The organism is Schleiferilactobacillus harbinensis, assembly GCF_008694105.1.
GTDB classification, from domain to species: Bacteria; Bacillota; Bacilli; order Lactobacillales; family Lactobacillaceae; genus Schleiferilactobacillus; species Schleiferilactobacillus harbinensis.
In genome coordinates this window covers 567,350-625,020 of the sequence record NZ_CP041364.1, presented here as the reverse complement: position 1 = coordinate 625,020, position 57,671 = coordinate 567,350, and the positions used below count along the sequence as shown (strand labels likewise).

60 protein-coding genes, 2 tRNA genes and 1 other RNA gene (2 of these 63 running past the window's edge) are annotated in these 57,671 nt (G+C 53.5%); 15 read left to right on the top strand and 48 right to left on the bottom strand.

What is annotated here, in order from left to right; genetic code table 11:
* The 4 genes from FMM01_RS03465 to FMM01_RS03450 form a co-directional block, all read left to right on the top strand.
* Positions 1-1,208, top strand: the 3' portion of a protein-coding gene (locus FMM01_RS03465; protein WP_150391674.1) for a replication-associated recombination protein A. 79 nt of this gene lie to the left of the window's left edge; only the last 1,208 of its 1,287 coding nucleotides appear in the window; its start codon lies beyond the left edge, outside the window; the stop codon is at positions 1,206-1,208.
* Positions 1,209-1,261: 53 nt separating this feature from the next.
* Positions 1,262-1,456: non-coding RNA, 6S RNA (gene ssrS / locus FMM01_RS03460), on the top strand.
* A 71-nt stretch (positions 1,457-1,527) separates the two neighbouring features.
* Positions 1,528-1,815, top strand: coding sequence for a hypothetical protein (locus tag FMM01_RS03455; protein WP_150391673.1), 288 nt, complete (start codon positions 1,528-1,530; stop codon positions 1,813-1,815).
* A gap of 72 nt (positions 1,816-1,887) precedes the next feature.
* Positions 1,888-2,394 carry a universal stress protein gene (locus tag FMM01_RS03450; protein ID WP_027827294.1) on the top strand — a complete coding sequence of 169 codons (507 nt, stop codon included), beginning with the start codon at positions 1,888-1,890 and terminating at the stop codon, positions 2,392-2,394.
* A 63-nt stretch (positions 2,395-2,457) separates the two neighbouring features.
* Here the strand turns inward: FMM01_RS03450 and FMM01_RS03445 are convergent, their stop codons facing one another.
* Complete coding sequence (locus FMM01_RS03445) at positions 2,458-3,327, bottom strand: helix-turn-helix domain-containing protein (protein ID WP_150391672.1); 870 nt, start codon at positions 3,325-3,327, stop codon at positions 2,458-2,460.
* A 146-nt stretch (positions 3,328-3,473) separates the two neighbouring features.
* Here FMM01_RS03445 and FMM01_RS03440 point away from each other — a divergent pair, with 146 nt between their 5' ends.
* Positions 3,474-4,349 (top strand): PPK2 family polyphosphate kinase, encoded by an 876-nt coding sequence (locus FMM01_RS03440; RefSeq protein ID WP_027827292.1) that lies wholly within the window; start codon positions 3,474-3,476, stop codon positions 4,347-4,349.
* Here FMM01_RS03440 and FMM01_RS03435 read toward each other — a convergent pair.
* A complete protein-coding gene (locus FMM01_RS03435; protein WP_150391671.1) occupies positions 4,338-4,847 on the bottom strand; it encodes a GNAT family N-acetyltransferase in 510 nt (169 codons plus the stop codon). The genes FMM01_RS03440 and FMM01_RS03435 overlap by 12 nt on opposite strands.
* A gap of 11 nt (positions 4,848-4,858) precedes the next feature.
* Entirely contained in the window at positions 4,859-5,878 is a 1,020-nt protein-coding gene (locus FMM01_RS03430; protein WP_150391670.1) for a DUF2785 domain-containing protein, read from the bottom strand.
* A 75-nt stretch (positions 5,879-5,953) separates the two neighbouring features.
* Between FMM01_RS03430 and FMM01_RS03425 the strand changes: the two genes are divergently transcribed.
* Positions 5,954-6,604, top strand: coding sequence for a hypothetical protein (locus FMM01_RS03425; RefSeq protein ID WP_027827289.1), 651 nt, complete (start codon positions 5,954-5,956; stop codon positions 6,602-6,604).
* A 125-nt stretch (positions 6,605-6,729) separates the two neighbouring features.
* Here the strand turns inward: FMM01_RS03425 and sufB are convergent, their stop codons facing one another.
* From sufB to FMM01_RS03300, 25 genes are all read right to left on the bottom strand, one after another.
* Positions 6,730-8,172, bottom strand: a complete 1,443-nt coding sequence (gene sufB, locus FMM01_RS03420; RefSeq protein WP_150391669.1) for a Fe-S cluster assembly protein SufB — start codon at positions 8,170-8,172, stop codon at positions 6,730-6,732.
* Between the two features lie 4 nt (positions 8,173-8,176).
* Complete coding sequence (gene sufU, locus FMM01_RS03415) at positions 8,177-8,632, bottom strand: Fe-S cluster assembly sulfur transfer protein SufU (protein WP_027827287.1); 456 nt, start codon at positions 8,630-8,632, stop codon at positions 8,177-8,179.
* Positions 8,629-9,819, bottom strand: a complete 1,191-nt coding sequence (locus FMM01_RS03410; protein WP_223850036.1) for a cysteine desulfurase — start codon at positions 9,817-9,819, stop codon at positions 8,629-8,631. The genes sufU and FMM01_RS03410 overlap by 4 nt, the downstream gene beginning before the upstream one ends.
* Before the next feature lie 7 nt (positions 9,820-9,826).
* Complete coding sequence (gene sufD, locus FMM01_RS03405) at positions 9,827-11,041, bottom strand: Fe-S cluster assembly protein SufD (protein WP_150391667.1); 1,215 nt, start codon at positions 11,039-11,041, stop codon at positions 9,827-9,829.
* The gene (sufC, locus tag FMM01_RS03400; RefSeq protein WP_063515133.1) at positions 11,041-11,856 is read right to left on the bottom strand and encodes a Fe-S cluster assembly ATPase SufC; all 816 of its coding nucleotides are present in this window, start codon (positions 11,854-11,856) and stop codon (positions 11,041-11,043) included. Before sufC ends, sufD begins: the two co-directional genes overlap by 1 nt.
* Positions 11,857-12,006: 150 nt before the next feature.
* The gene (locus FMM01_RS03395; RefSeq protein WP_150391666.1) at positions 12,007-13,209 is read right to left on the bottom strand and encodes an FtsW/RodA/SpoVE family cell cycle protein; all 1,203 of its coding nucleotides are present in this window, start codon (positions 13,207-13,209) and stop codon (positions 12,007-12,009) included.
* Between the two features lie 20 nt (positions 13,210-13,229).
* A complete protein-coding gene (locus tag FMM01_RS03390) occupies positions 13,230-13,463 on the bottom strand; it encodes a DUF2969 family protein (RefSeq protein ID WP_027827282.1) in 234 nt (77 codons plus the stop codon).
* Positions 13,456-13,773: a membrane protein insertion efficiency factor YidD gene (gene yidD, locus FMM01_RS03385; protein WP_146995274.1), complete on the bottom strand. Its 318-nt coding sequence runs from the start codon at positions 13,771-13,773 to the stop codon at positions 13,456-13,458. Before yidD ends, FMM01_RS03390 begins: the two co-directional genes overlap by 8 nt.
* A gap of 29 nt (positions 13,774-13,802) precedes the next feature.
* Positions 13,803-13,985, bottom strand: a complete 183-nt coding sequence (locus FMM01_RS03380) for a DNA-directed RNA polymerase subunit beta (protein WP_051225035.1) — start codon at positions 13,983-13,985, stop codon at positions 13,803-13,805.
* 23 nt (positions 13,986-14,008) lie between these two features.
* Positions 14,009-14,998, bottom strand: a complete 990-nt coding sequence (gene mreB / locus FMM01_RS03375) for a rod shape-determining protein (protein ID WP_027827279.1) — start codon at positions 14,996-14,998, stop codon at positions 14,009-14,011.
* Between the two features lie 102 nt (positions 14,999-15,100).
* Positions 15,101-15,328: a DUF1146 family protein gene (locus FMM01_RS03370; RefSeq protein ID WP_027827278.1), complete on the bottom strand. Its 228-nt coding sequence runs from the start codon at positions 15,326-15,328 to the stop codon at positions 15,101-15,103.
* Positions 15,329-15,626: 298 nt separating this feature from the next.
* Entirely contained in the window at positions 15,627-16,058 is a 432-nt protein-coding gene (locus FMM01_RS03365) for a F0F1 ATP synthase subunit epsilon (protein WP_027827277.1), read from the bottom strand.
* 15 nt (positions 16,059-16,073) lie between these two features.
* Positions 16,074-17,525 (bottom strand): F0F1 ATP synthase subunit beta, encoded by a 1,452-nt coding sequence (gene atpD, locus FMM01_RS03360; protein ID WP_150391665.1) that lies wholly within the window; start codon positions 17,523-17,525, stop codon positions 16,074-16,076.
* Positions 17,526-17,550: 25 nt separating this feature from the next.
* Positions 17,551-18,483, bottom strand: a complete 933-nt coding sequence (locus FMM01_RS03355) for a F0F1 ATP synthase subunit gamma (RefSeq protein ID WP_150391664.1) — start codon at positions 18,481-18,483, stop codon at positions 17,551-17,553.
* Positions 18,484-18,495: 12 nt separating this feature from the next.
* Positions 18,496-20,076 (bottom strand): F0F1 ATP synthase subunit alpha, encoded by a 1,581-nt coding sequence (atpA, locus tag FMM01_RS03350; RefSeq protein ID WP_081674521.1) that lies wholly within the window; start codon positions 20,074-20,076, stop codon positions 18,496-18,498.
* Positions 20,077-20,099: 23 nt separating this feature from the next.
* Entirely contained in the window at positions 20,100-20,651 is a 552-nt protein-coding gene (gene atpH / locus FMM01_RS03345) for an ATP synthase F1 subunit delta (RefSeq protein ID WP_146994442.1), read from the bottom strand.
* A complete protein-coding gene (atpF, locus tag FMM01_RS03340; RefSeq protein WP_063515129.1) occupies positions 20,638-21,165 on the bottom strand; it encodes a F0F1 ATP synthase subunit B in 528 nt (175 codons plus the stop codon). The genes atpH and atpF overlap by 14 nt, the downstream gene beginning before the upstream one ends.
* A 47-nt stretch (positions 21,166-21,212) precedes the next feature.
* Positions 21,213-21,425, bottom strand: a complete 213-nt coding sequence (gene atpE / locus FMM01_RS03335; RefSeq protein WP_027827272.1) for a F0F1 ATP synthase subunit C — start codon at positions 21,423-21,425, stop codon at positions 21,213-21,215.
* 22 nt (positions 21,426-21,447) lie between these two features.
* Positions 21,448-22,158 carry a F0F1 ATP synthase subunit A gene (gene atpB, locus FMM01_RS03330; protein ID WP_150391663.1) on the bottom strand — a complete coding sequence of 237 codons (711 nt, stop codon included), beginning with the start codon at positions 22,156-22,158 and terminating at the stop codon, positions 21,448-21,450.
* 212 nt (positions 22,159-22,370) lie between these two features.
* A complete protein-coding gene (gene upp, locus FMM01_RS03325; RefSeq protein ID WP_027827270.1) occupies positions 22,371-23,000 on the bottom strand; it encodes a uracil phosphoribosyltransferase in 630 nt (209 codons plus the stop codon).
* A gap of 63 nt (positions 23,001-23,063) precedes the next feature.
* Positions 23,064-24,308, bottom strand: coding sequence for a serine hydroxymethyltransferase (glyA, locus tag FMM01_RS03320; protein ID WP_027827269.1), 1,245 nt, complete (start codon positions 24,306-24,308; stop codon positions 23,064-23,066).
* A gap of 43 nt (positions 24,309-24,351) precedes the next feature.
* Complete coding sequence (locus FMM01_RS03315) at positions 24,352-25,362, bottom strand: L-threonylcarbamoyladenylate synthase (RefSeq protein ID WP_027827268.1); 1,011 nt, start codon at positions 25,360-25,362, stop codon at positions 24,352-24,354.
* 21 nt (positions 25,363-25,383) lie between these two features.
* Positions 25,384-26,241, bottom strand: a complete 858-nt coding sequence (gene prmC / locus FMM01_RS03310; protein ID WP_190973446.1) for a peptide chain release factor N(5)-glutamine methyltransferase — start codon at positions 26,239-26,241, stop codon at positions 25,384-25,386.
* Entirely contained in the window at positions 26,228-27,316 is a 1,089-nt protein-coding gene (gene prfA / locus FMM01_RS03305; protein ID WP_027827266.1) for a peptide chain release factor 1, read from the bottom strand. The genes prmC and prfA overlap by 14 nt, the downstream gene beginning before the upstream one ends.
* Positions 27,309-27,911, bottom strand: a complete 603-nt coding sequence (locus tag FMM01_RS03300) for a thymidine kinase (protein ID WP_027827265.1) — start codon at positions 27,909-27,911, stop codon at positions 27,309-27,311. Before FMM01_RS03300 ends, prfA begins: the two co-directional genes overlap by 8 nt.
* Positions 27,912-28,079: 168 nt before the next feature.
* Between FMM01_RS03300 and FMM01_RS03295 the strand changes: the two genes are divergently transcribed.
* Entirely contained in the window at positions 28,080-29,432 is a 1,353-nt protein-coding gene (locus tag FMM01_RS03295; RefSeq protein WP_150391661.1) for a Mur ligase family protein, read from the top strand.
* Between the two features lie 43 nt (positions 29,433-29,475).
* On the opposite strand, the gene FMM01_RS03290 is transcribed toward FMM01_RS03295, so the two are convergent.
* The 17 genes from FMM01_RS03290 to FMM01_RS03210 form a co-directional block, all read right to left on the bottom strand.
* The gene (locus FMM01_RS03290; RefSeq protein ID WP_150391660.1) at positions 29,476-30,477 is read right to left on the bottom strand and encodes a serine hydrolase domain-containing protein; all 1,002 of its coding nucleotides are present in this window, start codon (positions 30,475-30,477) and stop codon (positions 29,476-29,478) included.
* Positions 30,474-31,343 (bottom strand): VOC family protein, encoded by an 870-nt coding sequence (locus FMM01_RS03285; protein WP_190973445.1) that lies wholly within the window; start codon positions 31,341-31,343, stop codon positions 30,474-30,476. Before FMM01_RS03285 ends, FMM01_RS03290 begins: the two co-directional genes overlap by 4 nt.
* A 152-nt stretch (positions 31,344-31,495) precedes the next feature.
* Positions 31,496-33,391: an ABC transporter ATP-binding protein gene (locus tag FMM01_RS03280; protein ID WP_150391658.1), complete on the bottom strand. Its 1,896-nt coding sequence runs from the start codon at positions 33,389-33,391 to the stop codon at positions 31,496-31,498.
* Positions 33,384-35,120, bottom strand: coding sequence for an ABC transporter ATP-binding protein (locus tag FMM01_RS03275; protein WP_150391657.1), 1,737 nt, complete (start codon positions 35,118-35,120; stop codon positions 33,384-33,386). Before FMM01_RS03275 ends, FMM01_RS03280 begins: the two co-directional genes overlap by 8 nt.
* On the bottom strand, positions 35,120-35,773 hold the full coding sequence (locus FMM01_RS03270; RefSeq protein ID WP_051225033.1) for a TetR/AcrR family transcriptional regulator: 654 nt from the start codon (positions 35,771-35,773) through the stop codon (positions 35,120-35,122). The genes FMM01_RS03275 and FMM01_RS03270 overlap by 1 nt, the downstream gene beginning before the upstream one ends.
* 88 nt (positions 35,774-35,861) lie before the next feature.
* Complete coding sequence (locus FMM01_RS03265) at positions 35,862-36,554, bottom strand: histidine phosphatase family protein (RefSeq protein ID WP_027827259.1); 693 nt, start codon at positions 36,552-36,554, stop codon at positions 35,862-35,864.
* 105 nt (positions 36,555-36,659) lie between these two features.
* Positions 36,660-38,267 carry a response regulator transcription factor gene (locus FMM01_RS03260; RefSeq protein WP_150391656.1) on the bottom strand — a complete coding sequence of 536 codons (1,608 nt, stop codon included), beginning with the start codon at positions 38,265-38,267 and terminating at the stop codon, positions 36,660-36,662.
* A gap of 181 nt (positions 38,268-38,448) precedes the next feature.
* Positions 38,449-40,098, bottom strand: coding sequence for an ABC transporter permease subunit (locus FMM01_RS03255; RefSeq protein WP_027827258.1), 1,650 nt, complete (start codon positions 40,096-40,098; stop codon positions 38,449-38,451).
* 14 nt (positions 40,099-40,112) lie between these two features.
* Positions 40,113-41,648, bottom strand: coding sequence for a sugar ABC transporter ATP-binding protein (locus tag FMM01_RS03250; protein WP_150391655.1), 1,536 nt, complete (start codon positions 41,646-41,648; stop codon positions 40,113-40,115).
* Positions 41,649-41,762: 114 nt separating this feature from the next.
* The gene (locus tag FMM01_RS03245) at positions 41,763-43,034 is read right to left on the bottom strand and encodes a substrate-binding domain-containing protein (protein ID WP_027827256.1); all 1,272 of its coding nucleotides are present in this window, start codon (positions 43,032-43,034) and stop codon (positions 41,763-41,765) included.
* Positions 43,035-43,283: 249 nt separating this feature from the next.
* Positions 43,284-43,356 (bottom strand) — tRNA-Gln (locus FMM01_RS03240).
* A gap of 74 nt (positions 43,357-43,430) precedes the next feature.
* A complete protein-coding gene (locus tag FMM01_RS03235) occupies positions 43,431-43,724 on the bottom strand; it encodes a hypothetical protein (RefSeq protein ID WP_027827255.1) in 294 nt (97 codons plus the stop codon).
* Positions 43,725-43,783: 59 nt separating this feature from the next.
* Positions 43,784-43,854 (bottom strand) — tRNA-Glu (locus FMM01_RS03230).
* A 248-nt stretch (positions 43,855-44,102) separates the two neighbouring features.
* Positions 44,103-44,426: a hypothetical protein gene (locus FMM01_RS03225; RefSeq protein WP_035439565.1), complete on the bottom strand. Its 324-nt coding sequence runs from the start codon at positions 44,424-44,426 to the stop codon at positions 44,103-44,105.
* A 20-nt stretch (positions 44,427-44,446) separates the two neighbouring features.
* Positions 44,447-44,923, bottom strand: coding sequence for a nucleoside deaminase (locus FMM01_RS03220; RefSeq protein WP_027827253.1), 477 nt, complete (start codon positions 44,921-44,923; stop codon positions 44,447-44,449).
* 82 nt (positions 44,924-45,005) lie between these two features.
* Positions 45,006-46,295, bottom strand: coding sequence for a sensor histidine kinase (locus FMM01_RS03215; protein WP_063515117.1), 1,290 nt, complete (start codon positions 46,293-46,295; stop codon positions 45,006-45,008).
* Positions 46,282-46,983, bottom strand: coding sequence for a response regulator transcription factor (locus FMM01_RS03210; RefSeq protein ID WP_027827251.1), 702 nt, complete (start codon positions 46,981-46,983; stop codon positions 46,282-46,284). Before FMM01_RS03210 ends, FMM01_RS03215 begins: the two co-directional genes overlap by 14 nt.
* A gap of 138 nt (positions 46,984-47,121) precedes the next feature.
* Here FMM01_RS03210 and FMM01_RS03205 point away from each other — a divergent pair, with 138 nt between their 5' ends.
* The 4 genes from FMM01_RS03205 (at position 47,122) to FMM01_RS03190 (ending at position 52,061) form a co-directional block, all read left to right on the top strand.
* Entirely contained in the window at positions 47,122-47,538 is a 417-nt protein-coding gene (locus FMM01_RS03205; protein ID WP_150391654.1) for a GtrA family protein, read from the top strand.
* The gene (locus tag FMM01_RS03200) at positions 47,513-49,756 is read left to right on the top strand and encodes an ArnT family glycosyltransferase (protein WP_419555007.1); all 2,244 of its coding nucleotides are present in this window, start codon (positions 47,513-47,515) and stop codon (positions 49,754-49,756) included. Before FMM01_RS03205 ends, FMM01_RS03200 begins: the two co-directional genes overlap by 26 nt.
* A 36-nt stretch (positions 49,757-49,792) precedes the next feature.
* The gene (locus FMM01_RS03195) at positions 49,793-50,785 is read left to right on the top strand and encodes a glycosyltransferase family 2 protein (RefSeq protein ID WP_150391653.1); all 993 of its coding nucleotides are present in this window, start codon (positions 49,793-49,795) and stop codon (positions 50,783-50,785) included.
* An 859-nt stretch (positions 50,786-51,644) separates the two neighbouring features.
* Positions 51,645-52,061: a hypothetical protein gene (locus FMM01_RS03190; protein WP_150393229.1), complete on the top strand. Its 417-nt coding sequence runs from the start codon at positions 51,645-51,647 to the stop codon at positions 52,059-52,061.
* Between the two features lie 138 nt (positions 52,062-52,199).
* Here FMM01_RS03190 and FMM01_RS03185 read toward each other — a convergent pair whose 3' ends face one another.
* The 3 genes from FMM01_RS03185 to FMM01_RS03175 all read right to left on the bottom strand — a co-directional run bounded on the left by FMM01_RS03185 (position 52,200) and on the right by FMM01_RS03175 (position 54,215).
* Positions 52,200-52,427, bottom strand: coding sequence for a hypothetical protein (locus FMM01_RS03185; protein ID WP_150391652.1), 228 nt, complete (start codon positions 52,425-52,427; stop codon positions 52,200-52,202).
* A 65-nt stretch (positions 52,428-52,492) separates the two neighbouring features.
* Entirely contained in the window at positions 52,493-52,714 is a 222-nt protein-coding gene (locus FMM01_RS03180; RefSeq protein ID WP_150391651.1) for a hypothetical protein, read from the bottom strand.
* 154 nt (positions 52,715-52,868) lie between these two features.
* Positions 52,869-54,215, bottom strand: coding sequence for a glucose-6-phosphate isomerase (locus FMM01_RS03175; protein WP_150391650.1), 1,347 nt, complete (start codon positions 54,213-54,215; stop codon positions 52,869-52,871).
* A 208-nt stretch (positions 54,216-54,423) separates the two neighbouring features.
* Here FMM01_RS03175 and FMM01_RS16705 point away from each other — a divergent pair, with 208 nt between their 5' ends.
* The 4 genes from FMM01_RS16705 to FMM01_RS03155 form a co-directional block, all read left to right on the top strand.
* Positions 54,424-54,792, top strand: a complete 369-nt coding sequence (locus FMM01_RS16705; protein ID WP_035439563.1) for a GntR family transcriptional regulator — start codon at positions 54,424-54,426, stop codon at positions 54,790-54,792.
* Entirely contained in the window at positions 54,789-55,697 is a 909-nt protein-coding gene (locus FMM01_RS03165; RefSeq protein ID WP_150391649.1) for an ATP-binding cassette domain-containing protein, read from the top strand. Before FMM01_RS16705 ends, FMM01_RS03165 begins: the two co-directional genes overlap by 4 nt.
* Positions 55,694-56,743, top strand: coding sequence for a hypothetical protein (locus tag FMM01_RS03160; protein ID WP_150391648.1), 1,050 nt, complete (start codon positions 55,694-55,696; stop codon positions 56,741-56,743). Before FMM01_RS03165 ends, FMM01_RS03160 begins: the two co-directional genes overlap by 4 nt.
* A 100-nt stretch (positions 56,744-56,843) precedes the next feature.
* Positions 56,844-57,671, top strand: partial view of a tagatose 1,6-diphosphate aldolase gene (locus tag FMM01_RS03155; protein ID WP_027827240.1) — the 5' portion only. 225 nt of this gene lie beyond the right edge of the window; 828 of the gene's 1,053 nt are visible here — the first part of the coding sequence; it begins with the start codon at positions 56,844-56,846; its stop codon lies off the right edge, out of view.

Sequence of the window (57,671 nt, the reverse complement as noted above, 5' to 3'; positions counted from 1 at the left end):
GTAAAATCATCCGCCGCATGGTTCAAGCCAAACGGCTGAGCAGTATGATCCTCTACGGCCCGCCTGGCATCGGCAAAACCAGTATTGCTTCAGCCATTGCCGGCAGTACGAAATACCATTTGCGGATCTTAAATGCAGCCACGGATACTAAAAAAGATCTGCAAGTAGTCGCCGAAGAGGGCCGAATGAGCGGCACCGTTATTCTGCTGCTGGATGAGATTCACCGGCTGGACAAAATCAAGCAGGATTTCCTGCTTCCCCATTTAGAAAGCGGCCGCATTATCCTGATCGGGGCAACCACTGAAAATCCCTATATCAATATTAGTCCGGCTATTCGCAGCCGCACTCAGATTTTTGCGCTCCACCCGTTAGCCGTTGACGATATCGAGCAGGCCCTGCATCGGGCACTGAGCGACAAAAAAAAGGGGCTGGGCGGCTATCCCGTCACCATCAGCGATGACACCCTCAGGGTTTTGGCGCAGGGCGCCCACGGCGATTTGCGCACAGCACTGAATACATTGGAACTCGCCGTCCTCTCCACCCCAACGGATAAGCAGGACGACCGGATCCATGTCACCGAGCAGGTGATCATTGATTCGGGCGCTCGGCCGCCGATTGCCGGGGATAAAAACGGCGATGCCCATTACGATACGATTTCTGCCTTTCAAAAATCCATCCGCGGTTCTGACACGGATGCCGCCCTGCACTATCTAGCGGTACTGACCGCCAGCGGCGACCTGCCATCAATCATGCGCCGGCTGCTGGTGATCGCCTATGAGGATGTCGGGATGGCTAATCTGCCAGCCGCAGCCCGCACCGTCGCTGCGGTGCAAGCCGCCGAGCGTCTCGGCCTGCCCGAAGGCCGCATCCCCTTGGCAGACGCTGTAATTGAATTATGTCTGTCCCCAAAATCGAATTCGGGAATCAGTGCCGTGGACGCTGCCCTCGCTGATGTCAACAGCGGCAAGGGCCAAAAGATCCCTGCGGCCTTGAAAGATGCCCACTACAAGGGGGCCAAAGAATTAGGCCACGGTACGACCTACAAATATCCCCACGCCTACCCGGGCGACTGGGTCGCCCAGCAGTATTTACCCGACGATATTAAAACAGCTCAATACTATGAGCCGAAACATAACGGTAAATACGAAACTGCCTTTGCGGAGCAATATGCCCGTCTCCGCCAGGCTGGACCCCATAGCCACGCTTGAAATGGCTTCCATTCCACTTGCCAAACGGCTTTGCACATGCTAGTATTAAGTATGGTCATCTTAGGTGTTCGAGTTTTCCTCTTATCAGGTTGACCGATCAAGTAACACCACATTGGGACGGCGAATCTCTTCTGCGCGTGCATAACCATTTCACTTGGTAGCCCTGAACGGAAGAATAACTGACCCACCTGCTTAATATTAGCGGGTTCAACTGTACGGAAAAATCAACGGCACCACTAAGAGCCAGCGCGCAACAGCAATGTTGCGCGTTTTTTGTTATCATGAATGTATTCTGGTACCGTCGAAAGGATCTAAGTCTGTGTTAGCTAAAACTGCCATCATTATCCTATTGATTTTGCTTGTTCTGCTGAGCATCATTGCCCGGCTGATCGTCGTCCGGCTGATGACCACCACTCCAGACAGCGCCATGCTGCGGGCTATTATCCCCGCTCTGCGGCGGGCCACCATGATTCTGCTGTTTATTGCTCTGGTCGGGGCCGTGATTTTGCTCAATGCCCCGCTGATGTGGAATCTCGTTACCGTTGCCCTCACCCTGCTTTACATGCTGGCGCTGATTTTTCACTTAGCGCGCCTGTTAAAAAAATAAAACTGGGCAATTCTGCGCACCGCTCAGTAGTACGGTATAATTAAAGAGAAAAGAAGAAATGAGGTGGACACTATGTTGCAACAATACAAGCGGGTCCTGGTTGCGATTGATGGATCCTACGAAGCAGAATTGGCTTTTCGCAAAGCTGTGGAAGTGACGAAACGGAACCATGCCCATTTGTTCCTGTTACACGTCATCGATACGCGGGCTTTCCAAAACGTATCAAGCTTTGATTCCGCGATGGTGGAACAAGTCACCGAAACCCAGAAACAGACCATGAAAGAGTATGTGGAAATCGCTCAACGCGCCGGTCTAACCGATGTGTCCTACGAAATTGAATACGGCGCACCCAAAACACTAATTGGTCGAGACTATCCGAAAGCCAATGATATTGACTTAATTATGATCGGCGCCACCGGCCTGAATGCCGTCGAGCGGTTATTGATCGGCTCAGTAACGGAATATGTGACCCGCGTCGCCAACTGCGACGTTTTGGTCGTCCGGACCGATTTAGACAATAAGCCAGCACTGATCGACAGCAAACATCCGGAAAGCCATATTAATCCAGAAAACGACTAGTCGGCAGTCTAGCAAAAGGGAGACAAAACCATGGTGGTTTTGTCTCCCTTTCTTCGTGCCGATTTACTCCGTTTCGAGATCTGACTGGTCGAGCGTTCGCAGTAAGGCATTAATTCTGGCTTCCATATGAGGATGCCGCCGAACTTTCGCGATAAATAAAGCGGACTCCAGCTCACAACGACCCTGTTCGGTGTCTCCCGCCCCGAGCGCCGCTCGGGCGCGCACAAAAATCAGCCGTTCCATAATAAACATACTATTGCCGGCATTCAACCGCTCCAAACCATCGGCCGCGATCACGCGCGCCTGCCGCCAATACCCTTGCGCACATAACAATTCGGCATGGGCGAGCAAAACAAACAGCTGCATTTCCAACTCCCAGGACTGACCGCTGGGCCATTGGCTGATGCCATCCCGAGCGGCCAAAATATAATAACCGGCCTGCGCCAACGCCTGTTGGCGAAAATACGTATAGCCAAAGCCCAGTTGCGCCAGCAAGCGAAACAGATCATGCGGCCCAGCGGCCCCTTCATTGAGGGCCTGAGAAAAACGAAACCGGGCTTCATCCAACCGCGGCCCGCCAGCCAAGGCCACGAGCCCCTGCAACGTATAGTAGTGCGCACGCAGTTGATCTGCCTCAATCAAATCGGCTAGCGGTATCAAAAGCCGCTGACACCCAACGATATCCTCAGCCATAAACGCTGCCAAAGCACGGTCCAACTGACGGCGCAGCACATCATCTGGTTGACTCATGACACTCTCGGCCGGAATCTCTAAGCGTTGACACAGCCCGTTAATGATATCCCAAGCCACATTTTGATCATACTTTTCGATCAAACAGACCGTGGCCTGGGCACAGATGCCGTGGGCAAGTTCCCTTTGGGACAGGCGTTTGCGTAAACGTGCGGTACGAATGGCCTCACCTTTAATTAACATGTACTCGACTCCTTGTGAACTTCCAAACACCCTAGGCTCCATTATAAAATAACGCAGGCCGGCTGTCACCCAGGCATTGTTCGTACGTTTTAACCAGTGAGTGGTTACAATAGAGTTAACTCAGTTGAAGGAAAGCGGGTCATGTTATGGATTTGAAAGATTATCGGTACAACGGTACTGGCGAGTTTCATATTGGCGAACAGGCCACCACTCCGCCAGCCGACTATCAGAATCAAGAAAAGGCAATCAAAAAGGAAATTAAAAAGGATCGCAAAGTGTTGCAGGATGCCCAAGAAAAGCTGTATGCGCAAAACCAATTTGGTATCCTAATCCTTTTTCAAGCTTTGGACGCCGCCGGCAAAGACGGGATGATCAAACACGTGATGCGTGGCGTAAATCCCCAAGGAACGACGGTTACGCCGTTCAAAGTTCCCACCGCCAACGAACTTGCCCACGATTATTTATGGCGCACCCGGGTGGCTTTTCCCCGCAGCGGCGAAATCGCCATTTTCAACCGCTCTTACTACGAAGAAGTCCTCGTTGATCAGGTCCATCCAGCCAACGTTTTATCGGAACACATTCCCGGCATCACCAGCGTCAAAGATGTAGACAATAAGCTCTGGCAGCAGCGGTATAGCGATTTTCGAGAGCTGGAAGCCTTTGCTAACCGTAACGGGATCATCATCCTTAAGTTCTTCCTGCACCTCTCCAAGGGCGAGCAAAAGAAACGCTTCTTGGCCCGTATTGAAGTGCCCGAGAAAAACTGGAAGTTTTCGGAAAACGACATCAATGAACGCCAGTATTGGGATCAATACCAAAGGGCCTACGAAGAGATGATTCGCCATACAAGCACCAAAGAAAATCCCTGGTATGTCATTCCGGCCGACGACAAATGGTATTCTCGCTTGATCGTTTCGAAAATCATCAATGCCCGCATTGGCGCCCTGCCGCTGCACTTCCCGCAAGTCACAGATGAACAAAAAAAGGGCCTGCACGCGGCCCTGGATAAACTAGAAGACTAACTCGTAAGCATCCCGCGGACTACCATCAGCCATCCAAATCGTCCCGGTATGCTGAAATGCAAAGTGGCCCAGTAAATGGTGCATTGGGGTATTCTTAGCGTGGGTATCCACGCGCACCGCCGGGGTGCCGGTGGTTTGAATATGGGCCAGCACCCCGGTCATGAACTGCTGGCCGATGCCATGATGCAAGTGCTGGTTCGAAACGACGAAACGATGAATCGTTATGTAAGCCCCAGCAGTCAGCCACTGGCCGGCAATCCTGGCATAGGTGGGCTCCGGGCTGGGCATGAGGGCGGCATAGCCCACCACCTCACCGGTGGCCAGTACAGCTACTTGCCCAGCCCCGGTAATCAAATCCGTTTGAAAGTCCGCAGCGCCAGGATAGGCATCCTGCCACTGCGGTATTTTTTCGGCGGCTAACCGGGCCCGGGCAGCCGCCCACATCCGGATCACGGCCGCTTCGTCTGCGGTTACTGCATTGCGTATGGTAACGTCCATCGAATCGCCTCTCAGCCTAAATTATTATTGGCAATATCGCCTAAGAACTTCATCATACTATCCGGATAATCGTTGCGCAATATCATTGCTTCCAATAACCGGTTCCGGTTATACCAGCGATTCCAGAAGGCAACATTTTCCTGCGGCCGCATCGTCATCAGCCGTCCCTGCCACTGTTTTAACAATAGGAGCAGATAATCGGCATAAAAGGTCTCCTTGTTGGCCAGCGTACTTAACGAATAGGCTAGCCGCTGATCTTCACCGTAAGCCAGGGCATCCCGCACGGATTGGTAGCCCAGCATCACGGCACTGAGTAAAAAGATCTTGTCCGCCCGGGTCAGATTGCGTTCACCCAGCTCATCGACCACGTTGCCAATATGGATCCAGGCATGGCCCCAGCCTTTTCCGTCAATATAGCCGCGGCCATCCTGCTCCAGCAGGGCATAGGCCGCTACCCGGTGCAGAATGACCAGCACCTCTCCCTCGGTCAGGGTGTGATAATCAGTACGGTCGGCAAATAACAGTGTCCCCAGCACCAGCACCGAAAAGCTGCGCTTAAATAAAGCATCTGCTTCCGGCTCCATGATGTGGTCAAACAGGTACTCCGGTGACGACACTACTGCCACGGCATAGTGGAACTGTTCATCCGTCAAGGTATGGGTCCGCAGCAAATCATTGATCAAGTAAAATGCCCCATGGTCCCGTAACCGCAAATCAGTATTGCTCAGCTGATCTAAAATAAAATCCAGATCACCGTCGGCCAGATCCTGAGCGGGTGCTTGCCCAGCCTGGTCGTCGTCGTGCTTCATTTCTTGCAGCCGGTCCCGATAGCGTTTATTCAGTGCCAGCATACGGGCTAAGTCCAAGGCACTGGTCGTCGGCCGATGATAGGCACTGCGCCGTTTCTTGCGCGGCACTTGATCACGGGCCGCACTCAGCAGCGTTGGCAAGTTTTTGTAGATATCGCCCCGATTCAATTGCAGGCGTAGTACGTCTAAGCGGTCATAAAAGTCTTGTATTGCTTGATCCATAATCGATTCCTTTCTGACAATTCGCTCTTCTGCGCGGCAGCGCGGTATACTAGATTAAAGGGGGGATGATGACAAATGGATAACGCAGGACGCGACTGGCTGACGCCGCTCGCCCAAACGTGGCACGCCTATGAACGTGATCACCAATTAGCCACGCACCGGCAACTGATTGCCGCCCATTACCGGAGCGACATGCTGGCAATGATCGGCCGCCGCTACCGCCGGCCATTTCTGATCACCGCCGCGGGGGCAGCGGGGATGGCGGCGGTCTTGATGATCGTCGCTATTTTAGGCGGTGCGCCCTGGATCTGGTCCCTGATCATCGGCTTGCTGATTATTGCCGGGACGGTCAGTGCCACTGGGGTTTATTTAAGCAAACGCCCCCAGCTGCTGCGCAATACCCGCTTTCGCCGGACGATTCATCGCTTGAAACACACCGCCCATTTTTCCCGGCTCGCCCAGACTGACTGGGCTATTCATAATGAACAGCAGCACTTATTCAAGCAGCCGCTCGTCATGGCCACGCTGCAAGCTTTGCCGGCCAACTTGCGTAATCAGCAGGCAGTGGCGGGGCTGTACGTCTTATTGTGGCGTCAGCAAGCGCCAACGCTGGGCCAAGCCATTGCCATGTACCAGCATGATCCGCGCCAAGTGGGGATGAGCCGGCGGGATATCCGCCAACTATTGTATCAAACCAAGGCGGCGGATGAGTCTCAAACACTCTAGCAATAACAATAAAAGGATCGAGCCAAAGTCGTTCTCTGGTACGCCGTGCCAATGCTCCGCAAGCTGCGGCACTCGGTGCGCCAGAAACTCAGAATTTTGGCCCGATCCTTTTGTTGTCCTTCTTTTTACCCGACTGACCCTACCATCTCATAACTGATCAACCGGTTCAATTCCACCGCATACTCCATCGGCAACTCCTTCGTGAACGGCTCAACGAAGCCCATGATGATCATTTCAGTGGCCTTGTTCTCGGGAATTCCGCGGCTCATCAAGTAATACAGCTGAGCTTCGGAAATTTTCGAGACTTTTGCCTCATGCTCCATCGAGACATTCCCGTTCAAAATCGTGTTGTACGGAATGGTATCGGACCGGGATTTCTCATCCATAATAATGGTATCACACTCGACATGGGCAAAAGAACCGTCACTGTCCCGGTCGAAGCGGACGGTACCGCGGTAGTCCACAGCGCCGCCATCTTTCGCGATGGACTTCGACACAATGGAGCTGGAGGTGTTCTTGGCGTGGTGAATCATCCGGGCCCCGTTATCCTGATCCACGCCGGCCCCAGCAACGGCGATACTCAGCATCGTCCCCCGAGAGCCCTCACCGTCCAGATAAACAGAGGGGTACTTCATCGTTGTCTTGCTGCCCAGGTTGCCATCGACCCACTCCATGGTGGCATTCTTCATGGCCTGGGCGCGTTTGGTTTCCAAGCTATAGACATTCTTGGACCAGTTCTGAATCGTCGTGTAGCGGCAGTATGCGTCGTCGTTGACAAAAACTTCGACCACAGCGGTGTGCAGGCTGTCTGAGGAATAATTCGGGGCCGTACATCCTTCGACATAGTTCACACTGGCCCCAGGTTCAACAACGATCAGAGTCCGTTCGAACTGCCCCGAATTCTCGGCATTGATTCGGAAATAAGACTGGATCGGAATGTCCGTCTTCACTCCTGCCGGGACGTAGATAAAGCTGCCTCCGGACCAGACAGCAGAATTCAACGCCGCAAACTTGTTGTCCGTGGGTTTGACCAGTGTGGCAAAATACTTTTTAAAGATCTCCGGGTACTGTTGCAGCGCCGAGTCGGTATCCATGAAGACGATGCCGAGTTTTTCAAACTCGTCTTTCATGTTGTGATACACCATTTCCGATTCGTACTGGGCCGCAGAACCTGCCAAATACCGGCGTTCTGCTTCCGGGACCCCTAATTTTTCAAACGTATCCTTAATCGTTTCCGGCACGTCATCCCAATTGCGATATTTCTTATTCGTCGCCTTTTGGTAATAGAGCATGTCGTCTAAGTCCAAGCTGGACAAATCGGGGCCAAAATCCGGCATCGGCATCCGCCGGTAGATTTTGTAGGCTTTCAAGCGAAAATCCAGCATCCATTGGGGCTCGTTCTTTTCTTTGCTGATCGTCCGAACAATATCTTCGGTCAACCCGCGGCCGGTGGAGAACACCGGCTTAACGTCGTCAGAAAAACCGTAATCATAGTCTTCATCCAACGTGGGCACTGTATCCAGCAAGTCCTCGTTGTTTTTCGTGTTTTTGGTCTTTGCGTCGGTCATGGAATCACTCCTTTTCTGGGAAACCAGGCAGGGCTTGGTCTAAGGCCTTCCAGGCCAAGGTGGCACACTTGATCCGGGCGGGAAAGGCCCGCACCCCGGCCAAGAGACTGGCGTCCCCCAAGACGTCGTCCATTTCCTTCGTGGTTTCTTTGCCGGTGATCATTTGGGAAAACAGATAAACAGCGTCCCGCGCTTCCTGGACCGTCTTCCCCTGAACCACGTCAGTCATCATGCTGGCACTGGCCTGGGAAATCGTGCAGCCGCTGCCGTTGAAGGCAATGTCCGCGATTTGCTGACCATCCGGACTGAGCTTGACCTGCACCGTGATCACATCGCCACAGGTGGGATTTTCCATTTCTTTCTCATGGCTGCCGTCAGCCAGCGTACCGTGATGGTGGGGATGCTGGGAATGATCTAAAATCACCTGACGGTACAGCAAGCGTAATTGATCTTCATTCATTGCTGGAAGAACTCCTTTGCTTCGTTCACCGCGGCCACCAGCCGATCGACATCAGCTTGGCCATTATACAGATAGAAACTGGCCCGGGCGGTAGCCACCACGCCTAAGCGCTGCATCAACGGCTGGGCACAGTGGTGGCCAGCCCGGACGGCGACTTGTTGGGTGTCCAGCACCGTGGCCAAGTCGTGGGGATGCACACCGTTCAGGGTAAAGGCAATCACCCCACCGCGCTGGGCTGCATCTTGGGGGCCGTAAATGGTCAGGCCGGGAATGGCTTTGAGCTGGTCTAACGCATAGGCCGTTAACGCGCGCTCATGATCGCGAATCTTGTCTAACCCGATGGCTTGCAGATAGCGGATCGCCGCTGCCAGGCCAATGGCGCCGGCAATATTGGGCGTACCGCCCTCAAAGCGCCACGGAATATCAGCCCAGGTGGTCTGAAATTTCTCCACCTTGCTGATCATTTCACCGCCGAACTCAATTGGCGGCATGGCTTCAAGCAGCGCCATTTTACCATACAGTACCCCGATCCCGGTCGGCCCAAGCATTTTGTGGCCGGAGAAGGCAAAAAAGTCTGCTCCCAAGGCCTGAACGTCCACCGGCATGTGGGGGGCGCTTTGAGCCCCGTCAACCACCAGAATGGCCCCTGCTGCGTGGGCGAGTTGGCCGATTTCTTGAATCGGATTGATCGTGCCGAGCACGTTTGACACTTGGGTCACTGCGACGATTTTGGTTCTCGCGGACAGCATGGCCCGATAGGCCGGCATGTCCAGCAAGCCCTGATCATCAATATCCACGTACCGCAGCTTGGCGCCTGTACGCAGGGCGAGCTGCTGCCATGGCACCAGATTGCTGTGATGTTCCATGATCGTAATAATAATCTCGTCCCCGGCCTGAATGTGGGTACCACCCCAGCTTTGAGCGATCCAGTTTAAGCTTTCCGTCGTACCGCGGGTAAAAATAATGTTGGCGGTATCTTCGGCATGGATAAAATCGGCCACAGTCTGGCGGGCATTTTCGTATGCTTCTGTGGCCTGTTCCGCCAGAGTGTAGACGCCGCGATGCACATTGGCATTTTGCCGCGTATAGTAATGGACTAGGGCATCGATCACCGCCTGCGGCTTTTGCGCCGTCGCAGCCGAGTCTAAATACACCGCATCAGGAACCGCATCGGCCCCTTGCCACATCGGAAAATCAGTTTTGTTGATGGGCGACAGTTTGGCCATGGATAAGCTTCCTTTCAATGGTATCAATCAATTCCTGCTGCACAGCCGGCAACGGGATTGCCGTCAAGACCGCGCCGAGAAAACCGCGAATCACCAAACGCTGGGCCACGTCCTTGGTCAGACCGCGACTCATCAAATAATACATCTGACTGGCATCTACTCGGCCTACTGAGGCAGCATGGCCGGCTTTCACATCATTTTCATCAATCAAGAGAATGGGATTGGCGTAGCCGTGGGCCGTCCGGGACAGCATCAGCACACGGTTCTCTTGCTGGGCATCAGCGCCCCGGGCCCCTTTCACAATGTGGCCGATACCGTTGAAAATCAAAGCCGCCTTTTCCAAGATCACCCCGTGCTGCAAAATATTGGCTGTGGTCTGGCGGCCAATATTGGTCACGCGGGTATTCAACCCTTGAGTCTGCTTGCCGGTGGCCAGAGCGACAACTTTCACGTCGGCCGTACTGCCCGTACCGACCAGATCGGTACTAGTATCGGCCAGCATGTTGCCGTCGTTCAGCACGCCCGCCGTCCAGTTCAGGACCCCGTTGGCGGCAACAGTGGCGTGCCGCCGGATGAAGGCCGTGATGTTGCTGCCGAATGCATCGACATTAGCAAAGTTCACTTGGCTGTTTTCTCCCACCACGATTTCGGTCACCACGGAATCGGCACTGGCTGCGCCGTCTTCGCCGGTGTATCGATCGACGATCGTCACCTGGGCGTCGCTGCCGACGACGACCAGGACATGGTGGTGCGCATTTTGGCCGGCAAGCAAACGGGTATTCAACACCACCGGTTGATCGCTGTGGAAGTGATCCGGTATCTGAATCAATACGCCGCTGTTGAGATGGGCGATATGGAAGGCCGTCAGGCGATCTGTCGGGCCGGTTTGTTTAAACAAATAGTCCTTGAATGGCGCCAAATCAGCATCCGTCGCCGTCAGCAACGAGCGCACGACCACCCCCGCCGATGTCGGCAGCCCGTCAGGATAGGTCACCCCTGCCGCGGTGCCGGTGCCAAACAGCGGCCAAGCATGGTAGCTGACCTTGGCAAACTCCGGCCAGGGCGCTTCTGAATAGGCCTCGGCGGCCCTTTGTCGCTGGGCCGTCAGCCATGCACTGTGGTCCAGGTCCGCATAAGCCGCTGCAAGCGCTGCCCCGTCTAATTGCTTCGGTCCGAACGCCATTAGGCCTCCCCCTTTCCAGAGGGGATATCGGTATCGTCTGTCAACGGCACATCCAGCCCCAGTTCGTCCCGCAAACCGACGTAGCCCTCCTTTTCCAGAGTTTCTGCCAAGGCAGCGTCACCGGATTTCACGATCCGGCCGTCCATCATGATATGCACCACATCCGGCACGATATAATTCAGCAGACGCTGATAGTGGGTAATAATGAGTGTGCCGAAATTCGGGCCGCGCATGGCGTTGACCCCTTTGGCAACGACCTTCATCGCATCAATATCCAAACCAGAATCAATTTCATCAAGGATGGCAAACGGCGGCTCGATCATTAATAATTGCAGAATCTCATTACGCTTCTTTTCACCCCCGGAAAATCCCTGGTTCAAGTAGCGTTCGGCCATTTCTTCCGGCATGTCCAGCAAGGCCATCTTATCATCCAGTTTCTTGATGAATTCCCGGACGCTGATCTGATGGTCGTCATCCCGCCGGGCATTGATCGCCGCCCGCATGAACTCGGCATTGGTTACCCCGGCAATTTCCGCTGGGTACTGCATGGCTAAGAACAATCCAGCGCGGGCGCGCTTATCCACCGGCCAATCGAGAATGCTTTCCCCATTCAGGAGAATGTCCCCCTCACCGACTTCATATTTCGGGTTGCCCATAATGGTCTCCGAAAGCGTCGATTTACCGGTCCCATTAGGGCCCATGATTGCGTGGATCTCACCGGTGTGCATCGTCAGGTTGACACCCTTCAGAATTTCTTGATGGCCGTCTTCGTCATCCACTGCCACGTGCAGGTTTTTAACTTCTAATGTGTCCATGCCGTTTGTCATCCTCTCGTTGTATGTTTAATTGTAGCCCGTTTAATCGTAAGCGTCCACGGAACCGTTTAGATTCCTGGGTACGGAAAAGTCCCGGCCAAAATCCGTCACGCTGGATTTCGCCGGGACTGTTTTTTCGATGCTTCAGGATCAGAAATCCTCTTCTTCGCCGCCGAACATATAGCTTGTATAGTGGAACCGCATCGACATGATAAAGCCGATGCCGATCATATTACCCAGCAGCGCTGACCCCCCTTGGGAAATAAAGGGCAGCGGAATCCCGGTCAGCGGCAGCAAACCGATGCTCATACCAATGTTTTCGAAAACGTGGAACACGATCATCATGATCACGCCCGTGGAAACATAGGCATAAAACTCGTTTTTGGTGTCGAAGGTGACCTGGATCATTTGGTAAATGAGCAGGAAGTACAGCAGGATCACTGCGCAACTGCCGGCAAAGCCAAAGTTCTCACCAATCACACTGAAGATCATATCTGATTCCCGGACTGGTACGTAAACCTGGGAATTATTGAAGCCTCGGCCAAACATTTGACCGCTGCCGATGGCCTTCATCGACTGCCACAACTGGTAACTGGTGGAAGACGTATCCACTGATGGATTCATCCAGGCATCGATGCGGTTGAACTGATATTGGTGGAAGCCAAAGTGCAGCAGAATCTCCCGCCCCCAATCCTGGGTCACCAGGAGAACCGCGCCGCCGCCGACCACGACCACGAAGGCAATGAGCGGCAGCAGGATCTTCCAGGTCATCCCCGACACCAGCATGACCCCGCCAACGATAGCCAAGAACACGATCATCGTCCCAAAGTCGTTCTGCAATTTGAGCAGGACAGCCACGGGTAAAAAGGTCAAAACCATTTTGGCAATCAGGAACATGTCGCTCCATACCCGATGCACCGCGTACTTTTCATTATGCTTCGACACCACCATCGCCAGCATTAAGATAAACGCCGGCTTCATCAATTCTGATGGTTGGAAAGTCAATGGACCGATTGCAAACCAGCTCTTCGCGCCGGTCTGAACAAAGTACGCCGTACTGTAAAACCGCAAGACCAGCAGCAGCAAGAGCAGGCCGCCAGCATAGGCATACGGTGCGATCTTCCATAACTGTTCCGAATCAAATTGCATGATGACCACGATGGCAATGGCGCCTAAGACATACCACAAGGCCTGAACGCCCACCATCTTCATCGCGCTGCCGCCATTAGGATCATGGGTCGTTGCCACATAAATCGAGACCAGCCCGACAAGCGCGAGCATCATCACGGAGAAGATCACGCCATAGTCAATGCGGTCCCCCTCAGATTTATTCTTGCGCTGTAATGTTTGCATGCGAACTCGTCCTTCCGCGCTTAACCGTTGTGCCGATGTAGATTATATTCCGCGATCAAGGCCTCCACCGCGTCGTCAGCAGTGTGAAACTTGCCCCCGACGGGCGTCTCGCCGGACCGGGCTAAGTAATGATCATCCTCTTGGGTGATCATGCCCAGCACATCATGATCCGTCTTCAACCGCCACGTGTTCGGCGTATCCGGAATTTCCTCCAAGGCCAACGGAATGTTTTGCTTCTTATTATGACTACTCATGGGTACCTGCTTTCTTCGTAAATGCTTCCGGGTGAAATTTACGGGCAATCAGTTCGTCTTCGTATTGTTCCGGATGGGGATTACGCCGGAGAGAAAAGTGATCTCCCACCGGATCAAAGCCGCCCTTCACAAACGGATTGCAGCGCAAAATCCGGGCGGTGCCCATCAGGAACCCCCGGACCGCGCCGAACTTTTGCACCGCTTGCAGCATGTAATTGGAACAAGTCGGATAGTAACGGCAGCTGGGCGGAGTCAAAGGCGAGATAAACCGTTGATAAAAATGAATCAGAGCCAGCAAAATACGCCGCATCGGTCATTCCTCCCTATCCATGTTGGCCGCTACTGCCAGAAAGAAAAGACGTGTTGCCAGGTAGCGGGGTCAAAAAAGCGCAGCGGATTCTGACCGCCCAGCGCCATCCCGGCCATCCCGCCAATCAATAACGCGATGAACGCGACGATCAGCACGATCAGCACATGCTTGAGAACTCGCCGGGCATGGTGACTATCTGTTTTCAACATCATCACTTCCTGTTCAAAAATCCAAATTACCGCTTCTTTTTACCGGTGACGTGGTCGAGTAAAATGCCCGTGCCCAGAGCCACCGAGTCCAATGGATCATCCGCCACTACGACAGGCAGATCCAAGGCATCGGCAAACAAATGGTCGATGTTCTTCAGCAGCGCCCCGCCGCCGGTGAGCATTACGCCGCGATCAATGATATCGGCCGACAATTCTGGCGGTGTCTGATTCAAGACTTCCTTAGTCGCCGCGATCACTTCGTTCAGCGTCGGGGTAATCGCCTCGGTAATTTCTTGGGCATTCACCGAAACCTCCCGGGGCAGCCCGGTCATCAAATCCCGTCCCCGGACTTCAATACTCTTATCTGCCGGCGGCTCGAAGGCGTAACCGATTTCTTTCTTCAGCGTCTCCGCAGTATGTTCACCAATCAACAGATTATGCTGCTTCTTGATATGGTTCACGATGTCCTGGTCCAACCGATCGCCGGCCCGCCGCAAAGAACGCGATGTGACCACGTCACCCATGGACAGCACAGCAATATCGCTGGTCCCGCCGCCGATATCGACAACCATATTTCCTTGGGGCTTGAAAATATCCATCCCTGCGCCGACTGCCGCGACTTTCGGTTCGAGTTCCAAATAAACCTTGCCGCCGCCGGTCTTTTCAGCGGCTTCAATGATCGCCTTGCGCTCAATGTCCGTCGTATTCGTGGGGGCACAGATCATAATGACTGGTTTCGACATGAAGCCCTTAACGTTCAACTTATTAATGAAATACGCAAGCATGGCCTCGGTAATGTTGAAGTCAGCAATTACGCCTTCTTTAAGCGGCCGAATCGCCCGGATATTTCCTGGCGTCCGCCCGACCATTTGATAAGCTTCCGTGCCGACGGCCAAGACCTTACCGCTCTGGGCGTCAATCGCCACGACGGAAGGCTCATTCAAAACAATGCCTTTTCCTTTTACATTGATCAGTACGTTCGCCGTACCCAAATCAATTCCGATGTCCTTTGCCAAAATGCTGACTCCTCTCGCGAAATGCTTGGTAAATTATACCATACTTTTACCCGGTTGAACGCGGCGTAAGCCTCCGCAGCCGGCGCACCGCCCAGCTTTGGCCTACTTGCTAAAGATTATGGAAAACTGGTTGATCATGCTTAGCAGGAATGAACTGACGCCAAAACCAATGGCACAGGCCAGCAGGATCAAGAAAACCCGGGCCGGGCCGACTTGATCTTTCTGCAAGATCTGGTCGAAACGCAGCGCGATAAAGGAGCGGAAGGTCAGAAAGATGAAGAAAAGATGCGAGGCAATCGTCAGCCCCGCTTGCAGTTTGAAACCGTTCATAGTGTCCTCCTAAGGCGAAGAATGGTCTTTGCCTGCCGTGCCAAAGCTGCGCAACCTCCGGCGGAATTGGGCTGGAACGTGGTGACGGCGCTTTGAGCCCGCAAAAACCGCGGTCTCAAAGTCGCCTAACCACATCGACGGCAAAGCCGTCGTGTGGTTTCCACCACTGAGCCCATTCCGCCTCCGGTTGCTCCGCATTGGCACTAGATAGCAATAAAATTTATATTTTCGCCACGACTAATTAAAAATAAAAGCCGGCACGCATTGCGTACCGACTTTAGCATACCATAAACCAACATTACTGTTGTTTCACGTAAATCCGATTGACCGCCCGTTGCAAAGCCACTTGGGCCCGACGCACTGAATCAACATCGTGCTTCGCGTTCGCCTCAGCGATAGCCTTTTCGGCCCGTTCCTTGGCGCGCTGTGCCCGACTCAAATCAATATTCCGTTCCCGTTCAGCAGAATCGGCAACAATGCTGGCGACATTATTCGAAAACTCCATAAAGCCGCCATTCACTGCGATGTGGTTTTCATGATCCGAGCCATCGACCCGTTGGACCCGCACTTCGGCGATTTTCAACGGTGCAATGATTGGTTCATGCCCCCGCATGATTCCGAGTTCACCGTCAATGGCATTGACGATCAGCAGGTGGGCATGGTGGTCATAGACAACCCCGTCAGGTGTAACGATCTTGACGGTAATTGCATGGGATAAATCTTCCGCCACGAGTGTCCCCTCCTACTATGCTTTAGCGGCTTGCGCAGCTGGCTGGTCAGCAGCCGGCTGCTTAGGCTTGAAGCCCAGCTTGGCTGCCTTCTTCGGCACATCTTCAATTGGACCGACAGACCGGAAAGCTTCTTCAGGGTAATCATCGAACTTGCCGTCCAAGATTTCCTTGAAACCGCGAACCGTATCCTTGACTGGAACATAGGCTCCCGGCACGCCGGTGAACTGTTCTGCGACAAAGAAGTTCTGAGACAAGAAGAATTGAATCTTCCGGGCCCGGGAAACGATCAGCTTTTCGTCATCGGACAATTCATCCATCCCCAAAATGGAGATGATGTCTTGCAATTCCCGATAACGCTGGAGGACATGCTGCACTTCGGTCGCTACAGCATAGTGCTCGTCACCGACAATTTCCGGATCCAGTGCAGACGAAGACGACTCCAGCGGATCCACAGCAGGATAAATCCCCTGCTCGGTCAAACGCCGTTCCAGGTTCGTGGTGGCGTCCAAGTGGGCAAAAGCCGTGGCCGGCGCCGGGTCGGTATAGTCATCGGCCGGTACATAAATGGCTTGAATTGACGTTACGGAGCCCTTCTTGGTCGAAGTGATCCGTTCCTGCAGCTGACCCATTTCAGTCGCCAGCGTCGGCTGATAACCAACAGCGGACGGCATCCGGCCCAGCAAGGCAGAAACTTCAGAACCGGCCTGGGTAAACCGGAAGATGTTATCGATGAAGAGCAGCACATCCTGCCCTTCAACATCCCGGAAGTATTCGGCCAGCGTCAACCCCGTCAAGGCGACCCGCATCCGGGCACCAGGCGGCTCGTTCATCTGACCAAAGACCAAGGCGGTTTTCTCCAGTACACCGGATCCCTTCATTTCGAAGTATAGGTCGTTCCCTTCCCGGGTCCGTTCGCCGACCCCGGTGAAGACAGAAATACCATTATGCTCTTCGGCAATGTTGTGGATCAATTCCTGAATCAAAACCGTTTTACCAACTCCGGCACCGCCGAAGAGGCCAACCTTCCCGCCTCGCAGATAGGGGGCGAGCAAGTCGATTACTTTGATCCCCGTTTCAAGCACTTCAGAAGTCGTGCTCAGTTCATCATACTTAGGTGGTTCACGGTGAATCGGATCCCGCCGGAAGTCCGCCGGGAACGGCGTACCGCCATCGATGGGATGACCCAGGACATTGAATACCCGGCCCAGTGTCTCCTTACCAACGGGTACGGAAATGGGGCCACCGGTATCTTTAACGCTCATACCGCGCTGCAGACCGCCAGTGTCTTCCATCGCGATAGTCCGCATGACACCGTCACCGAGCTCCAGGGCGACTTCCAGGACAACGCTCTGCTTATTGTTGTTTTCCACTTCCAGGGCATTGTTGATTTCCGGCAATGACCCATCCAGCGGAAAGGCAACATCGACAACAGGGCCGATGACTTGGACGATTGTACCTTCACTCATTCGTTTGTCTCCTTTCCCATCATGATTATTCTAGCGCAGCGGCACCACCGACAATTTCGGTGATTTCCGTTGTGATTTGTGCCTGTCGGGCACGATTTAATTGGGTAGTTAAATTATTGATCAAATCATCCGCGTTGTCGGACGCCGACTTCATGGCGGTCATGGACGAGGCATGTTCTGCCGTCTTGGCATCCAAAATCGCGCCAAAAATCAAGCTTTCGGCAAACTGCGGCAAAACGGCACTGAGTACCACTGGCAAAGAAGGATCGGCGATATATTCAGTCGTCACCGGCGCTTCTGTGTCATCCTCTTCCGCCTCAATATCACTGATCGGCAGCATTTTCTCCACCCGGAACGCGCTGCTCAGTGAATTAATATGGTGGTTATAGCACACATACAATTCATCAAACACCCCATTGTCGTACATGGTGACCGCGGTGGAAAGAATCTCACGGATTTCTTCGAATGTCGGGATATCACCGATGCCCCGGTATTCGTAGATCAGATTCATATTATTGGTTTTGAAGAAATCAGCACCTACACCGCCGACCGCCATAATGGCGTAGTCGGTTTCGTGGTCTTGGCGAATCATATCCAGCATCCCCTTGAGGATCGTGCTGTTATAACCGCCCACCAACCCCCGGTCAGAGGTGATCACTAGATAACCAGTCTTCTTGACTGGGCGCTGAACCATCAGATCATTCAACGTGATCCCAAGTTCAGAGGCCATTGGGTTCGTGGGGGAATTCCCCACTTCCCCAGCCTGGGCTAACAATTGAGCATTCGCTAAATGGGTCACGATCGAGCGGACCTTGTCCGCGTAAATCTGATAATCGGCAGCGCGCTGCTGAATTCGGTTCAGTTTCGCCCCGGAGACCATTTGCATGGCCTTCGTGATCTGGCGAGTGCTCTTGGTGGAGGCGATCCGTCGTTTAATGTCAATTGAGGAACCTGCCATAAGCGCTCCCTCCTACTTGGCTTGACTGGGTGTCTGGTTGTCCTGACTGCCACCGGTAACGGCAGCAGCTTCTTGATCCGGCGTTTGCTTCTGAGTCGAGAACCCATCTGCAAAGTCTTTCACAGCCTTATCCAAAGAATCATCCTTAGGCAAGTCACCGGTCTCTTTGATGGTCTTCAAGATATCCGCGTGGGTACCGTCGAAGAAGGCAAAGAGCTCGGATTCGAACCGCAGAATATCATCAACGGGCACCGGATCCAAATACCCATGAACCAGGGCGTACAAAATAACGACCTGTTTTTCAACCGCTAACGGTTTGTGCAAGCCCTGCTTGAGGACTTCCACGGTCCGTCGGCCCCGATTCAGTTTGGCCTGCGTAGCCGCATCCAAATCAGAACCGAACTGCGTGAAGGATTCCAGTTCCCGGTAGGAAGCCAAGTCCGTCCGCAGAGTCCCAGCGACTTTCTTCATTGCCTTGATCTGGGCAGCCCCACCAACCCGCGACACAGAGGCCCCGGCATCAATGGCTGGACGCGTCCCGGAGAAGAACAAATCGCTCTCCAGGAAGATCTGACCATCGGTGATGGAAATCACGTTGGTGGGAATATATGCAGAAATGTCCCCAGCCTGGGTCTCAATGATCGGCAAGGCAGTCATGGAACCGCCGCCTAACTTGTCACTGAGCTTCGCGGAGCGTTCCAGCAAACGGGAATGCAGGTAGAAGATATCCCCAGGATAGGCTTCACGACCAGGCGGACGACGAAGCAGCAAGGAAAGTTCACGGTAGGCGACTGCCTGCTTGGACAGGTCATCAAACACGATGAGCACGTGTTTGCCGTTATACATGAATTCCTCACCCATAGCCGAGCCGGCATATGGTGCGATATACAGCATCGGTGCCGGTTCAGACGGACCGGCGGTGACGACGATGGTATAATCCAAGGCGCCAAAACGCCGCAGAGTTTCCACCTGAGCCCGGACAGTTGATTCCTTTTGCCCGATCGCCACATAAATACAGATCATGTTTTGACCTTTTTGGTTCAAAATCGTATCAATAGCAATTGACGTCTTCCCGGTCTTCCGGTCACCAATAATCAACTCCCGCTGACCACGGCCAATCGGAACCAGGGCATCAATGGCTTTAAGCCCAGTCTGCAAAGGTTCAGTAACGGATTGCCGCTGCATAACCCCTGGGGCTGGCGATTCAATCGGCCGGGTCTTGTCCGTTTTAATGGCACCCAGACCGTCGATGGGCTGACCTAGCGGGTTCACGACCCGGCCGATCATCGCATCCCCAACGGGGACTTCCATGATTCGACCAGTCCGTTTCACCTGGTCACCTTCCCGAATGTCATCGAATTCGCCAAGAATAATGATCCCGACGTCATTCGTTTCCAAGTTTTGGGCGACACCATAAGAACCGTTGCTGAATGTCAGCAATTCGTTACTCATGGCGTTTTCCAAACCGGTCGCACGGGCGATCCCATCGCCGACATAAGTGACAGTACCCACTTCATCGACTTGTAAATCATCTTTGTAACTCTCTAGTTGTTTTTTGATCAGAGCACTGATTTCCTCAGCTTTGATGCTCATTCAATTCACCTCTCTTGCGACCATTACGATGCTGCTGTTAAAGCCGCCTTGATGTCGGCCAGCCGCCGGGCCATGCTGCCATCCAGCACCGTATCATGTACCCGCACAACCACCCCGCCGATCAAGGCCGGATCCTGGTGCAGGTGCAAATATACTGTTTTAGCGCCGAACCGGGCGGCAAGCGCCTGTTTCAACGCCGTCTGCTGGTCCGCAGTCAACGGCACTACGCTGGTGACGTGCGCTTCAATGATGTGCTGATCCGCATCATATAAGTGCTCATAGGCCTTCACAATATCAGGCATGTCCACCATCCGCTTATAGTCATAGACCATTTGCAGCAAGGTTTGCGTTTGCTCTGAAAATGGCTTCTTCAGCTCAGCCAAAATCGGCTGTTTTTCTTGTAATGAAAGCCGATTATCTGTCAGAATTTGACCCAAATCCGGTTGAGCGGCGAAGACTTGTGCCAGTTCCCGTAATTCATCTAACGTCTCCGCTGCATTACCACGCTCTTTCGCCAATGCCAACAAGGCAGTGGCGTAACGCGTACCAACCGTGCCGCGATCAAGCTTGGCCATGGGTATTCAATCCTTTAATGTAAGTATCGATCAATTGTTGGTGGGCACTGGCATCCAACTCTTTGTTGATCAACTTGCTGGCAATTTGCACCGACAGATCGGCGATATCATCCTTCGCCTGAGCCAAAGCATCCTGCTTGGCTTGAGCCGCATCCTTTTCCGCCTGTTTACGCAACACATCGGCTTGGGAATGCGCCTCGGCCACAATTTGATCCTGTTGCGCAGAACCTTGTTGTTGGGCTTTGGCAATGATCGCAACGGCCTGATTCTTCGAGTCAGCCAACGCGGCAGCGGTTTGCTTCTGCTGGGCTTCCGCAGTTTCGCGGGCGCTCTGGGCGTGGTCAATATCATCATTGACCTTGTTGCGCCGGGTTTCCATCATTTTATTGACCGGGCCCCAGGCAAAATGCCCAACCGCCCACATCAAGATCATGAAGAGAACGAGGTAAAACAGCAAGTCGAAGACATACAAACCGCCGGTGGCTTTGCTGGCTAAAATCACTTCGCTAGCCAATTACACACACTTCCCTTCGCTGTGTTTTTTTCGTTGTCACTGACTGATTACAGAAACAGGATAACGAAAGCCACGGCGACGGAAAGAATCGGCACGGCTTCGATCAAGCCAACCCCGATGAACATCAGAGTACGTAACGTACCAGCGACTTCCGGCTGACGAGAGATACTCTCGACCGTCCGGGAAATAACCAACCCGTTACCAAATGAAGCAGCCAGGGCAGCTAAGCCCGCGGCGAGAGAAGCGGCAAGATATTGCATGTAAGTTCCTCCTAATTTATGTTTATTCTGTTTCCAATTTTCGTGACATATAGACCATAGCCAGGGTAACGAACACGTATGCCTGAATAGATCCAATGAACACGGAGAAGCCTTGCCAGATGAGCTCTAACGGTGCAGCCAGAACAACGCTCACAACACCGAAGCTCTGGGCAACAGAGCCCAATAATGTTAGTAATACTTCACCGGCAAAGATATTGCCGTAAAGCCGGAGGGCCAACGTTAAGAAGTTCGTGAACTCCTCCAATATATTGATTGGCAAAAGCATTACCATCGGCCGGGTATAGTTGTACAAATACCCGCCGAAGCCAAACTTGCGCACCGAGAAATAGTGCGTCAGCAACAAGGCCATGAATGCCAAAGACATGGTCACCATGGGGTCACTCGTCGGCGACTTGATCCACGTCGTCCCACCGACATTTACTTCGATGGCGAGGCCTAATTGGTTAGACATCCAAATGAACAAGAACAGCACAAAGGCAAATAAACGGAATGGCTCACCGGTTGCCCCAGGCATCGCACTATGTACGATACCATCAGTGAAATCGATCATCCATTCCAGCATGTTCTGCTTCTTTGTGGGTCGGAATTGGGGCTTGCGAGCAAACCAATAAGCCAATACAAAAACTAATGCGGCTGCAACAAGAGCGGATAAATCATTGGCCAAGTTCATCCGCATGCCCATAAATTCCACGATCGGATACTTCTCGTTCACGTTGTGACCTCCTTTCCATAATGGTTGTTGGTACGCCGCCGAAAAACATTCAGCGGTCTCCAAAACACACTCGGTATGATAACACCAGATAAATGAAAACACAAAGCGGCAAGCCGGAAGATAACGGTTACGAATCCAACAGATCAGCCCTATTGCCCAAAAATAATAATGAAATTTTCAAGCAGAAAATGGGTGATTTTGGAAGCGCCATCTTACTTTGTACCGAAAAGCCGATCTCCGGCATCGCCCAGACCCGGTACGATGTACCCGTCCTGGTTCAGATGATCATCCAAAGCGGCGGCATAAATGTCAACGTCTGGATGGGCCGCTTGAACTGCCTTCACGCCCTCGGGCGCCGCCACCAGAACAACTAAACGCATATGGGTCGCGCCGCGCTTCTTCAGCGCGTCAATCGCCATATTGGCCGAGCCGCCGGTAGCCAGCATCGGGTCGACGATGAAGAGTTCCCGCTGACCGATATCTTCAGGCATCTTCACGAAATATTCGTGCGGTTTCAGGGTCTTCTCGTCCCGGTACATGCCGATATGGCCGACTTTAGCTGCCGGGATCAGTTCCAAAACGCCGTCCACCATGCCCAGCCCGGCCCGCAAGATGGGAATCACCGCGAGCTTCTTGCCGGATAACTGTTTTTGGATTGTCTTACCCATGGGCGTTTCGATTTCAACGTCCTCCAGCGGCAGATCGCGGGTGATTTCGTACACCATTAATTCCGCGATTTCGTTGGCTACTTCGCGAAACTCCTTGGTGCCGGTGTGCTTGTCCCGAATGATCGTCAGCTTGTGCTGAATCAACGGGTGATTAAGTACAGTAAACTTGCTCAATGCTCTAATCCTCCTATTCCAGTTGTATTCATTCTACCACGGGGAAATAAGAAAAGCTGAATATTACCGGGTAATTGGTAATTGATCCGTCAACGCATAGACTTGCTGGCGGATATCGGCCAAAGCCGCTTGATCATGCCGCTGCTGGATCGCCTGGACGATCCATTTGGCCACTTGCAGCGATTCCTGTTCCTTGAACCCGCGGCTGGTGATCGCCGCGGCACCGATCCGTACTCCGCTGGTCTTGAACGGACCATTCTTTTCGCCTGGAATGGTGTTCTTATTCAGGGTAATGGCAATACTGTCGCACAAGTCTTGTACTTCCCGCCCCGTCACACCCATGCCGGTCACATCCAGCAGGAACAAGTGGTTATCCGTACCACCGGAAATAACTCGCAGTCCCGGTTGGGCGTTGCAGTAGTCCGCCATGACAGCAGTGTTCTTGATCACCTGAGCAATATACGCCTTGAATTCCGGCTGCATCGCTTCGTGGAAGGCAATGGCTTTAGCGGCGATCACGTGCTCCAGCGGACCGCCCTGGGTACCTGGGAAGACCGCCGAGTTGATGGCCCGGCCATAGTCGGCTTTTGCTAAAATCAGGCCGCCCCGGGGGCCGCGCAGAGTCTTATGGGTCGTCGTCGTCACGACGTCCGCATAGGGTACTGGACTGGGATGCGCGCCCGTCGCCACGAGCCCCGCAATGTGAGCCATGTCGACCATCAAATACGCACCAACTGCATCAGCAATCTCTCGGAATTTAGCAAAGTCGATCGTCCGGGAATACGCTGAGGCGCCCGCCACGATCATCCGCGGGTGGATCTCTTCGGCCAATGCCCGGACCGCCTCATAGTCGATCCGCTCCGTCACGGGATCGACCCCATAACTGTGGAAAGTATACGTCTTCCCCGAAAAATTCACTGGCGACCCATGGGTCAAATGACCGCCGGCAGTCAGGTCCATGCCCAGGACTTTGTCGCCGGGATGCAAAAATGCCCGATAAGCCGCTTCATTGGCTTGGGAACCGGAATGGGGCTGGACATTGGCATATTCGGCATGGAAAAGTTCCTTCGCCCGGTCGATGGCCAAGTTCTCCGCAATGTCGATATACTCACAGCCGCCGTAATAGCGGTGGCCGGGATATCCTTCGGCATACTTGTTGGTCAAGACTGAGCCTTGGGCTGCGCGAACACCCTGGGACACGATATTTTCCGACGCAATCAGTTCGATGTTGTGCTGCTGCCGGTCTTCTTCTTGGTGAATGGCAGCCCAGAGGGCGCGGTCTTCATTTTCATAGGCGGGTGTGGTCATGACAAAATCCTCCTTCAGCGGATCTCCTGAGTGACGTCAGCAATTAATCAAAGTACTGCAGTCCTGCGGCCTTCTCCAACCGATTCATATAGGCTAAGCCTAAGCCATCGGGGGTGAAGCCCTGGGCCAAAATGATTTTGATCTCCGGATTCAAATCAAAGTAGCGCAACCCGGCAAATAGGCGGTGCGTCGCACTGTCCACATCGTCCCCCAGTGAATATTGGGACTTGAAACGGACCGCGTCCTGCTTTTCCAAAACCGCATCAGTCGCCAGCAAACCAACAGGGCCCTTGCCTTCAGCCCAGTCAATGGCTTTGGCAAAGTCTGCCGGATCCCGAACAATGACGACCTGGGCATTGGGCGCGTAGTGTTTGTACTTCATCCCTGGGGCTTTCGGTACTTCATTGGCCCCGACCTTATGGCTGTTGATCAAAACTTTGCCAATGATCGGTTCCAAGTCATGGATGGACACTGCGCCGGGGCGCAAGATAACCGGCGGGACTACGGACATATCGACGATCGTGGATTCCACACCGACTTTAGTCTGGCCGTCGTCCAGCACGGCAGCGATTTTACCGGTTAAGTCGTGGAGTACGTGGTCGGCGGTGGTGGGACTTGGTTTGCCCGAGGTATTGGCGCTGGGACCGACCATGGGGACTCCCGCCTGTTCAATCAATTCCCGGGTCAGTTTATCTGCCGGGTTGCGAAAAGCCGCCGTGCGCAGACCGCCAGTGACTTCCTTCGGCAATGTGCCCGGTTTCACCGGCAGTACCAGGGTCAGCGGACCCGGCCAGAACCGGTCAAACAAGGCCTGCACCTTGGGGGTGATCCCTGCCGCGTATTGGGCGACCTGCTCCGGCCCGGAGACCGTGACGATCAGCGGATTGTCGCTGGGCCGCCCCTTGGCAGCGTAAACCTGCTTCACCGCGGTCGGATTGGTGGCGTCGGCGCCTAGTCCATACACTGTTTCGGTGGGGAAAGCGACCAGCTGGCCGGCTTTGATAAACGCCGCCGCTTGGGCCACTTGATCCGGCTTCAAACGTAATGTTTCCAAAATAAAAACCCTTCTTTTCTTTCAAACTTGCGGCCGATACACCGCCCGCACCATCCGGGGATGGCCGGCCATATCGGCTCTGAATTCCGGGACCAGCCCAGGTTGACGGGCCAACAGCGCGGCGAGCGCCGGTCGCTGGTGATAGCCATGCTCTAAAAAGAGCTGGCCGCCCGCGGCTAAATGGTCCGGAGCCTGGTCAATCAACTGGGCATAGAGGGCATGCCCATTGTCCGGCGCGAACAGCGCCGTACTCGGCTCGTACTGCTTCACTGACTGATCCATCACGGCTGCCTCGCCCCAAGCAATGTAGGGCGGATTGCTGATAATGGCCGTGAAGCGATCCTGAGCCACTGGCCTAAACAGGTCACCCTGGATGAACCGAATTCGCCCGGGCACCAAACGCTGGGCATTCGCCGCCGCCACTTCCAAGGATCGGGGCGAAATATCGGTGGCGGTCACTGACCACCGGGGCCGTTCATGGGCCACCGCGATGGCAATGGCGCCGGACCCGGTCCCAATATCCAGAACAGACACTGGCCGATCTGCTGGCAATGAGGCCAGCAGCCAGGCCACCAACTCTTCGGTCTCTGGACGAGGAATCAGTACCCCGGGCGCAACCTGCAGCGGCAGGCCATAAAACCAGGCCTGCCCAACGATATACTGCGCCGGCTCCGCCGCCAGCAAGCGTTTGGCGTCACTGACCAGCTGCTGCTGCAAATCAGCCGGGATAACTGTCCGCAGATGCAGGAGCAGATCCGTGTTTGTCCAGCCCTGCCGAGTCGTTAAGACGTACTCAGCACCATCTGGATCCAGCCCCTGGGCGGTTAACTGCTGATGCAGGGTCTGCAGCCAGGTGTTATACGTCTCAGGCGCCGACATCCTGCAAGTGCTCCAGTTTGTCGGTCTGGTCATGGACGATCAAGGCATCAATGATCTCGCCAAGATCACCGTTCATGATCCGGTCCAGCTTGTTCAGCGTCAAACCGATCCGGTGGTCAGTCACTCGGTTTTGCGGATAGTTGTACGTGCGGATCCGTTCGGACCGGTCACCGGTCCCCACCGCACTCTTCCGCTTTTCATCGTACTTGCTTCGGTTTTCGGTTTCATAGAAATCATAAACCCGAGTACGCAGGATCTGCATTGCCCGTTCCCGGTTCTGCTGCTGGGACCGTTGATCCTGCATGGCCACGACGATGCCAGTGGGAATATGCGTCATCCGCACCGCTGAAGACGTCTTGTTGATATGCTGGCCGCCAGCCCCGGAGGAACGGTACACGTCTACCCGAATATCCTTGGGATCCAGCTTGAAGTCGATGTCATCGTATTCCGGCATGACTGCGACAGTGGCCGTTGAGGTGTGCACCCGGCCAGCGGATTCCGTCACCGGCACCCGCTGCACCCGGTGCGCGCCGTTTTCATACTTTAGTTTGGAATATACCTGCGTCCCGGTGATCATCACCGCAACTTCCTTGAAGCCGCCGACATCCGTGCGGTTTTCATCGATAATTTCAAACGTCCAGCCCTGGCGCTCGGCGTATTTCTGATACATGGACAACAAATCCGCCGCAAACAGACTGGCTTCGTCTCCGCCAGCCGCCCCGCGGATCTCCATGATGATGTTCTTGTCATCATTAGGGTCCTTAGGCAGCATCAATACCAAGATCTCGTGGTCCAACTGTTCCTTTTCTGCCTTCAGATTAGCCAAGTCTTCCTTAGCTAATTCTTCCAACTCGGCATCATCGGAATCTGAGAGAACTTCTTCACTTTCCTTGATGTCATGCTGGACCTGTTTATAGTGCTTGTACTTCTGCACTACTTCCCGCAGACTGCCCTCTTCTTTGGTCACCTGCAGATAGCGTTGCGTATCGTTGATCACTTCTGGATCAGCCATCATTTCTTCCAGCTCGTCGTAACGTTGCAAGACGCCTTCGAGCTGGGCAATGATTTTATCCATCGATTTCTTCTTTCCCTTCTATTTTAGCTAAATCAGGGTGGAAATAATGATATCGGCACACTGGATAATAAGATTCGTTGCCGCCAATCATAATTTGTTCACCCTCGTAAACCGGCCGATTATCGTGCACCCGCAGATTCATTGTGGCCTTATGCTGGCAGAACCAGCAAATGGTCTTCATTTCTTCGATCTTGTCGGCATACAGCAGTAAATACTTGGAGCCTTCGAACAATTCATTGCGAAAGTCGTTCTTCAAGCCGAAGGTCATCACCGGAATACCCAGATTATCCACGATTTTGCATGCTTGCAGCACCTGCGCCTTTTTCAGAAACTGGGCTTCATCGATCAGGATACAGGCCGGTTTGATCGGCTGGGCGTCCGTAATGGCAAAAATGTCGGTATCCTCCAGGATCGGCAGTGCGGGCCGATGCAGCCCAATCCGGCTGGCGATGACGCCCTCGCCGCTGCGCGTGTCCAGATGGCTCGTCATCAGCACCACCGGCTTATTCTGCTCTTCATAATTGTGGGCCACCTTCAAAATTTCGATGGACTTGCCGCTATTCATGGCACCATAACGGAAAAATAATTGGGCCAACCAGGCCACCCCCATTTTCAACGTATCGTCTAAATCTTATCTAGTATAACGGAATCCGCACCAGCAGTGAAGACTAACCGCCGCAGCAAACAGTCAGCATCGCCCTAAAGCACGGAATCTGCTAGAATAGTCAAGAAACATTCGAGAAAAAGGATAGGTGGCTGACAGATGAGCATCCGGGACAAATTCGCAATCACAGTAGGGAAAAGTGCCTATTGGTTCTTACACACCTTTCGCAACGGCGGCAGTTCATTCCCTGGTCAACTGGTGGAGCGGATCGCCCCCAACGCCCTGGCCGCACTGGGCAAAGATTACGATACGATTATTATCACGGGGACCAATGGGAAAACACTAACCACCGCCTTGACGGTGAAAGCCCTGCGTCAAAAATACGACCAGGTCCTGACCAACCCCACCGGCTCCAACATGTTCCAGGGCATCATGACGGTATTCATGGCCAATTCCCGCCGGAAAGGCGAAAAGGGGCTGGCGGTACTGGAAGTGGACGAAGCCAACGTCGCTCACGTCGCCGAACAGCTGCACCCGAAGATGTTTGTCCTAACCAATATTTTTCGGGATCAGATGGACCGCTACGGTGAGATTTATACCACCTATGAGAAAATTTTGGCCGGCGTGAAGTTATGTCCCGAGGCCACGATTGTTGCTAATGGGGATGCTCCAATTTTTAATTCAAAAGACTTGCCCAACCCCAAGGTCTACTACGGCTTCAACCTGCCGGACGAGGGCGACACCCGGGCCGATGTGAATACCGACGGCGTGCTGTGTCCGGTGTGCGATCACATTCTGCATTATCACTTCAATACCTATGCCAATTTAGGTAATTATTTCTGCCCCAATTGCGGTTTCCACCGACCCGCGTTGAAGTATACTGTCAACAGTGTTGCCACCCTCCTGCCGACCCGGTCCACCTTTGACCTGGATGGTCACCAGGCGTCGATCAATATCGGCGGCTTGTACAATATTTACAACACCTTGGCGGCTTATACCGTTGCCCGGGAATTCGGCGTCACCGGGGATCAGGTCGTCCAGGCCCTCTCCGGCGATGAGACTGTCTTTGGCCGCCAGGAAGTGATCAATGTGGATGGTAAAAAAGTGACTATTATTTTGGTCAAAAATCCGGTGGGCCTGAACCAGGTCCTGACCATGATCCACAATGATCCCCAACCTTATTCGCTGGCCGTCCTGCTGAATTCCAACTACGCGGATGGGATCGATACCAGCTGGATCTGGGACGGGCGGTTTGAGGACTTGGATTATGCCGCCATGCCGGCAGTGATTGCCGGCGGCCACCGGTATAAGGATATTGCCTTGCGGCTCAAGGTCGCCGGCGTCGCCGACGATCATCTGCAGACCGCGGAAAACGTCACCGACGCAATTCCGCTGATCCAGCAAATCCCCAATGACCGGATTTATATTTTGGCTACGTACACCGCGATGCTGGAGCTGCGCAAAGCCCTGGCCGACAAAAACTACGTCAGTCAGCAACTGGTTAATCATTGATTGGTCCATATAAATAGCACACCGCTGGCGGGGTGCTATTTTGCTACCGGCGATCGCATTCCGCCAGCCACGTATTGAGAATGATCTCCCGATCTGCCAAGAAGCGGTCGTTTTGCCCATTGGGATAAATCCGATTAGTCAATACGATCAGCCCCTCTTGATGCTTCCGGTCCAGGGCCATGAAGGTCCCAGTAAAACCGGTATGGTACAGCACCGGCGTGCCGGCCGGGGTCGTCCGCAGATCCCAGCCAAGGGACCGCTGACCGTGATGGGGGGCCCAGTCCTGCCACAACGGCAACAAAACTGATTGATCCAGCGGCGCCGGCACCGGCGCCCATTGGCCCAAGTACCACTGCACGAAGCGCACCAAACTCGGCAAGTCGCTGAACAATCCCGCTGAACCGCTGTGGTCGCCCAGTATCCGACTCTTCGGGTCATGGACAACACCGGCGAAATTGGTGCCGGCGGCAGCATTATAGAGCGTCGGAACTGCTCGTGCCGGATGAAAGGCGGCCCCGCTCAAACCCAAGGGACGCAACACCCGGTCGGTGATCAGATCATGAATCGGCGCACCGTAAAGCTGCTCCAGCACGAACCCGACGAAGAGCAGATTAGTGTCGCTGTATACCGGCTTCTGGGCAAAAGCATCAGTCACCGGCAACCGGAGCAATGCCTCTTTTAACTGCGGTGCCGGCAGGGCATTACGGTGCGGAATATAGCCGGCGATCCCGGACGTGTGGGTGAGCAAATGACGAAATGTGACCCGCTGATCCTGCACAGTGGGTAAAAAGTCTGCCACGGGTGTATCTGGTGTTAACCGGCCCTCCGCCACTGCCTGCAAAAATACCGTCAGGGTGCCCACGACTTTCGTCAGCGACGCCAAGTCATATTGCGCATTGGGGCCCAGCGGGGTTGTCTGGGGGTACCAAACGAGATCGCCTAAGACACGGGTGTCTGTATTGTGCGGATGAACATACGCATAAGACACACCAGGCACGACCCGGGCTGTCACTAACCGTTGAATCTGTTTTTCCGATTTCCTCATGCGATGGCAAACCAGAGGTTAATACCGTTAGGATCTGTGACTTGTAAATAATGGAACTGGCTGTTGTAGTCGTAGTCCTTGAACCCCTGAGCGTCCAAATTCGTCCGGAGCAGATCCATGGCCGACTCGTTAGGCAGGATCAAATTGACATAATCCAAGCCGTATTCATCAAACACCGGCTTAGCCAAGTGCTCGTCGTTCGTCAAATTAATGCCAATGTGGTGGTGATAATCCCCCGCCGCCAGAAAGAGTTGCTTGGGATCCGCATCGTTATTCACTGAAAAGCCAAGCCCTGCTTCATAGAACTTCGCCGTATCCGCTAAGTTGTTCACCCGCAGCTGGACATGGCCGATGGAAATTCCTGCCGGGGCGGCGGCATACTTATCTCCCTGGTGTTTCAACAACACATCCTGGGCGATCGTCTTGGTCCGCTCGTTGTGCCAGTCAATGGCATTAGGCGTGCGCCACTCCGACGCTGATTTGTCGTCGGCAAATTCTACACCATTCCCCTCGGGATCATGAATAATGAACGTTTGCGAATAGGAGTTTTCAAACACCCCGTCAATGGCAATACCGTTATCGACCATATGCTGCAAAGCAGAGCCCAGGGTATTGCGATCCGGCAGCAGGATGGCCATGTGCTCCAAGCCAGCTGTGGGGGCCTTCGGCGTGCGCCCGGCAATCTTGTGCAGGGTCACCAGCACTTCCTGGTTTTGCCGGGTGCCTAAATAGGCCACTTCTTCCGAACGTTTTAATAAAGCCAATCCCGCGATTTGCGTATAAAAGTCCACCATGGCCTGTAGATCCTTGACCTTCAGGGCAACATACCGAATGCGGGTCTCATCTGCGATAATATAACCGGACATTAAACCCAATCCCTTCCTGTAACGTTTGCGTGACATGGTAATTGTGAGTGAAAAAAGTATAAAATTCAAGCATCATGCTCAGCTAAAAAGACACCAAGTCCCCTATGGCAGAGGGCTTGGTGCCTTATGCAAACTTTCTTGGGCAAACCCGCTTAAGACGGTTCCGCCATGGTCAAATTGCCAGTGAACTGACTGTTGTAAAGGTCGGCATAGAAGCCATGGGCCGCCAGCAGACTGTTGTGCGTGCCAGTTTCGACCACGCTCCCGTGGTTCATGACAATGATGTTGTCAGCGTCTTGAATCGTGGACAGCCGGTGAGCCACCACGAAGCTGGTCCGACCTTTCAGCAGACGCTCCATCGCATGCTGAATGTGCAATTCTGTCCGGGTATCCACGGAACTGGTCGCTTCATCCAGAATCAGAATGTCCGGATCGGCCACAAACGCCCGAGCAATCGTCAGCAATTGCCGCTGACCCTGGGAAATATTGCTGGCCTCTTCATTCAGGATCGTGTCGTAGCCCTTGGGCAGCTGCCGGATAAAGCTGTCCGCATGGGCTGCTTTGGCAGAAGCGAAGATCTGTTCATCCGTCGCATCTTCCCGGCCGTACCGCAGGTTGTCCATAATGGTCCCGGTAAACAGCCACGTGTCCTGCAAGACCATCGCAAAGTGAGCGCGCAGGGCTTCTCGCTTGATATCCCGAGTATCGGTCCCGGCTAAGCGGATCGACCCGCCATTGATATCGTAGAAACGTTCCAGCAAGTTAATGATAGTCGTCTTCCCAGCGCCGGTGGGGCCTACGATGGCAATCATCTGTCCCGGATAGACGTTCAGGTTGAAGTCGCTCATCAATTGCGGCTTGCCAACATAACCGAATTGGACGTGTTCCAGCGCGATCTTGCGCTTGTCATCGGGAATCGGGGCCACGCCAGACGGCTGATCCTGCATTTCCGGTTCATCCAACACTTCGAAGATCCGTTCCGCCGAAGCGATCGTGGATTGAATCGTGTTGGCGAGGTTGGCCAGTTGCGAAATCGGCTGGGAGAACTGCTGGGTATATTGCAGAAAGGCCTGCACATCCCCTAAGCTGACTTCTCCGTTGGCCACACGGATCCCGCCGAAGATGGCGACAAACACGTAGCCTAGGTTATTGACGAAGTTCATCAACGGCATAATGATCCCGGAAATCATTTGGGCTTTCCAGGAGGCATTGTACAGCTTAGAGTTTTCTTTCTCGAACTGGACAATACTTTCGGCTTCATGGTTGAAAGATTTGTTCACCACGTGGCCGCTGTAATTTTCTTCAATCTGGTCGTTCAATAACCCCAACGACTTCTGCTGGGCAGCAAAGAACTTCTGGGACTTTGGCGCGACAATGCCGACGACGATCAAACTCAGGGGAATGGTCAACAGAGCAATTCCCGTCAACGTCCAGCTGATCGTAATCATCATCCACAGTGTCCCAATGAACATCACCGTACTGGTGATGGCCTGAGTGATGTTTTGCTGCAAGGTGCCGGCGATATTATCCATATCGTTAATCGCCCGAGACATAATATCCCCATTGGGATGGGTATCGTAATACTGGACCGGCACCCGGGCCATCTTATCCTTCAAGTCCCGACGCAGCCGATAAACGGTATCCTGGGAGACCTGAGTCATAATGAATTGTTGCAAAAAGCTGAACAGGGCAGACGCCAGATACATCAGGATCACGGTAATGATGATCTGCTGAATCTTGCCAAAGTCGATGGGGAAGTTGGCGATATTGATCCCCGCCTTTTGTTCTGCCGTCCCCTTCATCACACCCTTGAAGATTTCGGTCGTCGCTTCCCCAAGGATCTTTGGCGTCCGAATCTGGAAGACTTGGGAGACAATGGCCAAGATCATCACGGCACTGAAAGCTACGGCATGGGGTTTCATGTAGCCCATTAACCGCCGGGTGGTGCCCCAGAAGTTCTTCGGCTTCTGCTTAACGCCGGCCATCCCGCCCATTGGTCCGCGGGGACCGCCGCCGCTTGGGCGCCGACTCGATTTATTATCACTCATGATGCGTGTCCCCTTTCCGGATTTGTGAAGAAACGATTTCTTGGTAGGTTTCGTTGTTAGCCAGCAACTCCTGGTGTGTGCCGCGGCCGACCATCTTACCGCTATCCAGCACGATGATCGTATCCGCGTCGGCGACGCTGGACACCCGCTGCCCGACGATGACCGTCACACTCTCTTGCATTTGCGGATCTTCATGCAGGGCATGCCGCAAATCAGCTTCGGTCTTGAAGTCCAACGCAGATAGGGAATCATCAAAGACGTAGATGCTGGCTTTCTTGACCAGCGCCCGGGCAATCGCCAGCCGCTGCTTTTGACCGCCAGAGAAATTGTTCCCGCCCTGCTCGACCACAGCATCCAAGCCATCCGGCAGGCCCTTCACGAACTCAGTTGCCTGCGCGATATCCAAGGCATGCCACATTTCGTCATCAGTGGCGTTCTCGTTCCCATATTGCATGTTCGAACGGATCGTCCCTCGGAAAAGAACAGACTTCTGGGGTACAAAGGCGACATGCTCATGCAGATCTGCCAAATCCCACTGGCGGACATCCGTCCCGTCAACGTTGACACTGCCTTTTTCCACATCATAGAACCGCGGAATCAGATTGACCAGCGTCGTCTTGCCGGAACCGGTCCCGCCGATCACCGCCACTGTTTGCCCCTTATGCATTTTGAAGTCCACCCCCGTCAATGCGGGATCTTCCGCTTGGGCATAGCGGAATTGGACATTGTCAAATTGCAAAGACGCTTCGGGTTGGGCCGGTGCGGTCGGTGCGGCTGGCGACTTGACAGTCGTTTCCGCATCCAAGACCTGATTGATCCGCGTTGCGGACGCTTGGGCCCGGGGCACGAAGAAGAAGACCATGGAGAGCATCATGAAACTCATCAAGATCTGCATCGCGTATGTAAGAAACGCAATCATATTACCAGTTTCCAGGGACTGGGAAGCAATCCGCTGGGCCCCAAAGTAGACAATGCCGACGTTCGTACCAGACATGATCATGGTCACCAAAGGAAACATCACGGCCATAATGGAGAAAACCATCCGGGCATTGTGCGTGTAATCCTTGTTGGCCACATCAAACCGATTCTGTTCAAACTTATCCCGGCGAAAAGCGCGGATGACCCGCACCCCGGTCAGCCCTTCCCGGAATACCAGGTTCAGGCGGTCGGTCTTTGTTTGCATCTTGCGGAACAGCGGCACGGCAAAGAACATCACCACACCCATCACGATTACCAGAATCGGAATGACGACGACGAAAATCCGGGTCAAATAGGCGTCCTTCTGGTAGGCCAGGAAACTCGCCCCCACCAAGGTAATTGGCGCCATGATCATCATCCGCAACATCATCATGGTCACGTTCTGAATCTGCATGACATCGTTGGTGGTCCGGGTGATCAAAGAACTGGTGCCGATGGCATCGAACTGGTCATTGGAATAGAACAAGACTTTGTGGAACAAATCACTCCGCAAATTCTGGCCCAATTTTTGGGACGCCCGGGAAGCGAGGAAGACGTTGCCGACGGCAGCCAGAATAAACAGCCCCGTGACCAGCAGCATCCGCCCGCCGGTTTCCCAAATGTAACCGACATTGCCGGTGGCGATCCCTTTATTGACGATGTCCGCCGTCAAGTTGGGCAGGTAGAGCTGAGCGGTGACCTGGGCGACCATGAAGAGCAGCGCGCCCAAGACCTGCCACCCGGACATGCGGGCTTTCATTAATTTGAACATTACCTTTCCTCCTGCGTTTCTTTTTCAACACCGTGCTGCAGCCAATCGATCATCGTCAGCATGTTCTGCCGGTAACGATCAGCCACTGCGGTGTCAGTCGCATCAGCGGCTTCATTGAAATAGCGGGCCACATTCTGGGCAAACACGCCAAAGAGCATGTGCACCAAAGTATGCAGCTGATCATCACTATTCACGTTGAGCCGCTTGGTATCCACCATCTGCGACCAGTTAGTCCGAATCCGATGCTGAGCCCGGTAGTGTGCCGTCCACTCATCATCTACCTGGACCGACCCGCGATAGCTGAAACTGAGAAACAGCATGCGATAAAACTCTCGGTACGGCCCCTGACTAAGATCGGTAAAAGCCGCTTCCGCTAGTTCCCGCACCGTCGCAAACAGATCGCCCTCGTGGCGGCGCAAGGTGCCGATCGTATCGGCCGCCCAAGCTTCCCGCAACTGACCCAACAGATAAAAATACAGATCCGTCTTATCCGAAAAATACTGATAAAAACTGCCCCGGGAAATCTTGGCTAACCGGACGATTTCGCTCACGGATGCATCCGCCAGACTGGCATGGGAAAAAACAGTGAAGCCGGCGTCAATCAAGCGCTGCCGTTTTGTTCCGGGCAGGTTAAAAAATGTTTGCGTGGGCACGCCCAGCAGCCTCCTTTGTGACATTATCTAATAAAAATGACACACTGTCATGTGACAATGTGTCATTATAGACTCTTCCCAGAAAAAATCAATCAGGAATTTGCTCAGTCTCTTTGAGGAATTTGTTCAGATCCCGGGCACTGGTCAAATTCACCGCCAGTACCTCGGTTTGGCCGTCTTCAACGCTGACCAAACTGACGCTCGTGTTGTCCAGCAAATGCCCATCAATGGCGTTGTGATCCAGACCGTAAATATAATTGCTCAACGCCAAGCCGGAAGAGACGACCAAAATATTGCCGTCGCCGTTCTCATCGGTGATGCGGCGCATCGTGGTCTGGATCCGCTGCTGCAGCGCCTGGTAATCTTCGGCTTGATCCGTGTCATCCAGGGCCGCGAAGGAATTGGTCATGGCGACGATACTGCCGTCACCGGAATACATCCGCCGGGCAGTCTTCAGCCCGTACCGGCGCACGACCTCAATAAAGATTCGGCGGGCGGACTCGCCCTCCAGTGCCCCGAAATACATCTCCCGGAGACCGGTGGTGACGTGCATCGGCGTCTGCGGGTGTTTGTCCAGAATCAATCGGCAGGTCACCTGCTGGCGCTCCAAATCACTCGTATAGGCGGATACAAAGTCCACCTTGCGCAGCATATGACTGAGCTGACGGGCCGAACGCATCCCGTCAGCGGTCAATGGGGAATCGATCCACCCCTGCATCTTGTCCTGCGCATTCAACTCAGTCTGCCCATGGCGGACGAGGAATAGTAGCTGCTTCGGCATAGTGTCACTCTTTTCTACGACTGTGGCTGTTTACTGAATTTTACCATATTCTGCCGCGGGTTTGCGGACCAGGGCCAGCTTTCGGTCTAAAGACCGAGGCATTGGTTAATAAGATGCCACCGCCATCCCGCTGCGGTAAACCGTCGGTGAGTTGCCAAAATGTTTTTTGAAGACCAAGCTGAAGTAATTTGGATCGGTGTAGCCGCAAAGGCGGCCGATCACTTGACTCTGCTCGGTGGTCTCCAGCAGCAGCCGGGTGGCCCGGTCCATGCGGAACTCGGTCAGGTAGGTGATGAACGACACGCCGGTTTCGCGTTTGAACAGCGTGGAAAAATAGGAATGCGACACGCCGAGACTCGCGCAGACATCTTTCAACCCCAGCGATTCTTCCTGATAATGCACTCGAACATACTCTTGGGCGTCATGAATCATCACCGCTGACGTGGTATCGCGAGCCAGGGCCAACTGACTATTCAATGCCAGACAAGTCGCTGACAGCCACTGGTGCAAAGACGCCGGCGACGACTCTGGCAGTGTCTGATAAAGGGTCTTAAGGTTATCGGTCAAGGCAGGGACGTGCAGCCGGTTGTTGGCCGCAAACCGGTAAAGCGCGCTGATCAGCTCATTGACGACCACAGTGTGCTGGGGCATGTGCTGAGCCGTCTGCCCTAGATGCGTCAGGTACGCTGCCACTGCTTCTTCAATGGTCTCTTCCGGCCCGACATGAATCTGTCTGAATAGCGCCGACAGCGCAGTATCAGTCAAAGGACTGAAATCAGCCAGCTCATGGGGAGCAATTTCTTTGATGTTGATCACTTTACCCGCTCCATAGAGACTGCGGTAGGATACCGCAGTGCGGGCTCCCCGGTATGCCCGGGGCAAATCGAGCAGCCTGCTCACCGCGGCGCCGACACCAATGGTCACCGCCGCAGCAAGTTTGCTTTTCGCCTCCTGACAGAAACGGTCGGCGTCGTCAGTGAGGGCCCGCACATCGGTCGCGGCGGCCAGCTGAACCGCCATAACAGTGTTGCCCAGATAAGAAAATGCTGCCAGCGGCCACAGGGGCTCAAAGAATGCACGAGCCTGCTGCAGCACCTGCGTGCGCAGCAGCATCGGATCGACCCTAGCCGGCAGCAGCGTGGTCGATGTGTGGATAACGAGACAGGTGTAAAAAGACCCGTTCAAGGCGATCTGGTAGTCGCGGCGATAAGCATCAATGGCGGCTTCATTGATTTGCCCATCAATCAGCGCGGCGTAAAAACTCGCTTGCATCACCGGCAGAGACTGTTTGTAGTACTGTTGCAGCACTGTCCAGTTCGCTGTTTGAGCGCGCTTTTGATTCAGTGTCTGGCGCAGTTGGCTGAAGGCGCCGCGCAGCACGGCTGGTTTTTCTGACCGTTTTAAAAATGCAGCGACGCCCAGTGCAATGGCCGCTTGGGCAGTCTCGAAATCTGCTTCTGCGGCCAAAATCACAAACGCTGTTTCCGGAGCAGCAGTCTTGGCCTGATGAATCAAAGCCAGGCCAGTACCCGCGGCCAACGCCAGCTCAGTGACGACGACGTCCGGGCGGCTTTCCGCAATCATTGCCAGCGCCTGGGCTTCGGTGGCCACTGTGCCCATCAAGTCAAATCCCAGCGCGCCCCAGTCGAGCAGCGTACGCATGCTAGACTCTGCGGGCGCCTTTTCTACAAACAAAATGCGATATGCTTCCATCGGCTCATCGACTCCCCCGAATGTTTGCTGTGCATAAACTATTGGCTGAGTGTTAAGCGTAACAATGGAAACGGTTTATTTCAAGCAAAAGCACTTATCCCTAGGCACCAAAATGACCTGCTGGTCCGTGTTGGATCAGCAGGTCGAGGAAGTTAGTAATCACTGTAATCGGGTCAGACACTCATTTCTTCTGGACGTACTTCAAGGAATCCAGCGTTACCGCAATGAGGATAATGATCCCAGAGAAAACGAACTGCAGATTCGTATCGATACCCAGAATGGTCAAGGCGTAAGTCAAGGCAGTGAAGATGGTGACCCCAACGACAACGCCGGAGATTTTCCCGATACCACCAGTGAAGGAGACGCCGCCGACCACACAGGCCGCGATGGCGTTCATTTCCCACCCTTGGCCGTATGCAGCAGAGCCGGAACCGACCATCCGCGCACATTCCAGCCAGGAGCCGAAGCCGTAAAGAATACCGGCGAAGACGAACGCGCCCAGTGTCACCGCGAAGACGGAAATCCCGGACACGGCGGCGGCTTCTGGATTTCCGCCAACTGCGTAGAGATTCTTGCCGAACCGTGTTTTGTTCCAAACAAACCAGGTGATGACGATGGCGGCAATGGCCCAGATAATGATTGACGGGAAGCCGCCGATCTTGGGAATGATCATGTTCGGAATGGCGGGGTCAATCGCCCCAAACGACACGCCTTTGGTGGCGTAGGTGACCAGCCCAAAGATAATCAAGGTGTTGGCCATTGTCGAGATGAATGGGTGCATCTGGAACCGTGCGGTGAAGAACCCGGCAATGGTGGTGAACACGGTCGACAGCACAATACAGGCCGCCAGTGCGAAAATCACCCGCACCCACAAATTCATTTTTGAGAAGTCGAAGATAACCCCAAACACGGAACCGGTGTTGATGCCCTGGTGCATGATGATCGTCGCGGCGGTCATACCCATCCCGACCATCCGGCCAATCGACAGGTCAGTCCCTGTCAATAGGATCAACCCGGCCACTCCCAGAGCCAGAAACATTTGCGGAGAAGCCTGCTGGAGAATGTTCAAGATGTTGTTATACGTCAGTAGCGACGTGCCTTTGATGATGGGCGTCATGATCGCCAGGATGATGAAAATAATGATGATGGCAAAGTACAACCCGTTGCGCAGCAGGAAATCACGGCGATTGAAGGTGTACTTGTAGTTTTCCCACTTCTGGCGGATATTCTCTTGCACCGAGAACTTCGACATCCGCAGCATGTCCAGTAAATGATATTCATAGACAAACGCGGCGTGCTGGCGGTCCTTGATTTGCCGCTGCCGGGCTTGATAGGTCATCTTCGCGTCAAACAGCTTGTTCTTGTAGACGTAATTTTGTTCCTTGATTTCGGCGCGGTCGGAGAGTTCGGCCAGGGCCTGCTTGTGATCTGCCCGCAGGCTGGCCAGCTGCTCGTCATAGGCCTTTTTAGCCGCGACCTTCTCTTCGGCACAGCTCTTGACCACGTATTCGTAGTAATCGGTACGGTAATGCGCCTTGAGGTAGCGTTCTGCCTCCCCAATCAATTGGGCGACTTGGTCCTTGTTTTGACTTTCCACAGCCCGGGCGCCGACCAGTGCCTCTTTATCAGCCTTGATGGCCGCCTCACGTTCGGCTTTGCTCAGACTCTTGTCCCGTTTAGTAGCTTCGATATGACCGCTGAGAATGATCACTTGGTCGGTCCCATCCTGACGCAGTACGTTGATCTGGTCTTGAATTTTGCCAATAGCGTCATCAATGGGCTGGCGCAGCTGCTGTTCGGCCTCAGCGGTGAGAATGTTGGTATCTGCCATGAATATCGTCCTCCTTATAGATATTTTGCGCTGAGCCGTAACAGCTCTTCTTGGCTGGTCTGTTTGGTGTTCACGATGCCCGCTAGACGACCGTTGCTCATCACGCCGATGCGGTTGGTGATCCCCAAGATCTCCGGCATTTCCGACGACACCACGAGGATCGTTTTGCCCTGCTTGGCCATCTGGATGATCAGCTCGTAGATTTCGTACTTCGCACCGACGTCAATGCCGCGGGTCGGTTCGTCCATCATGAACAGTTGCGGCTGACGTTCGAGCCATTTACCGATGATCACCTTCTGCTGGTTGCCCCCGCTCAGGCTGGCAATCAGCTCGTCCGGGCCCATAGTCTTGGTGTTCATCACCTTGATTTCCTGGAGCGTCGCCTTCGTCATCTTCGGATCGGACAAGGCCGGCCCGCGTTTGTAAGCATTCAGGTTAGTGATGGTCGTGTTGAACGTCAGATTGCCTTTGAGGAACAGCCCATTGGCTTTGCGTTCCTCAGTGATCATCGCAAAGCCATGGTCCATCGCCTCCTTGGCGGAGTTGAAGTTGGCCAGTTTGCCGTTGAAATACACCCGTCCGCCAGCCCGCGTGCGCACTCCGAAAATCGTTTCAAGCAGCTCCGTGCGGCCAGCCCCGACAAGTCCGTAAAGGCCGAAAATTTCCCCCTGCCCAACATCAAACGTGACGTCCTGCAGGTACGGTGAGAACTTCGTCGACAGGTGGCTGACCTGCAGAATTGTCTTGCCCACCACGTTGTCAACCGGCGGGAACCGGTTATCCAGCGGCCGGCCAACCATGGCCTTGACCAGCTCGTTCATATTTGTATCAGCGACTTTTTTAGTCATTACCAGGTGGCCGTCGCGCAGCACCGAGACCTCGTCACAAATCTCGAAGACTTCATCCATTTTGTGCGAAATGAAGATAATCGAAATACCCTGCTTTTTGAGCATGCGGACCATCGCGAAGAGTTTCTCAACTTCCTGAGCCATCAGCGAACTGGTCGGCTCGTCGAGAACGATCACCTTGGAGTTGTAAGAAATAGCTTTGGCAATTTCTACCATCTGCCGCTGGGACACGCTCATCTTGCGCATCGGCTGGGTCAAGTTGACCGTCATCCCGAGGCGGCGGAACAGCTCGGTGGCTTCACGCCGCATCTGCCGCTCGTCGACTACGCCCAGCGGAGTAATGGGATAGCGGCCGAGGAATAAGTTATCGACTACGCTGCGGTCCAGCGCTTGGTGGAGCTCTTGGTGGACCATGGCGATGCCGTTTTCCAGGGCGTCCTTGGGACCTTGGAAGGAGACCTCCCTGCCGTCCAAGAAAAATTCACCCTCATCCCGGGTCTTGATGCCGAACAGGCACTTCATCATGGTCGACTTGCCGGCGCCGTTTTCACCCATCAGCCCCATGACGGAGCCTTTTTTAACGTCCATATCAATGTGATCGAGCACCCGGTTGCGCCCGAACGACTTGCTTAAGCCGCGAATCGACAGCATCACGTCCGATGCAGGTTGCGGCTGCGTATCTACTGCTGATGCTTCTTGCATGTTTGGCTCCTTTCTCGTCTGCTTGTGGAAAAAAACAACTCCAGGGTGAGCGACCCCGAAAGCGCGTCATTTCGGCGATCCCGTTTCCCTGGAATTGCATTGTGCAGAGGCGGATTACTGTTTCAGGATAGAGGTGTACGAGGAGCCGTTATCGGTTTTCACCATGTTGATAGCAAACGCGTCATATTCGCTCGGGTTGCCCAATCGGTTGGTGATGTTAGACTCCGTCTGCCCGTCACCGCCGATGAATTCAACGTTCAGGTTCATCAGCTTCGCATACTTCTTCAGCAGCGGCTGGTAAGTGGATCCCAGGAAGTTGTCGGAGGAATTATAGATATCCAGCCATACTTTCTTTTCTGGAGACTTGGACTTATCCAGCTGGTGGGAAGCGTCAGCGTAAATCTTGGTCGAATCCGTGAAGTCTTTGTAATTATCGGCCGTCACTGCCACGTTCATGGCGTAGTAGGAACGCTGCTTCTCGTTGTAAACGTAGGTGTCCTTAGCCAGCACATTGCCGGCACTGTCCTTAGTATCGATCCCGGTGCCCTTCTTGACGCCGTCCAGCGCATTGCGCAGAACCCGCAAAGTCAGGTAAGCTTGCACGTCGGCGTGCTGGCTGATGGTCCCGCCGTATCCTTCTGCAATGGCTGCCACTGCATCGGAGTTCGCGTCGTAGCCGAAAGTCGGTACTTTGTTTTCCTTGGACCAGGCGTTGAACATCGCCATGCCCATGCCGTCGTTATTGGAAGCGACGATGTCGATCTGCTTGCCCAGGCTGGACGACCAAGTGCCGATCGTATTACCGGCGGTCGCCGCGTCCCAGGTCGCCCCGGAGTTGTTCTTCATTTCCTGGCTGGCCAGTTCGCGGATCTTGTAGGTCTTGCCGCCAACAGACAGGCTGCCGTCCTTGACGACTTTGGACTTGCCGTCAGAGTTCATCCCAGTCGGAGTGGAATCGACATTGCCGCCCTTTTTAACAGCCGTGCCCAACGCGGCCCGAACCCCGCGAGTACGGGCGATCGAGTCGTTATGGCCAACGTCCCCAATGGCCAGCACGTAACCGATGGTGCCGTCGCCGTTGCGATCGACGGTGGCGATATTCTTTTCGATATAGGATTTGATCATCTCACCTTGGACTTTAGCCCCTTGGTTGGCATCGAAACCAACGTAATAGGTATCCTTGTTGAATGTCAATGCGGCCATGTCCAGCTTGCCGTCAGTGGAGTTCGACGGCTGACGGTTGTACCACACCACCGGTTTATCCTTGTTAGCCACGGTCTTATCCGCACCGCCGCTTGAGCTGGATCCAGAGCCAGAACCGCAGGCCCCCAGCAGCAACGCGGCTCCCAGCATTAACACCATGCCTAGTGTTTTTGTCTTCTTCATAATGAATGCTTCCTCCTTGATGGCTTGAATGAATGAATGAATGCGCTTACTTTATCCTAAGTTTAACCAATGCCGGCAAGCGCCACCATAGAATATTCTTCGGTGCACATTGAATATTTTTGGGAGTTGCGTGAAACGGATATTCTTTCCACAAAAATGGCCGCCACCAGGGTTTGGCAACGGCTAAACAGCGAACAAAAAAGCCGCTGTCTCGAAAGACAGCGGCTACTGATAACGATTTGGTGATGATTGGGTAACTAGGACTCGAACCTAGACATTACGGATTCAGAGTCCGTTGCCTTACCAATTTGGCTATTACCCAGTGCTCTTAACAACGAGTAATAGTATATAAATTTTTACCCGGTATTGTCAAGGGCTTGAGCCGAAAAAAATTGTTCAAGCAAAGATCTTTAAGATGTTAACCCAGTCAAAACTGACGACTTGGTCCGCCCGCAAGTAAGGCAGCCGCTTTGGCGCAGCTGCCAACCGGCCCTGGAGCCCATCTGGCTGGATGACCGTGATCACCACGGGCAGAAACTCGCCCTGAATTTCCGGATCAACGAATCCCAATTGGACCTTGTCCCCCACCTGCAGGCGCTTGATGGCTTCCGGTGTGGGCGCATGAAACGTCATTGGTTGCGTAATCGCTAACTGCTGCGCATTTAAATAATGAATTTGATCCTCTGCCACGTGAAAAACCTCCTGAATAGTAAAAAAAAAGCCGGCAATCAACGATTGCCGGCGTGCGATAGCCCGTACGGGAATTGAACCCGTAACTCCGCCTTGAGAGGGCGACGTCTTAACCATTTGACCAACGGGCAATGGCAACAAAAATGAGCACTTTTATAGTTTACTAGATTTCAATCGAAAGTCAAGGCCTTTTTTTCTGACGTAAACTCAATGCAAAAACGACCGCTAAAGCAACCAAAATAAACAGGCACAAAAACAGACTGATGTAGAAGGCGTAGTGAAAGGCCGGCCAATGGAACAATTGCCAGCAGACCCAAAACATCAAGGTCATGATCACGAATTCGACTAGGCGGGTGCGTATCGACTCAAAGGCGGACTTCATTCGTAGGACAGCTCCACCATTAGCAAGTGCTGACTCTTCAACCAGGTGGTGGTCATCCACACATCCTGATAGCCCTGATTGGCTGGGGCCAAGGTTTCCCGGTACAATTCCTGCAATTGGTCGTGCCGCGCCTGGACGAAGTCTTTAGGCAGGCGAAAAACATGCAAGCGCATGGGCACAAAGAACTCCGGGTAATCGGCAAACGGAAACAACTGCTGGTCAAAGGCAAAGGTCAGCATATTCACGTATTGCCGCGGTTCCCGGACGATATCGTCCCGATGGCTGGTAACAAAATCCAATATTTCGGCGTAAGCAGACATGGGTGAAAATCCTTTCTCTCCTAATATAATTGCGCACTTTGATCCGCTGCAAAATGATCAAAGGCAGGCATCGTCTTATCCCGATCGTGCTGTTCAATGGTCAGCACCGTGGGGTCTTGGCGATCCCCGGCTAAATACTGATACATGAAGTTATCGCGGAACCCAATCTTGGCCGCATCCTCCGGCGCATTGCCGTAATAAACGGTCTTGATGTTGGCCCAAATGATCGCGCCGAGGCACATCGGGCACGGATACGCCGACGTATACAGCTCGCAACCGGTCAGGTCGTACGTATCCAAAATGTCACAGGCCCGCCGAATCGCCACGATTTCGCCATGGGCGGTCGGATCATGCTGGAACAGGACCTGATTGTGACCCTGGGCCACGATCTTGCCATTCTTCACGATCAGGCAGCCAAACGGCCCGCCCTCGTGCAACGTGTTATTCAAATCGGCCTGTTTGGCGGCCAACGCCATAAACTGCGGATCATACGCCATTACGCCCACCACTTTCATCATTAACTAATTGCTTTCAGGAAACAGCTTACCATACTTGCCCAGGCAAAGGCAGGGGGAAATACTACTTCCCGCTTAATGGCAGCGTGACTACGAAGGCCGCTCCCTGGGGGTGAATATCCATTACCCGAATATGCCCGTGATGATTAGTCACGATCCAGTCAGCAATGGCCAAGCCCAACCCACTGCCCCCGGTCTCGCGGTTCCGAGACGGATCCATTCGATAAAATCGATCGAAGATCCGCTTTTTGTCCGCGTCCGGAATACTTGGCCCAGAATTACCCACCGTCAGCGTCCAAGTCTTCGTCTGACGTTCCGTCGTCACCCAGATTGAATCCCCAGCAGCCGTGTATTTGAAGGCATTGTCCAACAAAATTACCAGCAGCTGATGCAGCTGGTCACCGTCAAAAACTGCCTCGCCAGTAGCCTGCAGGGTCGTATCAAAGGCCCGGTCCTGAGCGGCAGCAATTTCTTTATACGGGGCCAGCACCGACACTGGCCAGATTTGTAAATCGTAGTGCTGCAAATCGGTCGTTAAGGCATTACTGTCCGCCTTGGCCATCGTCAGCAGATCCGTCGTGAGGTGCTGCAAGCGGGTGGATTCCGCCAATGTCGTAGCGATCGCCTCGCTTTGATTCAAAACCGTATCGTGAGGCTTGGTCAGTAAATGCTCCTGCTGGCTTTGAATCACTGCCAGCGGTGCCCGCAATTCATGGGCGGCATCCGCGACGAAGTCCTGCTGGCGCTGCCAAGATTTGACGATGGGCCGCATGGCGCGCCGGGCTAAAACCGACGCAAATAGTAAAGCCAGCAGCCAGAAGAAAATCATGGTGGCCACCAGCACCCGCAGAAAGCTGTTCATCCCGTCCAGCTGGGCATCAATATTTTGCAGAATCAGCACATAGTGTCCGGCGTACATTGGATTCAAATTGCTCTTAGGGACATGCACCAGTAGGGTACGGAAAGTACCCGCCGTAGTCGTCAAAACCTGTTTCTTGCCCACTGCACTTTTATCCAATTCCAGATTCTGGAAATACGCATAGTATCGCTGACCCAAGTCGGCCGCATTAATGATTTGACCGGCAGCATTGAACACCACCATGTTAGTCCGGAACGAAGCGCCATTTTGACTATTCGGCCGCTGACCAGGAGTCAACGGCCCTGGTGCAGCAGCCGGCCCATCTTTGAGACTGCGCTCCTGCCGAGCCAGCGTCGTGTCCACACCATTATAGACTGCTTGCTGGTAAAGAAAATACACAACAGCGCCCAGTGTGAAAAAAAGCAGCGCGAAGCTGAGCACCTCACCCCAAAACAATTTACGCTGCTGCCGTTTGATTCCCTCATTTGCCTGCATTGGCCGCGACCTCATCGAGAATATAACCGACATTGCGAATCGTCCGGATGGCGTCAGCCACGGCGGTGCCCTTCAGTTTCTTGCGCAAATTGCTCATGTATACTTCCACCACCGCCAAACCAGTATCGGAATCAAAGCCCCACAGCCGGTCGAAAATCTGCTCCTTTGTGACGATGGTGCCCTGATTTTGCAATAAATACACGAGTAAGTCATATTCTTTGCCGCTCAAGGCCACCGGTACACCGCTCACGGTGACTGAGCGATCGTTCAACTGCACTGTGAGCGGACCGAACGCTAGGGTGTAATCATCGCGATATTTACCGCTGCGTTTGAGCAGCACTTTGATGCGCGCCATCAGTTCCTCCCGGTGAAACGGTTTGGTTAAATAATCATCTGTCCCTAGATCAAAGCCCCGCATCTTGTCGCTCAGACCATCTTTAGCAGTCAAGATCAGTACCGGGGTGCCAACATGCGCCGCCCGGAGTTTATGCAATACCGTAAACCCGTCCATTTCTGGCAGCATGATATCGAGAATGATGGCGTCAAAAATCCCCTCACTGGCCAAGTACTCACCCTCGTCGCCGGCGTATACGCCGCGGGTGTCAGCTAGCGGGGCCAAAAATTCTTGGATACTCTGATTTAAATGATGATCATCTTCAATCACCAAAATTAACGGTTTCGCAGGCATGTTGATCGCTTCTTTCTATATTATTCACCAGTATACGGCGTGCACCTTTAAGCACCCTTAAGAAATTTCTGCGTTTTTTTAAGCTGATTTTATGCTCCAGTCCTTAATGTAATCCCCATAGCAAAGGAGATGGCCGCTGTGAAGCGATTGATTACCCAATTCATCCAATTTGGTGCCGTCGGGGCCTTGAACACGGTGCTGACGTACATCATCTACTTTATATTATACCAACATATTTCCCCGACGCTGGCCATGGCCGTCGGTTATGGCCTGACGTCCCTGCTGGGGCTGGCTTTAAACAAGCAGTGGGTCTTTAAACAAAGCGGCGGCGAAATGTCCTGGATGACGTTCAAGTATTACGCGACGTATGGGACAACCTTCCTGCTCAGTTTGATCCTGACCAGTACCTGGGTCGATGTCCTGCATTTTCCGGCTGCTTGGGCGCCGCTGTTCAGCCTCGCGGTCACCGTCCCGGTCAATTTCCTGCTCAGTAAATACTGGGTCTTTACCCAGAAAGGAGTTCGTATCCATGCAAGCAAAAACTCGCCCTACTGATCCGCCAATCGACAAGCCCAAACGCCGCCTGGACTGGTGGCTGGTGGCGATTCTCCTTCTCGCCGCTTTTCTTTACGCCTGGAACATCTGGGAGGCGGGCAGTGCCAATGATTACTATACCGCTGCCGTCGTCAGCATGACTAAGAGCTGGCATAACTTCTGGTACGGCGCCTTTGATCCCGCCGGCTTCATCACCGTGGACAAACCGCCCGTCGCCCTCTGGTTCATGGCAATTTCCGGGAAAATATTCGGCGTCTACGGCTGGTCCGTCGTCCTGCCGTCCATTCTCTTCGGCATCGGCTCTGTCTATCTGATCTACGCCATGGTGAAACGAGTCTTCGGCGCTTGGCCCGCACGGCTCAGTGCCCTGATCATGACCTTGACGCCCATCGTGGTGGCAGATTCCCGCACCAACAACATGGATGCGACTTTGGTTTATTTCTTATTATTAGCCACTGACTGCCTATTCATTGCGATTCAAAAGAAACGGCCTTGGTTGGTCCTTGTCAGTTTCGCGTTGATTGGGGTCTCTTTCAACATTAAGATGCTCCAAGCCTTCATGATCCTGCCGGCTTTGCTGCTTTTCTACTGGCTGGCCAGCAGTCAGCCGTGGAAGAAACGGCTGGTGACCCTCGTTGGTGCTGGGGCAGCCTTGGCTATTTTCACCCTCGCCTGGCCCCTGCAAGTTGATTCCACGAGCGCTGCTGATCGACCATACATTGGCAGTTCACAGAAGAACTCCGTGATGGACTTGGCTTTTGGCTACAACGGATCTGAACGGCTGCTCGGGCAGACTTCTGGTCTGGGCGGCACCTTCGGCGGCCTGAATAGTAAGAATAAAGGCGGCTTCGAAGGCATGCCAGGCGGTGCGCCGGGGTCTGCTGCGACGACTAAGAACGGGACAACCACCAAGAGCAACGGCACGACGACTCAGAATGGCACCCCGCCGACCGGCACCAAGCAGGGGGGAACACCGCCATCTGGGGGAACACCGCCTTCCGGCACTAATCAGGGCGGCACCCCGCCGACCGGCAATAAACAAGGTACAACCACCAAGAGCAAGAGCAACACCACCCTCACCGCCCAAGGCGGCGAGGGCAACTTCACGCCGCCCACCGGCAGTAACCGCAAAGGCGGCTTTCCCGGCGGTACTCGCCGAGGCGGTCGCGGCGGCATGGGTGCTGGCGGCGGCGCCTTCAACATCGGTACCGCCGGCCCGCTGCGGGTCTTCCAATCTGCGTTAGGTCCGCAAATCAGCTGGCTCCTGCCCATGGCCCTCATCGGTTTCATCAGTTCCTTTGTTTGCTACATTGACCGTAAACGGAAGTGGTGGCAGCTGTCCCTGCAGCAAAAGCATGTCGGCTATTGGCTGGCCTGGCTTGTCCCCGTCATGGGCTTCTTCTCCATTGCCTCCTTCTTCCACCCCTACTACATGATCATGCTGGCCCCGCCTATTGCCGCTTTGGCTGGGATCGGGCTGTACACCATGTTTAAACAGTTCCAAGGGAGCTGGAAACACTGGACAACGTATCTGCTGCCCGTGGGGATCGCCATCACGATTGCTTTGCAAGCCTGGTACCTCACCCAGTACTACACGGTTGCGCCTTGGTTCCTGGTGATCGCCGGCATCCTCGTCATCGTTGGGTTATTTGCGACTCGGCTGCACCGGTTCCGCAAAATCATGGTCGGTGCCACGCTGGTCACCATCCTCGCCGCCCCTGGTTTCTGGTCCATCACCCCGACATTAGCCGGTGAATCGGCAGGTATCCCCACGGCTGGTCCTGATCTGTTGAGCCAAGGCGGCAATACGAGCGGCGGTATCGGCAGCGGCAGCGTTAATTCTGGCCTGCTGAAGTACGTCGAAGCCCACCAAGGCTCGGCCAAGTATCTCTTCGCCGTCTCCGACGCCTCCACTGCCGCGCCGTACATTATCAAGAGCGGCAAGGCAGTAATGGCCATCGGCGGCTTCAACGGCACTGATCCCACTTTGACCTTGAAGCAGTTTAAGGCGCTAGTGAAGAAAGGCGAGCTGAAGTATTACTACAGTTCCGGCCGTTCCGGTAATTCCTCGATTGCCGCCTGGGTCGAAAAGAATGGGACGAAGATCGCCGCCAGTAAGTACGGCTCAACGACCAGCAGCACGCAATCAACGAACCAGCGTGGCGGCTTCGGTGGTATGGGCGGCAGCGGCACCCTCTATAAGCTGACCGTGAAGTAAGCCGAATAGTCTCAAGAGAAAGGAGATTTCATTCCTATGGCCCAAGCAACTAATCGTACCCCGCTTATTTCAATCGTGCTCCCAGTCTTCAACGAAGAGGCCGGCATTCAAGAAACCGTGGACGTCCTGCTGCATTATGTGGCCGCCCGGCAAGAACGTTACGAATTGATTTTCGTCGATGACGGCAGCCAGGACAAAACCGTCCAGATACTGCGCGCTGCCCGGCAGCGGTCCGCTTTAATCAAACTGGTTGAATTTTCTCGCAACTTCGGTCATCAATTGGCCATCACCGCCGGTGTCCGTTACGCCACCGGCGACGCAGTGGTCGTTATGGACGCCGATCTGCAGGATCCGCCCAGCGTCATTCCCAGTATGATCGCCAAATGGCGGGCCGGTTATGCCGTCGTCTACGGCAAGCGGCGCCATCGGGACGGTGAAACGTGGTTTAAGAAATTCACCGCCGCCACTTTCTATCGCTTGCTGGAAAGCATCACCAGCATCCAAATCCCCGTCGATACCGGCGACTTCCGGCTCATGGATCGCAAAGTCGTGGACGTCTTGGACCAAATAAATGAACCCGACCCTTTTGTTCGGGGCATGGTCAGCTGGATCGGCTTCAAACAAACCGGCGTCTTGTACGACCGAAAAGAGCGCTACGCTGGGTCATCTAAATATCCCCTGCGCAAGATGCTCGGGCTGGCCATGAACGGCATCACCAGCTTCTCCCGCCTCCCCCTAATGCTGGGCTACTGGGCCGCTGGGGCGCTCGGACTCATCAGTGTCCTGGTCCTGCTGGCCAACCTGATTCTTGGCACCGTCACGGGGACCACCTGGCTGATCATCACCGTTGCCCTCACCGGCGCGCTGATCCTCCTCGCTCTCGGCGCCACCGGTACCTACATCGGCCGCATGTTCACCGCTTCCCGAGACCGCCCGCTGTATATCGTGGCCCAAACGGAAGGCTTCAAGCAATCGCAACGTCACCAGCAGACGCAACCAGAGTCTAACTTGGTCCAGCTGCGCAACTGAGCACACCATTGACTCACTCCCTAAGTGCTCTGGCACTGGGCCAAACCCTCACCAGTATACGGAACCGCCCCTGTCCAGACCGGGGGCGGTTTTTTGGTGCCGGTAAGTACATCATTTCTCAGAATGGTGGAAAGGGAATTCGTTACGTACTACAATATTTCGTATAGCAATGAGCATTATCGTCCAAATCCTGATGACGTGAAAAGCTGACATGGGGGGATTAATCATGACGAGGGAGAATTATCCGCAGCAACCGCAACACAGGCAGTCTGGGTCACCGGAGCAAAACACGTGGCAGCAACCGCAGCAGCCGGCCAATCCGCAAAACGGCCAGTATGCTAATCCGAATAACAATCAAAGTTGGCCGGGAAATTCCAATCCGCAATCAGGTCAGCCGTATTATGGTAATTATCCAAATCAGCAAGCCCAATATCCGGGTCCCGGACAAGCAAACAGCTTTCCGCAACCAGGGCCGCAAAATCCGAATGCGAGCTACCAAAATCCAAATCCGCAACAACCGGCGAATGGATATGGCCAAGGCCCTTATCAGCAGCCTGCCAATGGCTACGCCCAACAGCCGAATTCGCCCTATCCAGCAGCCGGTTACGGCCAACAGCTGCATCCGCAGCAACCGCAAAATGGGTACGCGCAACAGCCGAATCAGCAATATTCGCCAACTGGGTATGGTCAGCAGCAGCCCGCCAATGGGCAGGACCAACAGCAGCCTTATCAACAGCAATCGGCCAATGGGCAAAACCAACAACCACTTTATCAACAGCAATTTGCAAATGGCTACGCCCAGCAGCCCTATCCGTCACAGCCGACCAGATCCACCGCTGCACCGCAGGCGCCGTCACGCATGCGTCGAGGGGATCAAGGCAGCAACCCAGTTCATCAATCTCAGGATGTACCGACCAAGTCGAAAGCCATCGCCTTAGCTGGCGGAATTACCGGCCTCGCCGGCGGTATCATGCTGATTTTTGGCCCCATGCTGCTCGTCGGCGGCGCAGTCGCCAACGTAGGCACCCGATCCTTATCCGGCACCACCGGCGTCTCCGCCTTTTTGACCCTGATTAAAATTGCCGTGTTGGCCCTGGGGATTTTTGGGCTGTTATATTACCGCGGCACAGGCCTAGTCAAAACGGCCGGACACATCTTGCTCATCGTGGGCGGCGCGGTCGCTATTATTCCGCTGCTCGGCTGGGTTGGCGGTATCGTCGCCATTGTCGGTGGTGCGCTTTACCTTGCCAGTTTGAAGAACTTCAAGACTGAATAATCTGCTTGCTTATGGCCTAGTGTCAATATTCACTTACAGAGCTAGAACTGAATGACCACAAAAGCCTTTAAAGCTCATCTGCCCATGACCTGCCTTCTGAAAAGCACGGGTGTTTGAAACTTTAAAGGCTTTATTGATTTAGCCGCGACCATAGACGAAATGCTTCAGTGGCTTACCATTCTTCACAAGTCTAATGGGCATTCGTTCAATAAATGGAAGTGGATAATGACTTGAAAATGTCCCCTCAGAAGTAGCAGTCAAAGTCTTTTTATCAACTGTGATGGTTCCCTTGGTGTTGGAATCGGACGTTACCTCATACACTCGTTTTTCCGGTGTGTCCAATATGATATCAAATACCAGCATCATAGCTTCTCCACTCCCTCCATGTTCAAAATACTTGGTGTGTCAAAAGTGCATGATGGCGTGACGGATTATCTTTGACAAAGAATATCCGGCGGATCAGTATTCGGCAATAGCTCACTCAGCGAGACCAAATACTCAGCGTATTTGTTTGCTGCATCTTCAGTGAGCACGAACCCTCTGGGCAGAAATCTATCCAAGAACGTATACAGCGGGTATTTTCCAAACCGTTTGTGATAAGCCATCGCGGCTCGATTAGCAATTTTCCCCGCATCGCCTTCAAATACCATCACTAGCAGATCACCCCACAAAAATAGTACCCGATTTTTCAATCGGATACCACTAGAAAAGCCCTTAAGGCCCAAACTCTGTACCATTTTCTTTACCGTACAGGATGTTTGAAGTTTTAAGGGCTTCGAATTATTCAATCTGGAAATCGCCGAACGCTTACTTATTCAAGCGCGCCGTCAATTCCTTCGTCAACTCTTCATAGCCTTGACGGCCCAGCAGAGCGAACATGTTCTTCTTATAAGCCTCAACCCCGGGCTGGTTGAACGGGTTGATCCCATTCAAGTAACCAGAAATGGCAACAGCTGCCTCAAAGAAGTAGATCGTATAACCCAGCGAATAAGCATCCTGCTTAGGCACATTCACGGTCATGACCGGAACGCCGCCATCGGTATGGGCCATAACAACACCCTGGTAAGCCTTGTTGTTGACATAGTTCATGGACTTGTCAGCCAAGTAGCCTAAACCGTCCAGGTTCTTGTCGTCTTCAGGGATCGTGACATCGTTAGGCGCGTCCTCGATCTTAACGACCGTCTCCATCAGATTGCGCAGACCCTCTTGGATGTATTGACCCAAGGAGTGCAGATCCGTAGTGAAGTTAGCAGAAGAAGGATAGATCCCCTTCTGATCCTTGCCTTCAGACTCGCCCATCAATTGCTTCCACCATTCGCCGAACAGACGCAGGTTAGGCTCGTAGTTTTCCAGCAATTCAGTGGTAAAGCCCTTGCGGTACAAGATATTCCGCAAAGCGGCATACTTGTAAGCATCGTTCTTCGTGACATCCGGGTTGGTGTATTCAGAACGGGCATCAGCCGCGCCTTGCATCAAGGCATCGATGTCCCCGCCGGCAACGGCGATGGGCAGCAGACCAACAGCGGAAAGCACGGAGAACCGGCCGCCGATATCATCAGGCACAACGAATTCTTCGTAGCCCTCAGCGTCAGCCTCAGTCTTCAGCGCACCCTTGGCCCGGTCAGTTGTCGCGTAGATCCGTTCCTTAGCGCCAGCAGCACCATATTTAGCAATCAGCTTGGCCTTCAATACGCGGAAAGCGATAGAAGGTTCTGTGGTCGTCCCCGACTTGGAGATGACGTTGATACTGAAGTCCCGGTCGCCAATCAATTGAACCAGATCATGCAGGTAGCTGCCGCTGATAGAATTCCCAGCGAAGTAGACTTCCGGTACAGACCGGTCTTTTTGTTGGTTGTAGAAATTCGGATTCAAGAAATCAATCGCTGCTTGGGCACCGAGGTAAGACCCGCCGATACCAATCGCCACAAAGACTTCAGAATTGCCCTGAACCTTCTTAGCAGCCGCCTTGATCCGGCTGAATTCTTCTTTATCGTAGTCAACAGGCAGATCCAGGAATCCCCGGAAATCATTGCCTGCGCCAGTACCGTCGCGCAGCTCTTTGTCTGCGGCTGTAACCAGCGGTTGAATCTCACTTAATTCATTGTCGTGCACGAACTTGCTCAATGCAGATGCATCAAAGGAAATGTGTGCCATGGATAGACCTCCCATTAAATATAGATAACCAATTACCCTTATCACTTTAATCGCTTCCCGGGGAGAATGCAATCAATTGCAAGAAAACGGGCGAAAAAACACACATCTTTTCTGAAACTAAATTATTGGGTAAAAACAATTGACACCCCGAGTGTACTGTGGATAATAGTACACGTAATACAGATGCAGCAAAGGAGGTGCCATATTCATGCAAAATCCCCGTTCCCTCGCCTATTACGAACGCTTAGCGCTGAAAGTTAAAGATCAAGTGCTGACCGGCATTTGGCAAGTCGGCGACAAATTGCCGTCAGTCCGGGAGATGGCTCAGCAAGAGCGGCTGAACCCCAATACCGTGGCCAAGGCCTACCGGCAGCTGGAAGCGGATGGCGTCATCGAAGTGCAGCCGGGTAAAGGAACCTTTATCAAAGACAGCCCGCCATCCGCCCCCCAGCAAACCGTCCTATGGCAGCAGCTCTCGGCCTGGCTGATCAACGCCGGCACAGCCGGCATTACCCGTCAACAGATCGATGTCTTTCTGGATACCAATTTTTCACCAAAGGAGGTTTCCCATCCATGACCGTCACGCTTACCAATTTAACCAAACGGATTGACCGCAAAGAAGTGGTCACCGATATCAGTTTCACCTGGCGGCCGGGGGAAATCACTGGTTTGGTCGGCCGCAACGGGGCCGGCAAGACCACCCTCTTCCGGACGATGATGCTGCAATACATTCCCGACAGCGGCACGATCCAGATCAACGACCAAACCGTCACTCCGAATACCAACTTTACCCAATCTATTTTCTTCGTGGACAGCCAAGATAATTTCTTTGGCAACAGTCCGCTGGCCGAAATTGCCAGCTGGTTCACCCTCGTGTACCCGCAATTCAGCTTAGACAGTTTCTGGCAGGAAATTGACCATTTCAAGATTCCTCGGGAAAGCCGCTGGTCTGGCCTGTCTAAAGGAATGCAGGCGACCATCCTAATGGCGCTGGCGCTGGCCAGCAACGTGCCTTACATCATTTTGGATGAACCTTTCTCCGGGCTGGACGTGATTGCCCGGGAACAGGTCACCCAGATGATCATCGACGCGGCGGCAGAGCACCACACGGCGTTTCTGATTTCTTCCCATGATCTGGAAGAGCTAGACGGGATCAGCGACCGCGTCCTAATTCTTAAGGACCATCACATTCTCCACGACTACATGCTGGAAGAATTGCGAGAAGAGGCCAAGAAGATCCAGGTCGTCTTCCGGCATAACGAAGTGCCGGCCGCGATCAAGAAGGAAGGCACCCTGATTCGTGTTACCGGCCAAGTCCTGGAGATCGTCTTCCTGCATTATGATGAGACCATTGAGACGGCGCTGCAGGATGCCCAGCCAGTATTCATGGAAGATTTGCCGCTGACTTTGACGGACATCTTCCGGACCACGGCAGTGCACGATACGGATTACTTGTTGGGTAAGGAGGTATACGAGAAATGACCAAGAAATCATTATGGCAGCTGCTGTTGCGCAGACACCGCGTATGGCTGATCTTGATTGCTGTGTTTTTTATCTTTTTCGGTGTTTTGCAGGGGGCGAGCACGGTATCCGTTTTTAATTCAGAGTCTACCCACCCCTATACTGAAAAAGAGTATGATAAACACGTCTGGCCTTACCTGCCCAAGTCCCAAAGAAACCAGACTTACCAGCAATACAACGATAAAATGCGCACCCAGACGTTCGGTGCCGCCAATCACACGCAGACCAGTCAAAGCCAGCCCTTTTTCAACTTCTTTGCGTTCTTAGTGATGATCGTGCTGGGGTGCATTGCCACCTTCTGGGATCAGTTATCTGGTTTTAACCGGTTACTCTTCAGCAGCGGTGCCCGCCGCCGAGACATTCTTTGGACCAAATCGCTCCTTTATTTGGCGGTCTCAATCCCGGCGTATTTTGTCAGCATCGGTGTATCTCTGGCCATTATCGGCAGCAACATCCCCCACGAATTTCTGGTATTCCATTGGCCATCGATTCTCATCAACATGCCGGCCTTCTTATTACAGCTCATTGCCGGATTTGCGGCGGGCAGCTTATTTGGGATCGTGATTGGCCAAACATTGCCGCTGGTTTTGACAGTCGCATTTCTCGGATTGAGTGTCACTCAAATTATTAGCCAAGTCGTTAACCGCCTGGATGTACAGGCTTCCTTCTGGCAAATTCTTGGTTTAGTATCCGTTAACTACGTCATTTGGTTCGGCTGCATTGTCGTTTTTGCCGGTCTCAGTTTTTACTTCTATTCTCGGCTGTCACTCGAAAGTAGTCACCATTACCTGTTGTTCCCGCAATTGCGCTGGCCAGTCTTGATTGCTTTCACGATTTACATCCCATTCTTCTTCCAAGATTGGTTGTTTACTGGACACCAGGTAATTTCCATGGTCATCACGGCAATCATCGTGTTTGCTTTCTTCTATTGGTACCTTTTCCGACCGCGTCGGTTCATGAAGCGGCTCTCACGTCCCGCCAACCACTCCCAAACTCCCGCCCCCTGATGGTCTAGACCCATTTTCAAGCATGTCCCTTGAAACATCCTATGAAAACCCGTATACTAATGAAGGTTTTAAGGCAAAAATTTTGGAGGGATAAACTTCTATGGCAAAAAAACGCATTTCCCGCGGCAAGTTCGACAAGCTGCAACAATTATCCAACGATAAGGGTGTTATTGCGGCCCTGGCGATCGACCAACGGGGTTCGATGAAGCGGATCATGAAGGCCGCTGCCGAAAAGTATGGTAAGGAATACAACTTGGACATGGTTTATGAATTCAAGGAACTTGTTTCCCAAGAATTGACCAAGTTCACTTCTGCCATCCTGATCGACGAAGAACTGGGCTTCAAGGGTATGAAGTCCAAGTCTCCGAAGTCTGGCCTGATCTTGTCTTACGAAGAGACAGGTTACGATGTTAACACTGTCGGCCGCTTCCCTGAACTGCTGCCCAACGAATCCCTGGACCGTATCTTGGCCAAGGGTGCTGATGCCGCTAAGGTTTTGGTTTATTACAACCCGAACGACAAGAAAGAAATCAATGACGTTAAGCATGCCTTCTTAGAGCGCTTAGGCAACGAAGCACTGGCTGCTGACATTCCGGTATTTGTTGAAATCGTTACTTACGACGACAACGTACCTGATGCCAAGAGCCCTGAATTTGCTAAGGAGAAGCCGCAATTGGTACTGGACTCCATGAAGGAATTCTCCAAGGATCAGTACCACATTGACGTCATCAAGGCTGAAATCCCGGTTAACTGGGACTTCGTTGAAGGCTACACCAAGAACGGCAACAAGGCTGTTTACAGCCAAGATGAAGTAAAGAAGATCTTCCAAGACATGAACAGCTTGGTTGACCGTCCGTTCATCTACTTGTCTGCTGGTGTACCGGCCGAAACATTCCGTGCTGAATTGACGTTTGCCGGCGAAGCTGGC

Bases quoted from the DNA above. Each gene is read 5' to 3' on its own strand.
- FMM01_RS03215 (WP_063515117.1), bottom strand. From the start codon at position 46,295: ATGCAGGCAAATGAGGGAATCAAACGGCAGCAGCGTAAATTGTTTTGG.
- prmC (WP_190973446.1), bottom strand. From the start codon at position 26,241: ATGTCGGCGCCTGAGACGTATAACACCTGGCTGCAGACCCTGCATCAG.
- prfA (WP_027827266.1), bottom strand. From the start codon at position 27,316: ATGGATAAAATCATTGCCCAGCTCGAAGGCGTCTTGCAACGTTACGAC.
- sufD (WP_150391667.1), bottom strand. From the start codon at position 11,041: ATGGCGTTCGGACCGAAGCAATTAGACGGGGCAGCGCTTGCAGCGGCT.
- atpA (WP_081674521.1), bottom strand. From the start codon at position 20,076: ATGAGCATCAAAGCTGAGGAAATCAGTGCTCTGATCAAAAAACAACTA.
- FMM01_RS03265 (WP_027827259.1), bottom strand. From the start codon at position 36,554: ATGCCGAAGCAGCTACTATTCCTCGTCCGCCATGGGCAGACTGAGTTG.
- FMM01_RS03195 (WP_150391653.1), top strand. From the start codon at position 49,793: ATGGCCCAAGCAACTAATCGTACCCCGCTTATTTCAATCGTGCTCCCA.
- FMM01_RS16705 (WP_035439563.1), top strand. From the start codon at position 54,424: ATGCAAAATCCCCGTTCCCTCGCCTATTACGAACGCTTAGCGCTGAAA.
- sufU (WP_027827287.1), bottom strand. From the start codon at position 8,632: ATGAATGAAGATCAATTACGCTTGCTGTACCGTCAGGTGATTTTAGAT.
- FMM01_RS03280 (WP_150391658.1), bottom strand. From the start codon at position 33,391: ATGAGTGATAATAAATCGAGTCGGCGCCCAAGCGGCGGCGGTCCCCGC.
- FMM01_RS03245 (WP_027827256.1), bottom strand. From the start codon at position 43,034: ATGAAGAAGACAAAAACACTAGGCATGGTGTTAATGCTGGGAGCCGCG.
- FMM01_RS03290 (WP_150391660.1), bottom strand. From the start codon at position 30,477: ATGAGGAAATCGGAAAAACAGATTCAACGGTTAGTGACAGCCCGGGTC.
- FMM01_RS03395 (WP_150391666.1), bottom strand. From the start codon at position 13,209: ATGCAAACATTACAGCGCAAGAATAAATCTGAGGGGGACCGCATTGAC.
- FMM01_RS03185 (WP_150391652.1), bottom strand. From the start codon at position 52,427: ATGATGCTGGTATTTGATATCATATTGGACACACCGGAAAAACGAGTG.
- FMM01_RS03200 (WP_419555007.1), top strand. From the start codon at position 47,513: ATGCAAGCAAAAACTCGCCCTACTGATCCGCCAATCGACAAGCCCAAA.
- FMM01_RS03160 (WP_150391648.1), top strand. From the start codon at position 55,694: ATGACCAAGAAATCATTATGGCAGCTGCTGTTGCGCAGACACCGCGTA.
- glyA (WP_027827269.1), bottom strand. From the start codon at position 24,308: ATGACCACACCCGCCTATGAAAATGAAGACCGCGCCCTCTGGGCTGCC.
- sufC (WP_063515133.1), bottom strand. From the start codon at position 11,856: ATGGACACATTAGAAGTTAAAAACCTGCACGTGGCAGTGGATGACGAA.
- FMM01_RS03190 (WP_150393229.1), top strand. From the start codon at position 51,645: ATGCGTCGAGGGGATCAAGGCAGCAACCCAGTTCATCAATCTCAGGAT.
- FMM01_RS03255 (WP_027827258.1), bottom strand. From the start codon at position 40,098: ATGGCAGATACCAACATTCTCACCGCTGAGGCCGAACAGCAGCTGCGC.
- sufB (WP_150391669.1), bottom strand. From the start codon at position 8,172: ATGACCGACGCAAAGACCAAAAACACGAAAAACAACGAGGACTTGCTG.
- atpD (WP_150391665.1), bottom strand. From the start codon at position 17,525: ATGAGTGAAGGTACAATCGTCCAAGTCATCGGCCCTGTTGTCGATGTT.
- yidD (WP_146995274.1), bottom strand. From the start codon at position 13,773: ATGCGGCGTATTTTGCTGGCTCTGATTCATTTTTATCAACGGTTTATC.
- FMM01_RS03430 (WP_150391670.1), bottom strand. From the start codon at position 5,878: ATGGATCAAGCAATACAAGACTTTTATGACCGCTTAGACGTACTACGC.
- FMM01_RS03220 (WP_027827253.1), bottom strand. From the start codon at position 44,923: ATGGCGTATGATCCGCAGTTTATGGCGTTGGCCGCCAAACAGGCCGAT.
- FMM01_RS03425 (WP_027827289.1), top strand. From the start codon at position 5,954: ATGGATAACGCAGGACGCGACTGGCTGACGCCGCTCGCCCAAACGTGG.
- FMM01_RS03440 (WP_027827292.1), top strand. From the start codon at position 3,474: ATGGATTTGAAAGATTATCGGTACAACGGTACTGGCGAGTTTCATATT.
- FMM01_RS03390 (WP_027827282.1), bottom strand. From the start codon at position 13,463: ATGAGTAGTCATAATAAGAAGCAAAACATTCCGTTGGCCTTGGAGGAA.
- atpH (WP_146994442.1), bottom strand. From the start codon at position 20,651: ATGGCCAAGCTTGATCGCGGCACGGTTGGTACGCGTTACGCCACTGCC.
- FMM01_RS03210 (WP_027827251.1), bottom strand. From the start codon at position 46,983: ATGCCTGCGAAACCGTTAATTTTGGTGATTGAAGATGATCATCATTTA.
- FMM01_RS03275 (WP_150391657.1), bottom strand. From the start codon at position 35,120: ATGTTCAAATTAATGAAAGCCCGCATGTCCGGGTGGCAGGTCTTGGGC.
- FMM01_RS03260 (WP_150391656.1), bottom strand. From the start codon at position 38,267: ATGGAAGCATATCGCATTTTGTTTGTAGAAAAGGCGCCCGCAGAGTCT.
- FMM01_RS03435 (WP_150391671.1), bottom strand. From the start codon at position 4,847: ATGGACGTTACCATACGCAATGCAGTAACCGCAGACGAAGCGGCCGTG.
- FMM01_RS03165 (WP_150391649.1), top strand. From the start codon at position 54,789: ATGACCGTCACGCTTACCAATTTAACCAAACGGATTGACCGCAAAGAA.
- FMM01_RS03285 (WP_190973445.1), bottom strand. From the start codon at position 31,343: ATGTCCGGTTATATTATCGCAGATGAGACCCGCATTCGGTATGTTGCC.
- FMM01_RS03380 (WP_051225035.1), bottom strand. From the start codon at position 13,985: ATGATGTTGAAAACAGATAGTCACCATGCCCGGCGAGTTCTCAAGCAT.
- FMM01_RS03175 (WP_150391650.1), bottom strand. From the start codon at position 54,215: ATGGCACACATTTCCTTTGATGCATCTGCATTGAGCAAGTTCGTGCAC.
- FMM01_RS03370 (WP_027827278.1), bottom strand. From the start codon at position 15,328: ATGAACGGTTTCAAACTGCAAGCGGGGCTGACGATTGCCTCGCATCTT.
- FMM01_RS03445 (WP_150391672.1), bottom strand. From the start codon at position 3,327: ATGTTAATTAAAGGTGAGGCCATTCGTACCGCACGTTTACGCAAACGC.
- FMM01_RS03250 (WP_150391655.1), bottom strand. From the start codon at position 41,648: ATGCAAGAAGCATCAGCAGTAGATACGCAGCCGCAACCTGCATCGGAC.
- FMM01_RS03355 (WP_150391664.1), bottom strand. From the start codon at position 18,483: ATGGCAGGTTCCTCAATTGACATTAAACGACGGATCGCCTCCACCAAG.
- atpE (WP_027827272.1), bottom strand. From the start codon at position 21,425: ATGCAATATCTTGCCGCTTCTCTCGCCGCGGGCTTAGCTGCCCTGGCT.
- FMM01_RS03450 (WP_027827294.1), top strand. From the start codon at position 1,888: ATGTTGCAACAATACAAGCGGGTCCTGGTTGCGATTGATGGATCCTAC.
- FMM01_RS03410 (WP_223850036.1), bottom strand. From the start codon at position 9,819: ATGTGGCAAGGGGCCGATGCGGTTCCTGATGCGGTGTATTTAGACTCG.
- FMM01_RS03225 (WP_035439565.1), bottom strand. From the start codon at position 44,426: ATGTCTGCTTACGCCGAAATATTGGATTTTGTTACCAGCCATCGGGAC.
- FMM01_RS03295 (WP_150391661.1), top strand. From the start codon at position 28,080: ATGAGCATCCGGGACAAATTCGCAATCACAGTAGGGAAAAGTGCCTAT.